This window comes from Acinetobacter sp. ABJ_C5_2, assembly GCF_044538485.1.
GTDB lineage: Bacteria > Pseudomonadota > Gammaproteobacteria > Pseudomonadales > Moraxellaceae > Acinetobacter > Acinetobacter nosocomialis_A.
On record NZ_JBIUCS010000004.1, the window covers coordinates 173,015 to 230,685 of the forward strand.

Below are 57,671 nucleotides of genomic sequence, written 5' to 3' on the forward strand. Positions count from 1 at the left end.
GTTTCAGGATGCAAGCGCCCAGTATCAAGGCTGAAAACACGGAAGGGTTTACCTAAACGTGAAGCCATATCAATTAAGACTACATCTTCTGCTCCAGAGAACGAAATTGCGATTTCACCTTGTTGGCTTAATGCAAGCTCTAAAATCTCACGTGGGCTTTTAGCTGAATATTCAGCCGCGAGAGCATCAACGATATCAATAGTCGGAATAACGGTCATGGGTGTTCCTGGCAAAAGGCTTGGGCGCATTGAGTTATGAAAAATATTCTAAAGGATAGTGAATAAATTACTTAGCACTTTAATTTCGATCCTTATGAATAAAATTGATTTGATCAATAACAGCGCAAATCTGAAAATCTTAATGGTATGATACAGCAATTTTTAACCAACGTTGGAAGCATTCATGGAAATCGTATGCCTAGATCTTGAAGGGGTTTTAGTTCCTGAAATCTGGATCAATTTCGCAAAAAAAACAGGGATTAAAGAACTAGAAGCAACAACTCGTGATATTCCAGATTATGATGTTTTAATGACTCAGCGTCTGAATATTTTAAAACAACATGGTTTAGGCCTAAACGACATTCAAGAAGTTATTGCCGAGATGGGACCGCTACCAGGCGCCAAAGAGTTTGTTGAATGGGTGAGCAATCATTTCCAACTGGTGATTTTGTCCGATACTTTCTATGAGTTTGCTCATCCTTTAATGAAGCAATTAGGTTGGCCAACAATTTTCTGTCACAAATTAGAGACTGACGAAAATGGCATGATTACGGCCTATAAACTACGCCAACCAGATCAAAAACGTGAATCGGTTAAAGCGCTTCATGGCTTAAATTTCCGTGTAATCGCTGCTGGTGACTCTTATAACGATACAACAATGCTTGGTGAAGCTGATCATGGCTTCTTGTTTGATGCACCTGCAAATGTCATTGCTGAGTTTCCACAGTTCCCAGCAATTAATGGCTATGATGCACTAAAAGACGCAATCCGTTCAGTTTCGCAGCGTAATATTCCCGCTTAAGAATGGGCAATAAAAAAGGCGCTTTAAGCGCCTTTTTTATATGAATGAGTTTGACACTTAGAATTTATAACCAAGTTTTAAACCATAAGCGATCGCGTTGTTGTCAGAGAACTCTGCAACATATTGATCGCTACCAGCTTGGGCACCAGTTTGTGCTTTAGCATCACCCAACCAGAAGTATTTCACACCACCAGCAATAAATGTTTGTGGAGTAGGACTATATTGAAGACCTACACCTACGTTCCAGTAACCTTCTGTTGGGCCTAATGTAGTTACAGGGTTACCTGCACCAGAGTCCCAACCTACAGAGACATTACCTGCCCATTTTTCATTGAGTTTACGACCTACACCAGCATTCACTGTCCATTGATCGTCTGAATATTCAACCAAGTTAAAGCCATTTGGACGACCAACAAGACCGCCTACAGCTTCTGAAACTTTACCGAACTTATATGGTTGAATTGAGAAATCTTTCCAGTTCACCCAACGTACGTTAGCAAATGCAACAGTATTCGCCATGATTCCTGTTTGTAAATCAAGGTTAACAGACTGTGGAGTAGTAATTGTAGTTTTACCAGAGGTGTTAATTGCTTGAAGTTTAGATGCTGGAACATCTAAACCACCAAGTACTGAAGTAAGACCAGGGAAGTTTAATATAGATAAGTTTTCATCAATATTCATTTTATGATCAATTTCAGAACGATAAGTAACAGATGCTTTAAGTGCAATTTCTGGAATCTGATAAGCAGCACCTGCTAACCAACCAGCACCTGTAGTTTCTTTGATATTTGCATCATAACCATTATAAAGGCTATAAGCTTGACCACGTAAACTTACATTACCTTTAACTGTTTGTAATACAGGACCTGCGTAGAAATTGAAGTTTTTAGTTGGTTGATAACCAAATACAAAAGATAAGTTCTGTGTATCAACTTTAACTTTAGTTCCACCGCGTCCTAAATAATTGTTTGCAGCATTAATAGCAGTTTGGGTGTTTTGTAGAGCTGTTAGTCCTGCACCTACAGTTGTATTTCCACCTTTAGCAACTTGTTGTAACGCGCCTAAGATCTCTGTTTGAGTCGGTTTTGTAGGATCACCGCCAGTAGTACTCGTCACAGCTATAAGAGCTGGTGTAAATGCTGATCCAGATGCTTGAACTAACTTCTGAATTGAGGTGGTTGCTAAGTCACCTAATGCCTTTTGACTTAAAATAGTATCAGTGCCTGGATTCGAAACGAATACATTGTTACCTGAATATTCTGCATCTGCTCCAAATGGTTGGTCATAGAGCAAACCGAAAGAGAATTTATCGTTAAGTTGTAATTTTAATGCTGCACTAGGAAAGTAGTAATCATTGCCCATATCGTCAATATTACGACGTGTTGTGCTTGATCCTGCTTCTTTACCTTCTACAGTTGGATCTAAAATAGAAATACCTGCTTCAAAATAGTTACCCGGTTGTAAGAATGCAGACATCGATTGTCCAGAGCGATCCAAAGCTGCTGCGAAAACCCCAGTTGCAGGCAGCGTTGCTAAAATCATTGCAGTGCTCAGATGTTTTAATTTCATTTTAATCTTTCCTTGAACTTCAAGACATTTTTTTAAAAGTAACAGAGTTAAACCGTTTAAACTGTGTTGCTTTCAAAGCTTTTAATTACAAGTTTCAAAGCTTTGATAACTCCATGTAACAAAAATAGCATAATTACACTAAGAGTAAATCTGTTATATGAACTGAAGAGTACTCACTTTTTATACAAAAAAAGTCAATAAAGGATGAAATATGAAGGAATATTTACATTAATAAACCAATTTAAATAACTGATATTTATATTTTTTATCTATTATTAGTAAGCTTTGTTTTTATGACATTTTTGTCATAAATTCAAAAAAAATGGTCAAAGATTTTTTTGTAAAAATATGAATTGATTGGTTATGAATTGAGTATTAGTTATCATTTTTACTGGATAAGTCTAGTTTCTTTACATGTGTATATTATTGATTAAGTTTTATATTCCTAAATACCCAGTGAAAATTGAGCAAATTTTTTGACCATTTGATCAATTTTTATAAGGGTTTAATTACTACTTCTAATTCTCTATAACTTAAAAGAATAACCAAAAATGAAAAATAGGTCTGGTTATTCTACTTTTAGAGCTAAAACATAGCATTAAAGGGGATATAACTTTTCATCAAATTCTTCAAGTTTGGGAAACTTTAAAGGTTCGAGCTGGTCGAGGTGAGTAAGGTACGTTATATAGTCCTCAAGAATGGTTTCTCGGGCTTCTTGGCTAATATAAGGTACATGATAGGCAATGAATGGTGGAAGAACTTCAAAGCCAGTATAAGCTAAGGTACCGCGTTGAATAGGTGATAGATAATGCTCTATTGGTCCGTGAATAGAGTTCTCGCCAAACATATGCATTCTACCGCCCAGTGTTAAAGAGAGCATCGCTTTTTTACCCGCCATACCGCCATGGTTATAAAAGCGCTTTCCGCCATAAAAAAGTCCTGAAACGAATACGCGATCAATCCATCCTTTTAAAATGGCTGGGACAGAGGTCCAGTAAAGAGGAAAGTTTAAAATGATCAAATCTGCTCGTTTTACCTTTTCAATTTCCGCTTGAATATCAGATGCTAAAAGGTTTTGCTTGATGGCATTACGTTGTTCTAATGCGTAGTTGAAATAGTCGGGCTGATTGAGTTCTAAAAAATCCTCTTTAGAAGCTACAGGGTTGAACTGCATTGCATACAAGTCAGAAACTTCTACATGATGACCCAACTTTTTAAAGGTTTGCTGAGCTGTTGTTTTTAATGAAGCTGTAAAAGACTGTGACTCTGGATGAGCATGAACAATCAGGATATTCATAAGGTGACCTGTATTCTTTTCAGAAATTGTGTTGTCTAGTGTGATTCACTGGATTCTATTTTGAACAACTATGCATCAATTTAAAAACGTGGCATAGTTCATGAACTGACAGTTTTTACCATTCGACGCCACAATTATGATTGCTAATGGACCACGCATGAATCCAGAATTACCTGGAACTTATATTAATTTATTAGTCGATATGGTTAAGCGCTGGAATATCTCTGGTGATCAGCTTCTAAATGGAAGTAGCATAACATTAGAACAATTAACCAAACCTTATTGGTATGTTGAATTTAATGCTTTAAACAAACTTCTTGAACGCGCTATTGAACTCACTCATGAGCCAGCATTAGCGGGTTATTTGGCTTTGGAAATGAAAGCATCTTGTTATGGTTCGGTGGGTATGGCGGCCATGGTCTGTGCCAATTTAGAAGAAGCCCTAAAAACACTTGAACAATTTATTGGATCACGTTGTGATGCATTTAAGCCAGAGTTAAAACAAGAACAAGATTATATTTACTGGACTATACGCCAGCCTTTGAAAGCTTTTCAGTTGAGTTCAGATGCTACTATTTTTTTGTTATTAGGTTTTGTTCAAATCGCGAAGCATCTAACAGGATTATCTTCTTTAGGTACCGTTAAGTTAAATATGTCTGAACCCGTCGGTTTTTCAAAACTAAAAGAAGAATTGGGTGTAGATTGTTTATTTAATGAAAAACATAATGCCTGGATTTTTCCAAAAAAATATTTATCGCAGCCTATCCTAACAGCCGACCCGATGCTTGCACCTTTACTAAAAGCACAGTGTAAAAAAGATATAGATAAACTGAAGTTACGCAGCGGATGGAAAGCAGAAATTAGTCACGTAATTAAAAAATTATTGATGAATAATCAGGGAGAAATGTTAAAAGTTAAGCAAGTCGCTCAAATAATGAATATGTCAGAGCGTAGCCTGCAACGATATTTGGCAACCGAGAATACAAGTTTTTCAGCATTAGTTGATTTAACTCGAAAAGAACATGCGCATAATCTTTTAGAAAATAGTGCAACATCAATTGAAACTGTGGCCTTAAGTTTAGGTTATGCAGATACATCCCATTTCACCCGCGCTTTTAAACGCTGGATGGGAGTGACACCGAAGTATTATCAAATTCAGTTAAAACTAAAAAATTTAGAGATACGTGAATAATCTAGAAGACTACAAATTTGAAAGTGGTCTTCTAAATATGCATTAAGTTGATGATTCTTGTTTTGATGAAAGTGAATGAATCACTTCAAAATAGCTAGGCGGAACTGGAACATGACCACGTTCTCTTAGTACTTTGTGCATACGCGGTAATTTAAAATATGGCACAGAAGCCATTAAATGATGTTCCATATGGTAGTTTACGCGGATTGGTGCAACAAAACTTCTCGCAATCCATCCAGCTTTGGTTGTTCGAGTATTGGTTAAAGCAGTATTGCTGGTTTGCATACCAGCATGTTCTGCCATAGAGCGAATACGTAAAAAAAGTGGGAATGGGGTTAAATAAGCCAGAGGCCATAACCAATAAAAACGTTGCTGACCAAATGCTTTTAGAACACCATAAAGTGCCAGATTGGTTGCAATAGCGCCTGTACTATTTTTTGCAATACTCTTTGCATAGTCCGTGAAATTTTTATGACTGCGGTCTAACCAGATTTGATCATTGGCAACAGTCCATTTCATGATATCTAGATCCATTAAAACTCGACCTAAGCTAAATTTTAATCCAGTCATACCTGTTAAGTCGCGTAAGAATTTACGAGTCAGAGACTTTTTACTGACAGGAAAACCAGCAACTAAAGAAAGATCTGGATCATCTGGAGTAGATGTTTTTGCATGGTGACGAACATGATGTACACGATATTTTTGAAGATCATTCCAGATGGGGCGGGCGCATAGCCATTCACCGACGAAATCATTTATTTTCTTATTTTTGAACAGACTTTTGTGAGACGCATCGTGCATTAAAATTGCGAGACATAACTGACGACCCGCCAAGATTGCTAAGGCAAGCATACATGCTAATAATTTACCCCAACTTGGTAAGTAATCCCACATCATGATTAAGCTGGCGAATGTTCCACCAATAACAGCCCATGTACTGGCAACAGCCCAAGCACCATAGACATCTGAAGGTTCTGTAAGCTCTTGTATTTCTTCTCTACTAAATAGGTCCGTAACACTTACCTGTGTATTCATTTTTATTCTCCCAAATTAGAGTTCGGTATCTATATTTTATATTACAACTATAGTCATAAAAATTTAAAAAGTGAAATATTTGTTTGTAAAAAAATAAATCAGATGACTATAGATTTAATTCTTGTTCATATATTTTTTTCCAAAGTTTTTGGCCGATTGCGTCTAGCTGTTGTACATCTTGAGCAAATTGATTACGCGCAGACTCATTTACAAATGGTGTTGGTAATAGGGGGTCATTCATGAGCAAAGCAATCGTTTCCCTACCTAAAAGAAGGGCTTTAACTGCTGCATCATTTAAGGAGAGGTGAGTATAGTTCTCAAGCCAGTGTGTGATATCTCGACTATACATTTCATAATTTTTTTCGAGTTGTTTGGTATCCCATAAAGAAAAAATTTGCTTAAGCGTTGATGGCTCGAAGTGCTGAATAATACAAATTTTTGCTTCTTTCTCTAGTCCCGCTAGAACAAGCTCCTCACAGGTTTTTTCAAAACTATAAGCTAAATTGTCTGGGCGGATGTAAATACCCGTTTCTAATTCTTTAAAACCAAATTGACGCAGCACACGTTCACGCTTTTTAAGAGCAGTTCGGTCTATACGACCTAATGTGCCTGTAAACACAGCAAGATAATGCTGCTGCCATTCTTTAGTTTGTTTAATACCATTTTTACGATTGAGAATTACTTTTGCCCAATCTTTCGTAGAAGGGGAAAGTTGATAGATTCCGCGTTCTACGCTTTCGATCATTCCTTCATTTAACAAACGAGTTGTCGCAACTCGAATACCATTTTCACTTAAGTTAAACAGTTTGGCTGCCACCAAAATTTGTTTAATACTCAGCTGAGGGTACGCAGAGGAAAGAAAGAGATCGATAATCAGATGACGTGCGTTGATTTTAGTATTTTTCATTCTGTTTAAATTTTAAATATAAATGACATATGCTTGAAATAATATCATGTTTATTTGATGTTTTTAGATGGTTTGTTGGATTGCTTGAGCGTGAGAGCTTTTATTTATAACTAGAAGACGATTTGTTATTGATTAGATTTTATCTTTTTACGATAGTTAACCTAAGTTTGTCATAATGATGTGATACATTATTGCACTTTAAATAATCGGCCTTTAATTAAAGGCAATAACCAAAATGCTAGAAATGATCTGATATTGAACATGAATTAGGCCAAAGTGTTGGTTTATCCATGATATAAAACAAATTTTTAGACCTTTCTAGTGATTAACTTTTTGAGCAAGTGATGGAAAATTTTGAAGTTATAAAAGCACTATTTCTAGGGTTTGTTGAAGGTTTAACTGAATTTTTACCAATTTCCAGTACTGGCCATTTGATTTTATTTGGTCATATTATCGATTTCCATTCAGATGGTGGTCGTGTATTCGAAGTAGTGATCCAGTTAGGTGCTATTTTGGCAGTGTGCTGGTTATATCGACAAAAAATTATTAACTTGATTAAAGGCTTCTTTAGTGGCGATGTAGAGTCGCGTCATTTCGCTTTTAGTGTATTAATTGCTTTTTTCCCAGCAGTGATTATTGGTGTTTTAGCCGTCGATTTTATTAAAAGCGTTTTGTTTAGCCCAATTGTGGTTGCGATTGCCCTCATTGTCGGTGCACTCATTATTTTCTGGGTTGAATCTAAACAGTTTGAGCATAAAACATTAGATGCGACAAAAATCACTTTTAAACAGGCACTTTTAGTCGGCCTTGCTCAATGTGTTGCGATGATTCCAGGAACTTCTCGTTCAGGTGCGACAATTGTAGGCGGGATGTTTGCAGGTTTATCACGTAAAGCTGCAACAGAGTTTTCGTTCTTCCTTGCAATGCCGACCATGTTAGGTGCTGCTACATTTGACTTAATTAAAAATGCTGATGTGTTGACCTCAGACAACATGATTAATATTGGTGTTGGTTTCGTTGCAGCATTTATTGCAGCTTTATTTGTAGTAAAGGCACTCGTACTTTTTGTTGAACGTCACACTCTACGTGTATTTGCTTGGTATCGTATTGTGCTCGGTGTCATTATTTTGATTGCAGCAATGTTCTTTAACTTATCTGCTTAATAGTCAGACTAAGTGAAAAAACCTAGATCTTCTAGGTTTTTTTATGCCTAAAAATAGCTTTAACTTGCTTGTTTATACAAAGTACTACCAAGAAACTCTTTTTCCTTTTAGTTTGATTGATATAGTAAATCTTAAATAGCCCGTAAAAATAAAACGATGCAACAGAATGATTTGATGAAAAGTTTGGTAGAGGCTTTTTTATATTTAGCTCCTCAAGAAGGGCTATACCCCACTTATATTTCAAATATCACCCTTATGAGGGTTGATCATTCCACACAGCCTGTCGCTGTATTACAAGAGCCTTCAATTGTTTTAGTCATACAGGGCGTAAAGCGTGGATATATCGGAAAAGAAACTTTTCAGTTTCAACAAGGCCAGTGTTTACTTATCTCGATTGCTATTCCTTTTGATTGCGATACGTTGGTTGAAAATGAACCGATGCTGGCAATTGCGATTAAGTTTGAAGCACAAATGATGGCTGATTTAGCCACTAAAATGGATAAAGAGCAGCAGTCATCCATAGATGAGCTTGAAAAAAGAGATATAAAGCTCAGTTGTGGTTTAAATATTATAGATATGAACGCGGCAATATCTGAGGTTGCTTTACGCTTATTGAATTTACTTCGTTCTAAACAAGATACCGCGATATTGGGAGAGCAGATAAAACGAGAGCTTATTTATAGGGTTTTACAGGCCGGTAGTCGTGATTTAATCGAAAATCTTTCGGCTATGATAAGTCGAAATAGTGTGATTTATACAATTTGTGAAATTATTCAAAGAGATTACTATCATAATTTAACGGTTCAGGAACTTGCTAAACAAGCAGGAATGAGTGTCTCTCTTTTTCATCAAGCGTTTAAGAAAGTCACCAACTATTCTCCATTACAGTACATCAAAATTACTCGATTACATAAGGCACGTGATTTAATCTTAAATAATCAAATGGGTGTTGCGGAAGCTGCCTATCAGGTAGGGTATGCAAGTGCCTCACAGTTTAGTCGAGAGTTCAAACGGCTGTTTGGAGTTCCACCTAAATCTTCAATGAATTAAAGTAAATCAATACATTTAAAATATAAACCAAACATGGAGCATATCAATGAGTCTTCCAACAACTATGAAAATTGTTGAAATTACGGTTCCCGGCGGACCTGAGGTCTTAAAACTTCAAGATTCAGATGTTCCAGTTCCTCAAGCAGATGAAGTGTTAATTGAGGTAAAAGCTGCTGGAATTAACCGCCCAGACGTATTGCAACGTATGGGCTTATACCCAATGCCAAAAGGTGTTACGCAAATTCCAGGACTGGAAGTCGCTGGGGTGGTAGTTGCTGTAGGTGAACAGGTGCAACAGTTCAAAGTTGGAGACAAGGTTTGCGCTTTAACCAATGGTGGCGGGTATGCAGAGTATTGTGCTGTCACTGCAACTCAAGTATTGCCAATACCTGAAAATCTAACATTTACTCAAGCTGCTGCGATTCCGGAAACATTCTTTACAGTTTGGGCAAACCTGTTTGATATCGGCTGTTTAAAAGAAAACGAAACAGCACTGATTCATGGTGGTGCAAGTGGTATTGGGACCACAGCTTTAGCGATTTGCCATGCTTTAGGGATTAAAACTTTTGCTACAGTTGGAAGTGAAGATAAAGTTGCAGCACTCTCTAACTTAACGACTACAATTAACTATAAAACCCAAGATTTTGAGCAAGAAATTTTAAAACACACCCAAGACCAAGGTGTTGATGTGATTTTGGATATTGTGGGTGGTTCGTATTTCTCGAAAAACTTAAATCTATTAAAACGCGATGGCCGACTTGTGATTATTGGTTTTATGGGCGGTCGAATTGCAAAAGAATTTGATTTACAAAAACTGATTTTAAAACGTGCAACCATTACTGGCTCAACTATGCGAGCACGTAATAGCCAAGAAAAAGCCCAGATTGCTCAGTCATTACATGAACATGTGTGGCCGTTATTAGCGCAAGGCAAGTGCTTACCGCAAATCTATAAAACCTATGATTTTTCAGATGTACAAAGTGCCCATGCATGTATGGAACAAGGTGACCATATTGGAAAGATCGTTTTAGAGATTAATACCTAATTTAATCTGTGACAGTTTAGGTGAACGTCATGTTTGCCTAAACTGAAATTTATAATTATTGATTGTGCCTATTTCTCTATAAAAATTGCCAAATTCTATTGGCGTGTTGCACCAGTTTCTTGTTCTGAATATACATTTACTAAGAAATAATAACTGGCTTAAAGCTGTTATTTCGTTCTTCAATTCTAAAGGATGGTAACAATGAATACCCCAGCATCAAATGATAAAAATCCGACTCCAGATTTGGCAGAAGATAATGCATTCTTCCCATCACCATACTCACTGAGCCAATATACTTCGCCTAAAACAGATTACGACGGTACGACCTACCCAACGCCGTATACGGGCAATAAAAAGGTCTTAATGATTGCAACTGATGAGCGTTATATCCAGATGCAAAACGGTAAGTTTTTTTCTACAGGAAACCATCCAGTAGAAATGCTTTTGCCGATGTTTCATTTAGATAATGCGGGTTTTGAAATTGATGTTGCGACACTTTCAGGTAATCCAGCCAAGCTTGAAATGTGGGCAATGCCAAAGCAAGAGCAGGTGGTATTAGATACTTTCCAGAAATATGCAGATAAACTAAAAAATCCGCTAAAACTTGCCGATATTTTAGAAAACGTAGTTAGCGAAAATTCTCCATACGCAGCTGTATTTATTCCGGGTGGGCATGGTGTTCTAGCTAAGATTCCACATAGCTTAGATGTCAAAAAAGTTCTGAAATGGGCAGTTGAACAAGACAAATTTATTATTACTTTATGTCATGGACCAGCTTCGTTACTTGCTGCGGCGGTAGATGAACAGCCTGAGAATTATATTTTTAAAGATTATCAAATTTGTGTATTCCCTGATTCATTAGATAAGGGGGCAAATATTGACATTGGTTATATGCCGGGGGCTTTACCGTGGTTAGTCGGTGAGAACCTTGAAAAACTTGGTGTGAAGATTTTGAACACTGGTATTACAGGTCAATGTCATAGAGACCGTAAATTGCTAACAGGCGATAGTCCGCTTGCTTCTAACAATTTGGGCAAGCTTGCAGCTGAAACGTTGCTGGCTGAAGTGAAGGATTAAGTTATTCAATATGTGCGCCCTGCGGGACTCGAACCCACGTCGGTCGCTTAGGAGGCAACTGCTCTATCCAGTTAAGCTAAGGGCGCATAATTTAATGATTATAAACGAAAAAGCTATTGCCAAGGCAATGGCTTTTTTCATGTTTTAGGTATTAAAAATTTTGCCATAGTGGTCAATAAAAAGTTAAACCACTCAAAGGTTTTAGAACTGTTTATGTCTTATATAAAAAATAGAGTTTATAAAGCAAAAAAATCACAAAAAATTCATGTTTGCCTTTCTATGATCTGAAGCAAAACACGAAAACATTCAAAGCAAGCAATCGGGTAAGTGAAGCTATTTCCGAAAGGTAGTTTGTTAAAGAATCAGATTTGGTTACAGCATAATTTAAAAGGGCATAACATGAAAAAAATTGATGAACAGGACTTATCTAGAATTATTGAAATGGCATGGGAAGATCGAACCCCATTTGAAGCAATTGAGCGAGAGTATGGCTTGCGTGAAAGTGAGGTTATTCGTTTAATGAGATACAATTTAAAATCGAGCAGTTTTAAACTCTGGCGCAAGCGTATGGCAGGGCGTAAAACTAAGCATCAGCAATTACGTTCACCAGAAGTTGAACGAGCTTACTGTTCTCGTCAGTATAAATATGCGTAAAACTATCAAATATAATCAATTGAAAGACAACTGATTCAACAATGAAGAGTAGTGTTGAATCAGTGAAAAAAAATCGCGTGAAATATTTACTTATTTGAGCGAGCCTGTCGTTTACATCTTTCAGAGCAATATTTTACTTCTTCCCAGCAACGCTCCCATTTCTTTCGCCAGTCAAAAGGGCGTTGACAATAGACACATATTTTCTGGGGTAGATGCTGTTTTTTCATGATCTTAAAGCTCATCAAGTTGATGAATAAGTAACTTTGCATGCTGCATGACAGAAGCTTTATCTTTCATACGATCAAGGTTTTTGTAGACCATAGCCATTCTGGGATTTTGACGAAATATGGCCTCATGCTGGCTCATAAAATACCAATACAAGCTGTTAAATGGACAACTGTCTGGTTCAGTTTTTGTTTTGATGTTATATGTACAGTGCTGACAATAATTTGACATTTTATGTATGTAATTACCTGATGCAGCATAGGGTTTACTTGCCATGATGCCGCCATCTGCATACATCGCCATGCCTAAAGTATTCGGTAATTCGACCCATTCATAAGCATCTACATAGACAGCTAAATACCATTCGCAAATTTCTGATGGATTTACACCTGCTAAAAGCGCAAAGTTACCTGTAATCATTAAACGCTGAATATGGTGAGCATAGCCATGTTCAAAGGTATTTCTGAAACACTCGGCCATACATGCCATTTTTGTATCACCCGTCCAGTAATATTGTGGCAGCGGCGTGCTGGCATGAAGGGTATTTTGATCGCTATAGTCAGGCATAGATAACCAATAGATTCCACGCACATATTCTCGCCATCCTAATATCTGACGAATAAATCCTTCTACTGCATTTAAGGGGGCCTGTCCGTTGTAATAGGCTGTTTGGGCAGCGTCACATATCTCTTTTGGTAATAACAATCCACAATTTAAATAAGGCGAGAGCAGACTATGAAACATAAAGTCTGAACCATAAACCATGGCATCTTGATAATCGCCAAAGTGGGGTAGGTTGTTAGAAATAAAATGGTCTAAAGCAAGCAAGGCATTTTGACGGGTTGTTGCCCATTGAAAGGAATTGAGATTGCCGATATGTTGAGAAAATTCTTTCTTGACCAGTTGAATAACATCTATATCAATTTGATCATGCTCAAAGGCTAATTTTTGTGGCAAAGGTGGATTGCCTGACCACGCTTTTCGATTGGCTTGATCAAAGTTCCATTGCCCACCTATGGGTTGTTGGTCATGCATTAAATAGTGAGTTTGCTTGCGCATTTCTCGGTAAAAGTATTCCATTCTTGGCGTTTTATATTTGTTCGCCCATTGCTTGAATTGTTCTACGGTACAAAAGAAGCGATCATCTTCTAAACAAATAACAGGTAGTTTTAGCGAGTTAGCCCATGAAGTATCGATTTCATGCTGTAAGCGATACTCACCACATTGGGTAATGACGAGAGTATTCGCCGAGAAGTGTTGCTGCTGCAAAGCAATAAAGTCGACTAACTTTTTTATATGACTTTCGCGCTTAAATGTGTGATAACGGATTTTCCAGCCCTGTGCTTTTAATTCTTTTGCAAAGTGCCGCATTGCACTAAAAATCAGCGCTATTTTTTGTTGATGATGAGCAACATAAGATGTTTCCTCAAGTACTTCAGCCATCAAAATAATGTCTTCATTCCGGTTTAAATACTTGAGCGTTGCGAGTTGGTGATTTAATTGATCACCCAGAATTAAACCAAATCGCATATTTTTGCTTCATGAAATGGGACTAAAACTAGTCTAAATTTTCAGAGATCAATTTTATGTGAAGCAGTGCTTCTAAGTTCATCACTGGTCAGTTAGCTATAAAGTCATAGATATAACTTAAAAGCATAGTATGCGTGAATAAAATGTGATTTTAATCAAAAAGATACAAATTAAATAAATTGAAGGTATTTGCCAATATGCGTAAGATTTTTGAAAAAATATGTTTTAAGTCTGATCTTTTTGAAGGAGCTGTAGAGGCCGTCGAAAGGTTCTTCACTCGAGTATATAAATGGATACCAACAACCTTCCTATTGCTTATATTTTTCAGCAGCAACAACTTTTGGTTGATGCGAATTTTAATTTGCCTTGCCTTCAACAGCAGGAACATGATTTACATATACAAGCAGACCCTCAAGTAATAGCAAGAGATTTCCAAGAAGGTGAACCTATACCAAATGGATATCAGTTCATATCGATTCGCCAACTCTTGCAGTATTGGACTAAACCGCAGTTTGAACAGGCGAGTCGTGCTTTTCAGTTACTAGAGTGGCGTCGTAATCATCAGTTTTGTAGTCGTTGCGGACATAAAACCCAGCAGCATAAGACTGAATATTCTATGACTTGTCCTGCATGTAATTTTAGTCAATATCCTAGAGTTAACCCTTGTGTGATTACTATTATTACACGTGGAGAGAACGAGATTTTGCTGGCAAAAAATGCCAGAAATACGAGCCAGATGTACAGTTTAATCGCTGGCTTTGTAGAGGTAGGGGAAACCTTAGAAGATGCTGTGCGACGTGAAACATTAGAAGAGGTTGGATTACACATTAAGAATATTCAGTATTTGGCGAGTCAACCATGGCCATTTCCGAGTAACTTAATGTTGGCCTTTAAAGCCGAATATGAAGCGGGCGAAATTGAAATTCAGGAGAAAGAGCTCAGTGATGCTCAGTTTTTCAAATTTGATCAGTTACCCGAAATACCATTTAAAGGTAGTATTGCGCATGCAATGATTATGCACGCTATTCATGGCACACCTGTGGCTGATGATACGAAACATTGGCTCTAAACAGATATCACTATAAAACTTTAATCTTATCGTCTTACACAAAAAAGCCATTGTCTAGACAATGGCTTTTTTATGTTTTAAGTACAAGCGTTCAGATTATTGTTCTTTAGCATTCAGTACTTTAAACAAAATAAACATAAGAACGATCCAGATTGGAATCATCATCACTGATTCTTTAAAGCCTTGGCTCCACATGATGTAGAGTACAACAGCAATGAAACCTAAAACCAAATAGTTACTAAATGGTGCCCAAAGTGCAGGGAAGTGAGTTTTTTGACCGAGTTTTTTCATTGCTGATTTAAACTTAAGGTGAGTCATACTGATCATCGCCCAGTTTAATACCAATGCTCCAACTACAATGTACATTAAGTGACTTAGTGCATTTTCAGGTACAAAGTAATTTAAAAGAACACAGCCAAAAATGAGTAATGCAGATAATAAAACTGCTGGTACAGGTACACCTTGTTTATTTACTTTCTTGAAAATTTTTGGCGCATTACCTTGTTGAGCTAAACCGTAAAGCATACGGCTATTGGCAAACATCCCACTGTTATAAACAGAAAGGGCAGCGGTTAAAATAATAAAGTTAAGTAAGTGTGCAGCCCAACCAATACCCATTTGACTAAAAATCATAACAAATGGACTTTTATCGAGACCGCCAAGGTCTAATTGGTTCCATGGCACTAATGAAAGTAAAATTGCCAATGAACCGATATAGAAAATCAAGATACGGAAAACAACTTGGTTAATTGCTTTTGGAATGGTTTTTTTCGGATCTTTTGCTTCTGCTGCAGCCATACCAATCAGTTCAATACCACCAAAGGCGAACATCAAGAAAGCCAACATGTAGAACAGGCCACTAAAGCCATTTGGAAAGAATCCGCCATGTGTCCAAAGGTTGCTAAATGAAATGCTTGAACCTACATCTGCTGTAAATAGCAAATATAGTCCAAAAACAATCATTGAGATAACCGCAACAACTTTAATAATAGCGAGCCAGAATTCGGACTCACCATAAAATTTGACGTTTGTTAGGTTAATTGCCGTAATCACGACAAAGAAAAATAAGACAGACGTCCACGCTGGAATATGAGGCCACCAATAATTAATATATTTGGCTACAGCAGTAAGTTCGCTCATTGCGACCAGAACGTAGAGTATCCAATAATTCCATCCAGCTAAAAATCCGGGAAATTTACCCCAATATTTATAAGCAAAATGGCTGAACGATCCTGCAACAGGTTCTTCAACAATCATTTCTCCTAGGTGGCGCATAATTAAAAAAGCAATTAAGCCACCAATGGCATATCCTAAAATAATGGATGGTCCCGCAGATTGAATCACTTGCGCCGAGCCTAAAAATAATCCGGTACCAATTGCTCCACCCATAGCAATTAATTGGATATGTCGATTTTTTAGTCCTCGTTGCAGTGTAGAAGATTCGTTGGTCAAAGGTCTTCACTCACTATGAATAAGTAAATTATTCTAATAGATGGATTTATTTTAGCCTAGACTACAAATTAACAAGCGGTGACTGAAAAGTAACACTAAAAAATATTTAAAATCATTAACTTGCTTTTAATAATTCAAAAATGATTGAAAAATATTCTAAAAATATATTTTTTGATAGACTCTTTTTTTCATGATTTTGCTTAATTCGGTCATTGTGAGCATGAATCTAAATTCTCAAAATAAGTTTGCGTCAATACGATTGATGTATAAAAGCATAACGCTATCTCTAGATCACAAAACGATTTAAGATGAAGCGGATGACTAAACAAGTCTGTTTGTTTCGAGATATAAAAACACAATAGTAAGGATAACAGTTGATATGAGCTCAGTACCGCAAATTAAAATTCCAGCAACCTATATGCGTGGTGGAACCAGTAAAGGTGTCTTTTTTAAACTTGATGATTTGCCGGAAAGAGCTCAGGTGGCAGGTCAAGCAAGAGATCACCTCTTACTACGTGTCATCGGTAGCCCAGATCCTTATGGAAAACAAATTGATGGAATGGGTGGAGCGACCTCGAGTACAAGCAAAACCGTTATTCTGGCTAAAAGCACACAGCCAGATCATGATGTCGACTATTTGTTTGGGCAGGTTTCAATTGATCAGCCTTTTGTGGACTGGAGCGGTAACTGCGGTAATTTAACTGCTGCGGTTGGCTCATTTGCGATTTCAAATGGTTTGGTTGATGCAGATCGTATTCCAGAAAATGGCCTATGCACGGTTCGAATCTGGCAAAAAAATATTCAGAAAACCATTATTGCACATGTGCCTATTACCAATGGTCAAGTTCAAGAAACTGGTGAGTTTGAACTGGATGGGGTGACTTTCCCTGCCGCTGAAGTTCAAATTGAGTTCTTAGATCCTGCCGATGATGGTGAAGAAGGCGGCGATATGTTCCCAACAGGGAATGTTGTTGACCAACTAGATGTTCCTGATATTGGTCGTTTCCAAGCGACATTTATTAATGCTGGTATTCCAACCATTTTCTTAAATGCAGAAGATTTAGGATACCAAGGTACAGAGTTGCAAGATCATATCAATAGTGATGCAACTGCGCTGGCACGTTTTGAAAAAATTCGTGCGTATGGTGCAGTTCAGATGGGTTTAATTAAAGATATTTCAGAAGCAGCTGCGCGTCAGCACACACCAAAAATTGCTTTTGTCTCTAAACCGAAAAACTATACGGCATCTAGTGGTAAGAATGTTTCAGAAAATGATGTCGACTTACTGGTTCGTGCTTTGTCGATGGGTAAATTACACCATGCCATGATGGGTACAGCAGCTGTAGCAATTGGTACGGCAGCTGCTATTCCGGGCACATTGGTAAATTTAGCAGCTGGTGGTGGAGAGCGTGAAGCAGTGCGTTTTGGACATCCTTCTGGAACATTACGTGTTGGTGCTCAAGCCGAACTTACGAATGGCCAATGGGTTGTGAAAAAAGCCATTATGAGCCGTAGTGCACGTGTCTTAATGGAAGGTTGGGTACGCGTTCCGGGCGACAGTTTCTAAAAGTTATTTAAATGAGAGAGCCTCTCTACTATAGAGAGGCTCTTTTGCATGTGACATCCATAACTCATCACGCACTTTTCACAACGAATCGTGTATGATGTAGTACATGAATGTTTCATAACATTTAATAAAATTTCTCTACTGATTTTACGAGGCGACTGTGTCATCACTCTCTCAAGTTAATGCGGATGTTTTAAAACAAGCTCAACAACGTATTCAACAAGATTTATTGACGACACTCGCTGCATTTTCAATTCCTGAACCTTTAAAAAGCGCAGTACACCATGCAGTTATGCTTGGTGGAAAACGTGTGCGCCCAGCTTTGTGTTACGCCACAGCTTCTTTACAAGACAATCCAAATTTTGCGGCTGCTCGCCGTGCGGCGGTTGCGGTTGAACTTATTCATTGTTATTCGCTAGCGCATGATGATTTGCCTTGTATGGACAATGATTTACTTCGTCGTGGTCAGCCAACTTGCCATGTAGCATTTGGTGAAGATACCGCTTTACTTGCAGGCGATATTTTACAGTCGATGGCTTTTGAGGTTTTAGGTAGCCGTTTGTTTGATGAACAAGGGCAGGGAACTGATGCTGCAATTGTATTAAAGCAAATTCAAATTTTAGCAACAGCCAGCTCTAAAATGGTTTGTGGGCAGGTTTTAGACCTACAAGCTGAAGCTAAACAAATTTCTCAAGATGAACTAGAAAATATCCACCGCAATAAAACGGGAGCGCTTATTCAGGCTGCCATTATGATGGGTGCAGTGACAATTTTCTCTGGAACAGATCAGGCAATTCCGAAATTACGCCAATATGGACAAGCAATTGGACTGGCTTTTCAGGTGCAAGATGATATTTTGGACATTACCTCAAGCACTGAAACTTTAGGTAAAACTGCGGGTAAGGATGAACAAGTACAAAAGTCGACTTATCCTGCTTTAATGGGACTTGAGCAAGCACAGGTTTATGCAAAAGAGTTGCATGACCAAGCTTTTGAAGCTTTAGCGTATTTTGGTGAAAATGCAAAAGAATTAGTTGAGATTTCACAATTCCTTTTAGCCCGGACTAACTAATAAAAAACTAAATTAATAATCCTGCTTATATTCATATTTAATGAATAAAGGAGATAAGAATGAATGGTGATCAGTTCCACCAAGTCGCGATAGAGATTGCGTGTAATCTTCCTTTTAGTGAGCAAACTCATCCATTTGGTCCAGAGTATGAAGTTTTTAAAATTTTAGAAAAAATGTTTATGCTGACAGTGGAAGTGTCTGGCGTAAAAATGATTAATGTCAAATGTGACCCTTATAAAAGTCAGGAATATCAGGAGCTTTATCCTTTTATTATTCCAGGGTATCACATGAATAAAAAACACTGGATCTCTATTACTCCGCATAAAAACTTAACTCGGGATTTACTTCAAGACTTGATTCGAGATTCTTATGACTTGGTTGTAAAAAAGCTCCCTTTGAAAGATCAGAAAAGATTAAACAACCAATAATACTCAATATAAAAACGGCGACATGATGGTCGCCGTTTTTATTTCAATGACTTATTTGAAGCAATTAAATTAATTATGCTTTCCCATAATGCCACGGATTGTATTTAAAACATCGGCAGGTAACACAACAGTTTTGGCATTGCTTGATTTCGCCATCTCTTGCATTGCTTTAACGTACTGTTCACCTAACAGGTAAGCAACAGGTGTTTCTTTATCGCCGACTGCGCTCGTTACCATCTCAATCGCTTTTTGAGATGCCTCTGCTAAAACAACTTGTGCTTCTGCATCACGGCGAGATGCTTCTAAACGACCATCAGCTTCTAAAATTGCAGCTTGTTTTTCACCATCAGCTCTGGTTACTGTGGCACGACGTTGACGTTCAGCAGCAGCTTGCGCTTCCATAGCAGCTTGCATGGTTGAAGATGGCTGAATATCTTGAATTTCTACGGTTTTTAAAGTGATACCCCAATCTGAAATATCATCAGAGATCGCAGCTTTGAGCTTTGCTTTAATGTGATCTCGAGATGATAAAGCATCATCTAGATCCATTTCACCGACAATTGAACGTAGTGAAGTTTGTACAAGGTTTTGAATTGCCCAAGTATAGTTTTCAATGCCGTACACTGCTTTTTCAGGGGTTGTTAAATTGATATAGGCTACTGCATTCATAAGCAATACAGCATTATCACGGGTAATCACTTCTTGAGATGGAATATCAAGCACAATATCTTTAGTGGTGACTTTATAAGCTACGTCATCAATATAAGGAATAACGAAGTTAAGCCCCGGATTAAGCGTAGAATGATATTTCCCTAAGCGCTGAACAATCCATTTATAACCTTGAGGAACAATACGCACCCCTTTAAAAATGGTAACTGCAACAAAAGCCAAAAAGGCTAAAACAATAATGGTACCAACTGGCATGAAAATAACCTCTCTTTATCTTTAATGTTTATGAAGTACTGTGGGGCTGAACGATTAAGTCATTACCCGAAATATCAATGACTCGAACCCGATCACCGACTTTCACAGGGGTGATGCTTCGACAGTTCCATTCATCGGCCCCTAAAATAGGCATAGGGAAACGAACAATAATTTGGTCATGAGCGAGTTCAGTTTGAATCACCATACCAATTTGCCCAATGGTGGCTTCACGAGGTAAACCCGCTTTAGTTTTATCAATCGACAATGGTTTAATAAATTTGAACCAAAGAATAGTGCATAGCACCGATAAAATAATCCACAATATAATTTGTGTTGTGAGGCTAATATCTGGAAATAGCCAATAGAGAAAGCAAACCATAATGGCTGCAATACCAAACCAGAGAGCGGCAAAAGCAGGGATAATCAGCTCAGAAAGAATAAGTAAGATACCCAATACAAACCAGTGCCAAGGTTCTACAACAAACTCCATAGATCTGCTCTTTTATATATCTTTATGATGGGTAAAAGTGATCTCATATCACTTTTACCACTGTAGCAGATGATGGTAGGTGTGGATAGAAAAAAACCTCCTCAATTAAAATTTAGGACGTGGTGCTGGCTTAAATGCGGCTGGAGATTTTTTGAAATTCGCAATTGCAGTTTCAACTTGACGTATTTGTGCTTGAGCAGCTTTTTCACCTTCTAAAATAGCTTCATTGCTTGATTTCAAATCGAGTGTACCTAAGTGCCCAACTTTAGGCTGGATCACTACATTGGCTTGCTTTAACTCTTCATTAATACTTTGTTGCCCCATAATATTAATGGTTTGATCAAGTAACCCCCACATATTCGCTGGGCGATTACCTGCTGGACGTGCTGAAATATCAACCGCAATCACAATATCTGCACCCATATCGCGTGCTGTTTTTACAGGAATTGGGCTAACTAAACCACCATCTACGTATTTTTGATTACCAATAGTGGCAGGTACAAATACGTTTGGAATACTACAAGACGCGCGTACAGCTTGACCTGCATTACCTTTAATAAAGTCAGCTTTTTGACCATTATCAAGACGGGTTGCTACTGCTGCAAAACGAATTGGGAATTTCTCAATAGGTTTGTTACCCACGTTACGATTCACGTAGTCCTGTAGCTTTTGCCCAAGAATAATACCTTGGCGATTAAGCGTTAAATCACGAATATCAGATTCTTGCAATTTAAGTGCAAGATTTTGGAGCTGATAAGGTGTTTGTCCGCTGGCGTAGATACTTCCTACAAAACTGCCGGCACTTGTACCTGTAACAATTTTAGGTTTAATACCATGTGATTCTAAAACCTTGATAACACCAATATGTGAAAATCCTTTTGCTCCACCGCCACCTAAGGCAAGTGCGATTACTGGTTCGCGTGCTTTAACTGAAGTGGTCGGTGTTGGTGTTTTGCTGAATTTATCACAGCCGAATAGGGCTAAAGAGATAAATCCGATACTGGCAAATTGAGCAATTTTCATCTTTAAAAAACAATCTATGGCAAGATAAATTAAGATGGCCCATCAGACCAGATTCGTTTAATTTTTGCTAGGTTTTTTTCACAAGATTTTGTAAAGGTTCCGCAAGCCAATTACGATTTTTAGGTGATATTTTTCCTTTATAGCGCTCAAAAATCTTGGCGAGATCTTCCTCATAGTTTCCACTAGGTATTAAATAGTCTAAGCAATGAATAGTCTTGCGATCATAATCAAAAGAAAACATTACAATCGGAATATTGGCTTTTGCAGCAATATGGTAAAAGCCACTCTTCATTTTTTTTGCTTTCTTACGTGTGCCTTCAGGCGCCATGCCAATCCAGATTTTGTCATAGTGCTGAATAGTGGCAACCACTTGTTCAGTCAGACCATTAGCAGAGTCACGTTTTACAGGAATAACACCTGCCCAATCTAGAGCGCGTTTAAACGGTGGCTTAAATAAACTATCTTTACCCAACACCGTAATTTGAATACCGAGTCCAAAAATAGCAAGAAAACCATACCAACCATCAATGTTAGATGTATGGGGAGAAATAATGGCTACTGCTTTAGGAAAGTTGGGAACTTCACCTTCTATGGTCCAGCCTTGAGCCAAAAAAAGTTTCTTAAATAATGCTCGGCTTAAAGCATTACCACGTTGAGGAACCTGAGACGGTAGATTGGGAAAATGTTGTTCCATATTTTTAAGTTTTAAATCATCCTTTGCTTTATCTTAATCTTTTGAAATCTATGCTTCATTGGCAAAATGTAAGGCCACGCATGGTATTTCATGTGATTACCGCATAAAGAAATAAAAGTAGGTATATATGTTCCGACAGCAAAATCTTTATCTTTTGCTATTTTCCTTATATTGGGCACAAGGCTTACCTGTGGGGTTTATGACCCATGCTTTGCCCGTAATATTAAGAGCTCAAGGTGTATCACTTGCCCATATTGGTGGTTTTGGGTTGCTCATGTTGCCTTGGTCAATCAAAATATTTTGGGCACCGTGGGTAGATCGACATGCGATTTCACGCTTAGGACACTATCGTAGCTGGATTTTACCTACTCAGCTTTTGACGGTGGCCGTACTTTGTGTTTTATCTTTCTTCCCCATTCAAGCCTTAGATCAGCCGCTGTACTTATTTATATTTTTTATTGCACTGTTATTTATGAACTTGACGGGCGCAACACAAGATATTGCAACCGATGCGTTAGCTGTTAATTTATTGCAACACGATCAGCAGCATTGGGGAAATACTTTTCAAGTCGTAGGTTCTCGGCTTGGTTTTATCGTGGGTGGGGGAGCTGTGCTGTGGTGTCTAGACTGGTTGTCATGGCAGCCGACATTTTTATTATTAGCTGCTTTAGTCTTTATCAATACTTTACCTATTTTACTATTTAAAGAGCCTCTTCATAATTCTCATTCTATTAATGAACCTAGCCAGCCAAATTTAGTCACAAAAATTAAGGCTTATTTGAGTTATTTTTCTCAAAATAAAGAACTTCGTTCTTGGTTAATGGTACTCATCACTTTTAAAGTGGCAGATGGCTTAGCTGGGCCGTTACTCAAACCCTTAATGGTAGATATGGGATTAAGTTTTACCCAAATTGGTGTTTACATCACTATGCTAGGCGCTGTAGCTGCTTTAGTGGGGGCATTTATTGCAGGATGGGTATTAAAGTATTTTTCTAGACCAAATACATTAATTAGTTTTTCAATATTAAAAATCATGAGTTTAGGTGCGTATGTTTACTTGGCCTATGCTTATGAGCAAAAGATAAAAATAAATGCATGGCTTATTTATACTATAAATGCTTTGGAAGATGCCTTTGCCGCCATGCTACTCGTTGTAATGTTAACCTTAGTCATGCATTACAGCCGAAAGAACTACGCAGGCACTGATTTTACTCTCCAAGTTTCGGTCATGGCGACAGTAAGTGGTGGTCTTTATACCTTGAGTGGTGTTATTGGAGATGCGCTTGGTTATTACCATTATTTGATATGTATTGTCAGTGTTGGAGTACTCTTTTTAATTCCTATGTACATATGGAAAGGTACAAAGACTGTATAAAAAATGGCATTAAGTTGATGAAATAAAGAGACTTAAATCAGGTTAAGTCATGCTGAAAAATTGTACTTGTACCTTTAGTCATTCTTTTGAAAATGTATATTTTTAGCTATTCAAATGGCTTATTAATTGTGCCATCTTGTTTGGGTAGCGAATGGAAGCTAGAAGGAGAAAAAGGGATGCGAATAACAAGAAAAATCATGTGAAACCATCAGGACAGCAAAAGAATCTTTAATTAGATTGTATATTAGCCTAAAGTCTAAAAAAGAATAATGAAATAATGATTTAATCATTCTATAAGATAAGAGAGTTGTGTAGGATTCGTTACAACATGAAGTCAAGGTAAAAGTTCTGTAAACAAAAGTCTGTTTTAATTCTTTTGATTTGGGAATTTTAATCTTACCCAGCGTTAAAATTGGTTTTGATTGCGGTAATAAAATTAATGCAATCAAATTTGGAGGATAGTTGGTTTTTTTGTGCTCAATGGTCACACGAATCAACTTGGCATGGACAAGCAACATAAAATATATTTTTAGGAGTTTTTGATGGATCTATTCCTTAATCGTAAATCGTTTGTTGTTAAAAGTTTAGCTATTACAGTAACAGCTTTAATGATGAGTGGGGCAAATGCGGCAACCTCTGAAAAAGAGGAAATTCAAAAACTTCGTCAAGAAGTTGAAGCTTTAAAAGCATTAGTTAAAGAACAGCGCCAAGTTCAACAGCAACAGCAACAAGTACAGCAACAACAGCAAGTACAGTTAGCTGAAGTTAAAGCACAGCCTCAGCCTGTTGCTGCGCCAGCTTCTCCATTAGCAGGTTTTAAATCTAAAGCTGGTGCTGATGTGAACCTTTATGGTTTTGTTCGTGGTGATGCTAACTACATTATCGAAGGTGCGGATGACGACTTTAATGCTGTAAATAAAGTAGGTGGTACAGGTGGTACAGCTAGCACACAGGATAAATTACGTGCGACAGCTAAAACTACACGTCTTGGTTTAGATTTTAATACACCTGTGGGCGATGCTAAAGTAGGCGGTAAAATCGAAGTTGACTTTGGTGGAACAAACGATGCATTCCGTATTCGTCATGCTTATGTAACATATAATGACTGGTTGTTTGGTCAAACGACATCTAACTTCTTATCAACTCATGCACCAGAAATGATCGATTTCTCGACAAACATTGGTGGCGGTACGAAACGTGTTCCTCAAGTACGTTATAGCTATAAATTAGCACCTGCAACTCAATTGTTTGTTTCTGCTGAAAAAGCTGATAGTTCATCATCTGCTACAGGTGATAGCCTTAAATATCGTCTACCTGCATTAACTGCTAAAATCACCCAAGGTTATGCAGAGGGTAAAGGTTCTGCATCAGCTCGTGTTTTAGTAGAAAACTACAAATCACAGCTTGCTGACGATAATAAAACTGGCTGGGGTATTGCTGCAGGTACAGACTTCAAAGTTTCTGATCCTTTAAAAGTATTTGCTGATGTTTCATATGTAGTAGGTGATAGTACTTATTTATATGGTAGTAATGCTGCGTATGCTGTAGCTGCTAATAAAGATATTGAGCAAAATAAATTTGTTGCTGTACAAGTAGGTGGTACTTATAAAATCTTGCCTAACTTGCGTTCAACTTTAGCGTACGGTGCACAGTTTGCAGATGATGGTACAGATTTTGCCCGCTTAAATGCATCTGCTAACGAAAAAGTTCAACAAGCATGGATTAACTTTATCTATTCGCCTGTTAAACCAATTGATTTAGGTCTTGAATATATCAATGGTAAGCGTGAAACGTTTGCTGGCCAGTCTTACAAAGATAACCGTATTGGTTTAATGGCTAAGTATAGCTTCTAATTTTTCAAAGATTTAAGTCTGAAAAAGTCGAGGTTCAAGTGAATCTCGACTTTTTATTTGTAGTTGAGTTAAATGACACTAAGCGCTTAAAAATGGTTTATACCGATCATTCTAGTATTTAAGTCATTTTTAAGTTTCAATTTTTACATTAGAAGATCATAAAAAAGGTCGTAGTAACCAGAGATGCTGAGTTTTTTTTCTAAATTAAGAAATAAGCAGATTTCCCTGTTTATGTTCAACGTCATTATAGCCATTTGGTTAGGTGCAATTCTAAATATTGGTTTTTATAAGAAAGTTCACCTGTTAACACCATATTTAGGTATAAAAGCAACCTTATTCTTAGCAGCTACTGTAGTGATTGTTGTTGCTACCTATTATGCAGCTTTACAAATTTTAAACTGGAAATGGACCGCCAAAATTTTTGCCATTCTGTTAGTATTCATTGGTGGGTTTAGCTCGTATTTTGTAAATACTTTAGGTGTCATTATTTCACCTGACCAGATTCAAAACATTGCTCAAACAGATGTCGCAGAAGCCACAGATTTACTCTCTTTGCGTTTTGTGCTCTGGACGATTTTCTTTGTTGTTTTACCTATATTTTTGATTACTCAGGTAAAACTCAAATCAGAAAAAATACTTCCGCTTTTGCTTAAAAAAGTCCTTTCCATCGCCCTTGCATTTGCCGTTGTGGGCGGATTGTTATTTGCTTACTATGTTGATTTTGCAGCAATATTTAGGGAGCATCGTGACTTGAAAGGGATGATTTCCCCTCAGAACACCATTTCTTCGGTTATGTCTTATTATCGTAAAAAAGCACCTAAGAAAAATCTTCCTCTTGTGAAGTATGGTGAAGATGCTCATCAAGTCCAGCAAACTCAAAAAGATTTACCTAAACTTATGGTACTTGTGGTGGGCGAAACTGCACGTGCAGAAAGTTTCTCACTGAATGGCTATGCAAAAAATACAAACCCAGAGCTTTCTAAACAAAATATTTTAAACTTCTCTCAAGTGAGTTCATGTGGTACTGCAACAGCGGTTTCTGTGCCATGTATGTTCTCTGGTATGCCACGTGCTGATTATGATGAGCAATTAGCGAGTCATCGTGAAGGATTGCTTGATATTGCAAAACGTGCAGGCTATCAAGTTACTTGGATTGATAATAACTCGGGTTGTAAAGGCGCATGTGATCGCGTTGAACAATATCAAATTCCAGAAGATTTAAAGCAAAAATGGTGTAAAGATGATGAATGTCTTGATGACATTCTGATTGATAGCTTAAAGCAATATTTGGCTTCTATTCCGAAAGATGATAAGCGTCCACGTTTAGTTGTATTACATCAGATGGGTAGTCATGGGCCAGCATATTACAAGCGTGCACCTGAGAAATATCAACCATTTAAACCAACTTGTGATACTAATGCGATACAGGGTTGTTCACCAGCCGAGCTGATAAATAGTTATGATAATACAATCGTCTATACTGACCATGTATTAAGCCAAATGATTAATATTTTAAAAGAAGTATCAAATTATCAAACTGGTTTCTGGTATTTATCTGACCATGGTGAGTCAACAGGCGAACATGGTATGTATTTGCATGGTTCACCTTACTCAATTGCACCAAGCCAACAAACACATATCCCAATGATTATGTGGTTCTCAGATGGCTGGAAACAACATAATCTTGCTCAAGTAAATTGTTTAAATCAACAAATTAAACAAAAGTTAAGTCAGGATAATTTATTCCCAAGCTTGTTAAGTATGTTGGATGTAAAAACCCAAGTCATCAACCCTCAACTGGACATGTTGCACTCTTGTGCCAATGTAAACTAAAGCGAGCCTAGAACATGACAAAAATCTTGATGATTGAAGATGATTTTATGATTGCAGAATCAACGACTACGTTGCTGCAATATCATCAATTTGAGGTGGAATGGGTCAATAATGGTTTAGATGGTTTGGCCCAACTGGCAAAGAATAAGTTTGATCTCATTCTTTTGGATTTGGGATTGCCCATGATGGATGGTATGCAGGTTTTAAAGCAAATCCGTCAAAGAGCAGCAACGCCTGTCTTAATTATCTCTGCGCGTGACCAGTTGCAAAACCGTGTTGACGGTTTGAATCTGGGTGCAGATGATTACTTAATTAAGCCATATGAGTTTGATGAGTTACTTGCTCGCATTCACGCATTATTGCGCCGTAGTGGAGTAGAGGCTCAACTTGCGAGCCAAGATCAACTATTACAAAGTGGTGATCTGGTTTTAAATGTTGAACAGCATATTGCAACCTTTAAAGGGCAGCGTATTGATTTATCGAATCGTGAGTGGGCAATTTTGATTCCGCTTATGAGTCATCCGAATAAAATTTTCTCGAAGGCTAACTTGGAAGATAAGTTATATGACTTTGATAGTGATGTGACTAGCAACACGATTGAAGTATATGTTCACCATTTGAGAGCCAAACTAGGTAAAGACTTTATTCGAACTATTCGAGGGTTAGGTTACCGTCTAGGGCAATCATAATTTAAGAATTCGGGGCTTTATGAACGTGCATTATTCATTAAAAAAGCGATTACTCTGGGGCACCTCAATTTTTAGTGTCGTCTTAGGTTGTATCTTAATTTTTAGTGCTTATAAAGTTGCACTTCAGGAAGTCGATGAAATTTTAGATACTCAAATGCAGTATTTAGCGGAAAGAACGGCTGAGTATCCCTTAAAAACAGTAAGTAGTAAGTTTGATTTACATCGAACTTACCACGAAGAAGATTTATTTTTAGATATTTGGGCTTATAAAGACCAAGCGAATTTATCTCATCATCTTCACTTTTTGGTTCCTCCTGTTCAACAAGCTGGTTTTTATTCACATAAAACCGCTGAAGGTGTAGTCCGAACATATGTTTTACCCTTAAAAGACTATCAAATTCAGGTCAGTCAACAAGAGCGGGTTCGTGAAGCTTTCGCGTGGGAGCTTGCGGGCAGTATGTTCATTCCTTATCTAATCATTTTACCTTTTGCGATATTTGCCTTGGCCGCTATTATTAGTCGTGGTTTAAAACCAATAGATGACTTTAAAAATGAGTTAATGGAACGAGATTCTGAAGAGTTAACACCGATTGAGGTGCATGATTATCCTCAGGAGCTTTTACCTACCATTGATGAAATGAACCGCCTATTTGAACGTATTTCTAAAGCACAAAATGAACAGAAGCAATTTATTGCAGATGCTGCTCATGAACTACGAACACCTGTTACTGCATTGAACTTACAAACCAAGATTTTGCTAAGTCAGTTCCCTGAACATGAGTCGTTGCACAACTTAAGCAAGGGATTGGCACGTATTCAGCATCTAGTTACACAGCTTTTGGCATTAGCAAAGCAAGACGTAACGCTAAGTATGGTTGAACCTACTGGCTATTTTCAGCTTAACGATGTGGCTTTAAATTGCGTTGAGCAGTTGGTTAATTTAGCCATGCAAAAAGAAATTGATTTAGGCTTTGTTAAAAACGACCCTGTCGAGATGCATAGTATTGAACCCACTGTACATTCGATCATTTTTAACTTAATTGATAATGCAATTAAATACACACCGCATCAGGGCGTTATTAATATTTCAGTTTATACCGACCCAGATAACTATGCGTGTATTCAAATCGAAGATAGTGGTGCAGGTATAGACCCTGAAAATTACGATAAAGTACTTAAACGTTTTTATCGAGTGCACCATCATTTAGAAGTAGGAAGTGGTTTAGGTTTATCAATTGTAGACCGTGCCACTCAAAGACTTGGTGGAACTTTAACTCTCGACAAGAGTTTAGAACTTGGTGGTCTTTCAGTCTTAGTGAAGTTACCTAAAGTTTTACATTTACATGAAACAAGAGCTTAAAGCTCTTGTTTTAATTCTTTCTCAAATTCAAAGCGATGAATACAAATCGCGTAAAATAAAATATTGACTGCCCAAACAACCCAACCTGTCCATAAATTATGACTTAGGAAATGTGCTCCTCGCATCATTTGTGCCCAACCCATCATAAATCCTAATAAAATGCCTGAGAATAAATAAAAGTAAGCACGTTTAGGTTGTTCAAGACGATAAACAAAATAACCGGTCATGATGATAAAACCAGCGCTAGCATGACCACCTGGAAAACAATGACCATGTTTCGCAGTAAAGTCCCAAATATAGCCACCTAAGCTGTTAGGATGAACCATATTCCAAGGGCAGGCATGAGCAGATTGTGATTTTAATAAACCCACAATACCGCTACCAATCATACTGACAAAAAACATATAGCCGTATTGCCAGCGATATATTTTTAGCTTTTCTACTTTAAATGAAGCAAGCCAGAGACCAAAAAACATAACATAAACCGCTGTAATAATATCTTTTACGATTTGATGATTAAGCTTTTCGAGATACCAATTTTCTCGATTAAAAAATTGACCTGTTGAATCAATCCAAGGTTGGATGAGGTACATATCAATTTTTCCACCCACTGGAAATACAAATAAAAGTATAAAAAAACTGACAGCAAGAAAAATGAGTTGAAGCTGAAAGAAATGTTTTTGTTGATTCATTGTGTTGTAACATCAATTTAAGCGTGAATTGAGGGCATTACATAAAATAAAACTTAAATTGTTCTTAAACTAAACAGGATTTCATTTATAAATCTTAAAATAATATTAAAATTAATATATTTTTCAATATTATAAGCTGGTTGTATAGAGACTTAAAAGCACACTTTTTAATCAATAGTAACTATTTTTATTTAAAAAGTTTTATTTATATTAGGCAATCAGAAGCAGGATATTTAAACCCTGCTTCATAATCGCTGAATTAAAACATACCTTCTTCAGAGTTGGCAGAGATTTTATGAATAGATAAATCTGCACCTCTAAACTCATCTTCTTGAGATAAACGAATACCAATAGTTGCTTTAAGTATGCCATAAACAATAAATCCACCAGCAAGTGCAATTGCAATCGCTAGAACTGTCCCGATGAGCTGAGAGGCAAAAGATACACCACCTAAACCACCCAGCCATTTTTGACCAAACAGACCTACTGCAATACCACCAAATGCACCGCATACACCATGTAAAGGCCAAACACCTAATACATCATCAACTTTGAGTTTATTTTGAGTGTAGGTAAATAGGTATACGAACATGGCACCAGCTGCACCACCAATCACAAGTGCACTAATAGGGTGAACAATGTCAGACCCTGCACAGATTGCAACTAAGCCAGCAAGAGGACCGTTATGTAAGAAACCGGGGTCATTTCTCCCAATTGCATTTGCTGTAATGGTTCCGCCAACCATTGCCATAAGTGAATTAATAGCAACTAGGCCAGAAATTGCATCAAGACGTTGAGCACTCATTACATTAAAGCCAAACCAACCTACAATCAAAATCCATGAGCCAAGTGCCAAAAATGGAATAGAAGATGGTGGGTGAGCACTTACGCGACCATCTTTCTTATAACGACCAGAGCGAGCACCTAATAAAATAACTGCAGCAAGTGCAATCCAACCACCCATGGCGTGTACCACAACTGAACCTGCAAAGTCGTGAAAAGCTGCGCCAAAAGTTGTTTCTAACCACTTTTGTAGACCGTAGTTACCATTCCAGACCATACCTTCAAAAAAGGGATAAACCAGACCAACTAAAGCGAGCGTTGCAATTGCTTGCGAACGCATTTTGGCGCGTTCAGCAATACCGCCGGAAATAATGGCAGGAATTGCCGCAGCAAACGTCAGTAAAAAGAAGCAACGCATTAAGTTGTAGCCATGATCATTTGCTAGAGCTGTACCATCATGGAAGAAATGCTGGCCATACGAAATGTAGTAGCCAACAAAGAAATAGGCGATTGCAGAAAGGGCAAAGTCAGTCAGAATTTTACTAAGTGCGTTCACCTGATTTTTATGGCGAACTGTACCAAGTTCCAAGAATGCAAAACCTGCGTGCATGGCAAGAACCAAAACAGCACCAAGTAATAAGAAAAATAGATCTACATTTTGCATAGCATGCTCGAAAAAAGTGCTAAATTCCATTTTGGAACAAATCTGGGTCTGTAAATTGCACCAAAATAGATTTAAGGAATCTAAAAACCTAAGTTTGTCGAAACAAACTCAATTGCATAAAAGTGAATATGCAATAAGCGCACCAATTTGGATTAAATAAGTAGTTTTTGGCGATAAATGGTGCGTTGATTTGGTTAAAGAGGGGCAATTGGGGCGCTTTTTACGTTACAAGTCATCTAATGTGTTTGTAAAATGACCTAAAAAAGTTCGTTATTAAAATATAAAACGAATTAAATTCTGACCAAATTATTTATTAGACCAAACCTCTTGAGCAACTTCTATAAATGCTTTTACGGCTGGACTGATGTGCTTCTTGTTTTTTACTGCAAGGCCAATAGAGCGTTTAAGGTTCGGTTTAAAAGGGCGTTTGACCACGTTTGGATAGAGTGAGAGTAACTCTTTGGTGATGACCATATCAGAGACAATCGAAACCCCTAACTGGTTGTGAACCATGCTGACGATACTTAGAATTTGTGAAACATAAAATTTGATATCTGGTTTCACATTAAAGTTTTTTAAAATTAATTCGACCTGATGTCTACTACCTGCCATTGTCATAATGAAAGGGCAGTTTTCTAACTGTGCTGGATCAATATAGAGCTGTTGCGCGAGCGGGTAGTGACTAGGAATTAATGCAACAAAACGATCTTCAATTAATGGGAATGTATCGAATCGCTCATCTGGCATAATCAAAAAACCAACCTCTATGCGCCGTTCTAGCAACCACTGAGCTACTTCTTTATCTTCGCCTTCATCGATATAAATTTCGATTTTAGGATAGCGCTGCCGAAAGCTTTCTAAAATTTCAGGTAATAGATAAATGGATGATGAAGCTCCAAAAGAACCAATACGTAATGTGCCTTCATTTAAACCGTGGATGGCAGCCACTTCTTTTTCTAAGGTATCGGAAATACTCAATAACTCTTTTACATGGGTCAATAACTGCTGACCTGTGGTGGTGAGCTCAATATCACTTTGTGTTCTTGAAATGAGGTTAATGCCCCATTGTTGTTCTAATGATTTAAGCGCATGGGAAACTGCCGACTGTGAAATTCCCAGCTTTTCAGCGGTCGCAGTGAAACTTTTTAGTTCAGCAATAAGTGCGAAAATTTCAAGTTGGGTAAAGGTCATGTTGTATTTGTTATGAGTAAAAACTCATTTTATCATGAGTTTTCATTATCTTTAATATATGAGTAAACCAAGCTAATTGCCAAAGCAGCAAGCCCTAACAAAACTCGAGTAAAGAAATGAATAGCATTGTTTTATCTCTTTTTCCTTTAGTTGCATTAATTGCATCGGGATACTTATTTAAAAAATATCATTTTTTCAGCGATGAGTTTTGGGTTGGGGCAGAGAAGCTTAATTACTATATTTTGTTTCCCGCTTTGCTTTTCAGTACGCTCTCGACTGCAAAAATTGACTTACAAAGCTTGAGTACAGCCATTATTGCGATGTTGATTGTGGTCTTAGCTGTAACCGCCTTTTTATACATACTCCGAATGTTTTGGCATATACCGCCTGCACGTTTTGGTGTGCATATACAAAGTATGGTTCGCTTTAATACTTATATTGGTTTGGCCTTAGTGACTTCACTTTTTAAAAGTGAAGGAATGGCAATACTGGCAATTTTATTGGCACTTTGCATTCCACTGGTAAATGTTATTTCGGTGCTTGCTTTAACTTCTAAAGAACATATGGCAATTAAACCTGTTTTGATTGCACTGCTTAAAAACCCTTTAATTGCATCATGTATAGTCGGTGCAGCAGTCAATACACTTCACATCCCAATTTGGGAAGGCTTTACTCAGTTTATTAAGCTTTTTTCAGTATCGAGTTTGCCACTAGGTTTGTTATGTGTTGGCGCAGCTTTGCAGTTTATGCAAATAAAAAAAGACATTGTGATATTGGCAGCAGACACTTTTGCTCGACTTTTAGTAGTACCTGCTTTGGCTTATATGGTCTGTACTTGGTTTGGTTTACCAAGCTTACAAACACAAATTTTAGTCATTTTCTTTGCGCTACCGACTGCTTCAGCTTCATACATTTTAACCAAAGTTTTGGGTGGCGATAGTCAGCTCATGGCAGCCGTGATTAGCTTTCAAACGTTATGCGCCGCCGTGACTTTGCCATTAGTGATTTGGTGGATTTCTTAAGATATAAATTTTAGACCTTTTAACACTTAAAGAATGCTGGCTACCTTCCTCATCTGATTATTGATACACTTTTTTCTTTTTCAGGTGGATGATTATGTCCTTTGATCTCAAAGTGAGCTTGCAGCAAAGGTCTGAACCGTCTGCACAGCAGAAAAAATTGAATCGCCTGATTGATAAAATAGAACAGCAAAAAGTTAGCCTGAGCACATGGCAAAATGCACAAGCTGAGATTCAACAGCACATGCGACAAAAACTAATGCCTGTATATAATGATTTACATACAGTGCTCTTTCAGCAGCTAGAGCAACTTTGGAATATGCTGCATAGCCATGAGTTTTCCAAAGCAGACATGCAACAACTAGACGAAAAAATTGCCCAGCTTGCACAAATGTTGAAGCGCTCCAAAATGCTGTCTGCTGAACAATTGGATTTAGTGAAACAGATCGATAACTTTTATCAGCAACATGCGAGAGAATCGGTAAAAAAGAATAAAAAAGTTCAGCCAATAAAATCAGAATACCAAGAAAGCGTTGATCAAAGTGCAGAACTTGAAGAAGAATTTGAAAAGTATGCAGCCGAGCAACAACAAGCGCGTGAACAAGCCAAACGGCAAAGACAGCAGCAGAAACGTGAACAAGCTGAGCAAATGGCAGCGCAGTCGTTAAAAACAGTTTATTTAAAAATTGCCGCGATGATTCACCCAGACCGTGAGCAAGATGAAACTAAAAAATTAGAAAAAACCGAGCTGTTTCAACAGGCAAGTCAGGCCTACGAAAAGCAGGATTTGTTTTATTTACTCAAACTCCAGTTACAGCTTGAACAGAATAAAGGGCTAGGTGCTAAAGACTTATCTGCCGAGCAATTGAGGTTTTATAAACTGGCTTTAGATGCACAAAGTCAGCAGCTTGAAAGTCAAATAGCTGAGATTTTAGATTCTTTTCAGTTAGTGAAGAACGTGAAAGCAGAGCATGTACACATTAGTGATGTTTATAAAGCTGTCGATGCCGACTGTGCTGAGCTAAAGCAGCAGTTGAAATGGGAGAAAGAACGTTTAAAGTATATGAAAAAGGTGAGTGGGGTAGAAATGTTGTTGGGGCATGGGGTGCTTTAATTTATTAAATAATACTCCAAATTAATTAACTTATAGCAGGAGTAATTAGCATTCAGAAGTTATATGATGTCGTGAGATTAGTAGTGATGACTTGGGCGAATTTTAAAAAATTGGGGGCTATTTTAATATAGCTATAAGAAATTAGGCCTAGATGAGCCTTTTTAAATTTTAAATTTTAAATTTGAGTTTTTATGTTAAGTACAATTTTAAAGTTTGTAATTTATATCTTTATTTCAATTGTAGGTTTTGTAATTTTAATAATTTCTTTAGTATTTCTGGCGGATAATTTTTTTGAAGAGAGTCTAAATAAGAAAAGATTGAAAAATAGTATTTTATATGATCATAAAATCTTTCCTAATCTGACAGAATCAATATTTTTTTATCAAAGATTAGATTCATATGACGATGGTTATTGGATTGTAGTCTATCCCTTAGATAATAAAACTAAAGTAAATTTTTTATCTAAAAAGCAGTTGCAAGTCCAGAAGAAAATTACCTATTCAACAGTTGAATGTATTAAGCCAACTATAAAAAAACGTTGGAAAACATTTAACTCCAACATTCATTATGTTCAACCCCCTGAAATGCTAAGGCATCATGATGATTTTGAAAGACATGATTCTTTTAATGTGTATGGTTCAGAAAAAAATATTGGTTTAGTTGAACAAGTTTGCCAGCAAAATAAATTCATTATTTTAGAAGAAGGTCAGAAAAATGATCACTTATATTGGGCAATCTCTGCAAATGGAAAACTATTATTTAGTGTTTATAAAATTGATTGATATTTTTAAGTCATTAAATTAATAGGTTAAGATTTTATTGAACTTATATTTTTGATCAATATTCGACTTGGTTATCTAATAGATTTATATCAAAGCTTGAAAATATATGTCTTTCTGAACTGAGTTGTAATTATTTCCAACAAAAATCCCCTCACTAAGAGGGGATTTTTTGAATCAAACTACTGTATTAAAGCGCAGCAATTTGCTCCATATTCGCTTTAACTTTTTCTAACTGAGCAGCAAATTCAGCAAGCTTCGCTTTTTCACCTTCAACAACTGCTGCCGGTGCTTTAGATACAAAGCCTTCGTTTGCGAGTTGGCCCGTGATATGGTCGGCAGCTTCTGAAATAAGAAATCGTTGAGATTGGATTTTTTATAAAATATAGTGTGAAAATTATAAAAATTAAAAGATCGGATTTATGAATGAAAAATTTATTCAATTATCAAGAGAACTTAAACATAGACCTATTTTAGAGAAGGCTTTAGGTCATTTTCCTAACTTACCTTTAATTGCTATAGATTGCGGCTGTGGTGCTGGCAATGAATCTGCTTATCTACTCTCAAAGGGATTTAATGTTCATGCTTTTGATATTTCAATTGATGCACAAAAAGTCTGTGCTGAGCGATTCAAGGATGACTCTAAATTTATTTTCTATCATGAATCTTTTGAAAACTTTAATTTCCCGTCTGCAAGCTTAATTATTGCCTCATCAAGTCTATTCTTTTGCGACCCAAGTTATTTTTATAGTGTAATTAAACGAATTATAAATGCACTTCCTGAAGGCGGAATTCTGGTAGTTGATTTATTGGGGACTCAAGATGAATGGGTTATTAGAGAACCTAAAAAATTTATAGGTTTTACTTATCAAGATATAGTTGATCTATTCTTATATGATTTTAATTTATTGTTTCATAAAGAAATGAATGAAAATCTACCTTTGTTGAATGGTTTTATAAAATCATGGCATCTTCATATGGTGATTCTACAGAAAAAGTAATTTCTAAATATAGAAAAACCCAGAACCTGCTTGCACAGATTCTGGGTTTATTCGACTAAAAAAGCTTAAAGCGCAGCAATTTGCTCCATATTCGCTTTAACTTTCTCTAACTGAGCAGCAAATTCAGCAAGCTTCGCTTTTTCACCTTCAACAACAGCCGCTGGTGCTTTAGAGACAAAGCCTTCGTTTGCAAGTTTGCCCGCGATTTGGTCGTGTTGCTTTTGGATTTTATCCAAGTCTTTTTGTAAACGAGCAAGCTCAGCTTTAGGGTCAATTAAGCCTTTCATTGGTACAAATACCGATGCATGGCTAACAACGCTAGAGCAAGACAAAGGTGGTTCTTGGTCTTTATTCAAGAACTCAATGCTTTCAACTTTAGCCAATGCTTTGAACAATGCTTCAATACGAATGATTTGTTCACGTTCAGCGTCAGATGTGTTTTGAAGTAATACTGGCAACAAGCGCGCATTACCTAAGCCCAACTCACCACGAATGTTACGTACTGCACCAATCAAACCTTGAAGCCATTGCATATCTGCTTCAGCTTGTTCGTTGATTTTTGCTTGCTCAGGAATAGGATATTGAGCAGTCATAATCGTTGGGCCGCCTTGACCAAGCATTGGTGCAAGAGTCTGCCAGATTTCTTCTGTCAAATACGGCATTAACGGATGAGCCAAACGTAAAGAAGCTTCCATTACTGCAAGCAATACACGGCGTACTTCAGCTTTACGCTCTTCTGAAACTTCTGCATCGTTAAGAACTGGTTTAGTTAACTCAACGTACCAGTCACAGTATTCATTCCAAATAAAGTCATAAATCGCTTGAGCAGCAAGGTCTAAACGATACGTTGCAAACGCTTGGTGTACAGCAGCTTCAGCTTTTTGCAGACGGCTCATAATCCATTGTTCTGGAAGTTCCCAAAGGTCAGGGCGAGCGTCGGTACCAACAGTTTGACCTTCAACATTCATCAGAACGAAACGAGTCGCGTTCCAGATTTTGTTACAGAAGTTACGGTAGCCTTCAACACGTTTTAAGTCGAACTTGATGTCACGACCAGTGTTTGCAAGCGCACAGAACGTGAAACGTACTGCATCAGTACCATAAGCATTGATACCTTCTGGGAACTCTTTGCGCGTTGATTTTTCAATCTTCGCTGCATCTTTCGGGTTCATGAGGCCAGTAGTACGTTTTGCAACTAAGCTTTCTAGATCAATACCGTCAATCAAGTCTAATGGGTCAAGTACGTTACCTTTAGACTTCGACATTTTTTGACCTTCACCATCACGTACCAAGCCGTGAACGTAAACAGTCTTAAATGGAACTTGAGATGAACCATCTTCATTTTTCATGAAGTGCAGGGTCATCATGATCATGCGGGCAACCCAGAAGAAAATGATGTCAAAACCAGTCACCAACACATCTGTTGGGTGGAAGGTTTTTAAGAAATCATTTGCTGCGTCTTTTTGTGCGTCGCCAGTCCAACCTAATGTTGAGAATGTCCAAAGTGCAGATGAGAACCATGTATCAAGTACGTCTTCGTCTTGTTTAAGTTCAACGTCAGCAGCGATGTTATTTTTCGCGCGTACTTCTTCTTCGTTACGGCCAACATAGATGTTGCCATTTGCATCGTACCAAGCTGGAATACGGTGACCCCACCAAAGTTGACGTGAAATACACCAGTCTTGAATGTCACGCATCCACGCCATGTACATGTTGCTGTACTGCTCTGGAACAAACTTAATACGGCCATCTTGAACTGCTTCAATTGCAGGCTCAGCAAGCGGCGCAATTTTCACGTACCATTGGTCAGTCAGTAACGGCTCAATGATTACGCCTGAACGGTCGCCACGTGGCGCTTTTAAGTCATACGGTTGGATTTGATCTAACCAGCCTTCAGCTTCAGCTTGAGCAACTAATTTTTTACGTGCTTCAAAACGTTCTAAACCAGCGTATTCCGCAGGTGCAATAATAGTTTTAGAAATCTGTTCGCCAGCTTTTGCAATATATTCAAACTCACCTAAAACTTCGGCATTTTTGTTGAAGATATTAATGATTGGCAAGCTATTGCGTTTACCTAGGTCATAGTCATTGAAGTCATGAGCAGGGGTAATTTTTACACAGCCAGTACCGAAGTCTTTTTCAACATAGTCGTCGGCAACGATTGGAATTAAACGACCTGTAATTGGTAATACAATGTTTTTACCAACAAGGTGTGCATAACGCTCATCTTCTGGGTGAACGGCAACAGCAGTATCACCAAGTAATGTTTCTGGACGAGTCGTTGCAACGACTAAATAGTCTTTGCCGTCTTGAGTTTTAACTGATTTGTCTTCAAAGAAATATTTAAAGTGCCAAAGTGAGCCTTTTTCTTCTTTGCTTTCTACTTCAAGGTCAGAAAGTGCTGTTTGAAGTTTAGGGTCCCAGTTTACAAGGCGCTTACCACGGTAAATTAAACCGTCTTCGTGCAAACGAACGAATACTTCTTTAACAGCGTTTGATAGACCTTCGTCCATCGTGAAGCGTTCACGTGACCAATCTACAGACGAACCTAAGCGACGAATTTGTTTCGTAATTGTGCCGCCAGATTGTTCTTTCCATTCCCAAACTTTTTCGATGAACTTTTCACGGCCTAAGTCGTGACGAGTTACACCTTGTAAGCCAAGTTGACGCTCAACAACCATTTGAGTTGCAATACCAGCATGGTCTGTACCTGGTTGCCACAAAGTGTTTTTACCCATCATGCGGTTATAACGGGTGAGGGCATCCATAATGGCATTGTTAAAGCCATGGCCCATGTGCAAACTACCAGTGACGTTTGGTGGTGGAATCATGATACAGAATGATTCACCGTGACCAGAAGGTTTGAAGTAACCTTGTTCTTCCCACGTTTTGTACCACTTCTTTTCGATCTCGGTTGGATCGTATGTGGTTGCAATATTTTGAGCGGTTTGAGCGTCAGTCATAGTAGCTTAGATCGAATATGCATAAAAAATTGCATCTATTGTAGCAAAAAAATGCCTCGAAATTAATGTGCTGAAAACAGATAAACGGTTTTGTATTTTTTTCAAAAAACGGTAGATTTATGAAGCATGGATCACAATTTAATCGTGTAGCGGCACGGCACAAAAATTACAAAAGAATTGATAAGGGATGCGACTCATGAGCTACAAAGTTTTTTTAAAAATTTCCGACTCGACCTATACGCAATTTGCTGCGATTCGAGAGAAATTGCAGGCAGGGGTAAAAGAAAGCCAATCTAAAGTATTGGGTAATGTTCTTTCTGATTTATCTTGTGAAATTATTGAGCAAGTGTTCTCCGTATTGTTACAAGGAGAGAAAGGCAACTCGACCATGACCGAAAAGCAGCGCCAAGAATCTGAGAAAGTTCTTCAACAAATTTTAGATACTTTCCGAAAGTATATGCCTTGGTCAGTTTCTTTTTTTGGTAATGAACGACTTTTACCTTTAGTTGATTATATGACGTCACTCATGAAAGAACGTGAGCAAGATGTTTATATTACGTACCCGATCACACCTCAACTTGTGCAACAAGCCCAAACACTGACTGAGCAAATACGCGCGGGCAATATGCAAAGCGTAGAAGAAGCTTTTCAAACCTTGATTCAAATAGTGGATTTAGGCGTAACAAGCCTAGTACGTGAACCTAAAAAACGTTTAAAATTTAATTTAGTTGTCGATAAAACTCTAAATGGGGTCATTAATATGACAACGCATTTGGGCTATAAACGTTTGGAAAAATTGGGGACGCAGGTTGATCAGACCACAGCAACTCACTATATCAACCACTTTTTGGCCTTCATGCATCAAGCAGCATAATTTAAAAAGATAATAGGAATTTAAAGCATGGCCAAACTTGATACTTTGCAAAATAAAGTGGTGTGGATTACTGGAGCATCTTCTGGTTTAGGGAAAGCTTTAGCTGGTGAGTTTGCTCTGCAAGGTGCTCAAGTGATTTTAACTTCACGCCGCTTTGAAGAATTAGAAGAAGTTCGCGTTGGTTTACTCCATCCAGACCAGCATTTGTCGGTAGTTGCAGACATTACCAACCAACAGCAAGTTCAAGAAGCGTATGAGCAGATTTTAAAAGCCAAAGGTCGAATCGACTGGCTTATTAATAATGCGGGTTTAAGTCAACGTGCTTTGATTCAGGACACCACAATGGAAACTGAAAGAGCCATTATGGAAGTCGATTATTTCTCGCAAGTGGCATTAACCAAAACTGTGCTGCCGACCATGCTCAAACAAAAGTCTGGCCGAGTTGTATTTGTCTCTAGTGTAGCAGGGTTATTAGGTACGCAGTATCGTGCAAGTTATTCGGCTGCTAAAGCTGCAATTCACATGTGGGCCAACAGTTTACGTGCTGAAGTTTCAGATCAAGGCGTTGAAGTTTCTGTGATTTTCCCAGGCTTTGTAAAAACCAATGTTTCATTTAATGCGTTAAATGGTGCAGGGCAGCCTCAAGGCCATCAAGACGAAGCAATTGAAAATGGATTAGAAGCAGATGTTTTTGCAGAACAGTCAGTTAAGGCATTAATGCAAGGGCAAGAGTATATAGTAGTGGGCGGAACGAAAGAAAAATTAGGTGTAATGGTTTCCCGTATGTCCCCGAAATTACTCTATAAAATGATACGAAAAACAAAAGTGAAATAAAAAAGAGATTTCGCCGTGCTAAATTGATGGAAAAACCCACATAGAAGGTTCACCATGGATCAAGAATACCATCGTATCTTAGACGTTGTAACGCGTTTTCAATTGGTCTTTGACCAGAAAAATTGGGATGCGTTTGATGAGTTATTGGCCGATCAACTTGAGGTGGACTATTTCCAGTTTAGAGGAGAACCTTTATGTGTGGTGTCTTGTCATGAATATAAAGGTTCGCGGCAACAAGCTTTGTCGCATTTGCGATTACAGCACAATTTGAGTAATCCTCTTATTCGGATTGAACAAGACCGTGCATGGCTAGAGTGTAATTATCAAATTTACCGTTTTTCGGAAAATGATTATTTTCATTCTTTTGGTCGCTATTATTTTACTTTGGCAAAACAACAGGACAAATGGAAAATTACCGGAATTTGCCAACACTTAACTAAAAATATTGGCAATCCGCGTATACATTTTTCTGCTATGGGGCAGTGCTAGTCTTTGACTGCTGTACCATAAGCAAAAACTTCAACCATTCCGCCTTGCATACCGAGTTCGGTTGTACTCAGCCGAACTCCCATAATATGGTTAGCACCCACACTATGTGCTTGTTGTTTTAAACGAATAATTGCTTCGCGGCGAGCACGTTCAACAATACTTTCATAACTGCTAAGACGACCACCTAAAACATTTTTGATAGAAGCCAGTACATATTTAAAATAGTCATGGGAAATGACCACATTACTGCTAATAAAGTGGCCTAACTGATCACTTGTTGTAAAACGATTGGTATCAATTCTGATATGGGCAAATTGTTGCTCTTTTTCTAGAAGTTCATTCAAATGTTTTTGTTCAATATGACGGCCAAAAGCCCAACCGATACTGAAAAGAATGAGAAAAACAACAAGCTGAAAAATAAGATTGTCCATTTTCTACCTATGCATTAAATGGGTCTGGTAGATGTGGAGCTTGCGGTTGCACCACGACTGCTGTGCCATATACAAATAGCTCGGAAGCGCCTTGGGCAATGTTTGAAGTTGAGAAACGAATACCAACAATTGCATTCGCACCAAGCTGCTGGGCTTTGGCAATCATACGATCCATGGCTTCTTGGCGGGATTCTTCTAAAAGTTCGGTGTAGCCCGTGAGTTCACCACCCACAATATTTTTTAAACTTGCCATGAGGTCACGGCCCACATGTTTGCTACGAACAGTGCTTCCATAAACAACATCGAGTTGCTTTAAAATTTGATGGCCTGGAACGCTTTCTAAATTACTTAATAACATTGTTTTTTATCAATCTAAATTTCTTAAGGTTTCAAGATAAAAAATATTCACATCAGTTGCAATAAAAAAGCCCACCGAAGTGAGCTTTTATAAGAACATGATTTAAAGCTTATTGCTTTTTAAGTTCAGCACTTGATGGTTGGTGTGCCACGGTATCTGAAGTATTTGCTTTTAAACCACCACCTAGAGTTTTATATAACTCGATTTGGTTGTTTAAGTTTGCTTGTTGAAGCAATAACAAACCTTGTTCTGCTGAATAAGATGAACGCTGTGCATCAAGAACCGTCAAATAACTATCAATACCAGCGCGGAAGCGAGCATTTGAAAGTGTGTAGTTGCGGTTAGTTGCTTCTACCAAACGTTGTTGCGCTGTTAAACGGTCACCAATGTTGGCACGCGTAGCAAGTGCATCATTCACTTCGCGGAATGCAGACTGAACTGATTTTTCATAGTCAGACAATGCAATTTTCTGATCAGTTTCAGAAATTTTCACATTGGCACGACGAGTACCCCAGTCAAAGATTGGTAAATCTAAGCTTGGACCAATTGACCATGCAAAACCACCCGACTTAAATAGATCGCTTAAGTCAGTTGATGCATAACCTGCTGAACCCGTTAAGCTAATGGTTGGGAATAAACGTGCTTTTGCAGCACCAATATTCGCACCCGCAGCGCTTAAGTTATATTCAGCCGCTTTTACATCCGGACGGTTGTTTAACAAGTCACTTGGTAAACCAGCAGTGAATACATTTTGCTGAGCAATACGTTTTACAGGTTGTGTTGGCAACAAGTTTTGTGCAACCGGTTGACCTACAAGTAAGTTCAACAAGTTTTGTGCTTGAGCAATTTGAGTCTTGTAGTTCGCTACATCATTACGCGCAGTTTCTACAGAAATCTGTGCCTGACGCAACGGAACTTCACTGTCGATACCTACATCAAAACGTTTTTTGTTGAGATTGTAAGAATCTTGCTGTGCTTTAAGCGTTTGCTCTGCAAGTCTTAAATTTGCTGTTGCAAACGAATAATTCAACCATGCTTGAGCAACTTGGCTGATCAAGCTGATCTGAGTCGAATCACGCGCACTTTGTGTTGAGAGGTAATTATCTAAAGCAGCGTCTTTTAGACTACGAACACGACCCCAGAAATCAAGCTCATAAGCAGTTACACCCAAACCTACTTGGTAAGTAGAGTAGGGGTTATTCGGGTCACGACTTGGCGTAACCTGACGAATTGCACTACCACTTGCTCCAATCGTTGGAAGCTGGTTGTTCTTCGTAATCTGATATTGCTCTTGAGCACGTTCAATATTTAGCGTTGCTTTACGTAAATCACGGTTATTCGCAAGAGCCAAGTCGATTACTTCCAGCAAACGCGGGTCAGCAAAGAACTGTTTGTAGCCCTGTTCAGCAATAGATGTACCAGAAGCGCTGTTATATGCATAGCTCTGTGGAATATCGGTTTTCACGACTGGTTCTGGGCCGCGCATGCTTTGACAAGCTGCCAAAGCAAGCGCAAGTGCAGATACCGCAATGCTACGACCTGAAATAGACCATACTTTTTGCATCACGATTTATGCTCCTGAGTGTTTATGGTTTTTGGTTTGTACTTAAAGATACTACGAATCCACACATAGAATACAGGGATAAAGAAGATACCTAAGAATGTCGCGCTGAGTACGCCACCAAGTACACCGAAGCCTACTGAGTGCTGACTTCCTGCACCAGCACCTGTTGAAAGAGCAAGTGGAAGTACACCAAAACCGAAGGCAAGGGTCGTCATGATAATTGGACGTAAACGCATTTTTGCAGCATGTAAGGTTGCATCAAGTAGATCTTCACCTTTTTCCTGCAATTCTTTTGCGAACTCAACAATCAAGATCGCATTTTTTGCAGAAAGACCGATTACCGCGATCATCGCTACCTGGAAGTAAATGTTATTTGAGAGATTTGGATCTCCTTTAATAATCATACCCAAGTAAGTTAATACGATTGCACCAATAATACCGAGTGGTACCACAAGTAAAACCGAGAACGGAATAGACCAGCTTTCATACAATGCAGCCAAGCAAAGGAAAACGATTAACAATGAAAGCGCATATAAGAATGGAGCTTGAGCACCAGACTCACGTTCTTCAAGTGATAAACCTGTCCATTCATAGTCGAAACCTTGTAAGCCCATAGATGGTAACTTAGCAATAATTTCTTCCATCGCTTTCATCGAGTCACCAGAGCTCACGCCAGGTGCAGGTGTACCTTGAATGTTAACCGATGATACGCCGTTATAACGTTCAAGACGTGGAGAACCATATGTCCATTCGCCAGTAGCAAATGCAGAGAACGGTACCATTTCGCCTTTGTTATTACGTACATACCACTTGTTTAAGTCTTCAGGCATCATACGGCTACCCGCATCACCTTGAACATAAACTTTTTTCACACGGCCACGGTCAACGAAGTCGTTAATGTATGAGCCACCCCATGCAATACGCATCGTATTGTTAATTTCGGCAATACTCACACCCATGGCACCAGCTTGAGCTTGGTCTACATTAATTTGATACTGAGGTGTATCTTCTTGACCATTAGGGCGAACACCCACAAGACGTTTATCTTGTGCAGCCAAACCTAAGATCGTATTACGTGCAGCAATAAGTTTCTCATGGCCTTGACCACTTGAATCTTTAAGTTGCAAGTTGAATCCGGCTGTTACACCTAATTCAGGCATTGCTGGAAGCTGTAAAGGCATGATGTAAGATGCGTCTTTAACGATCATATTCAATGCCATACCACGCTGAATCAATGCGCCAATTTGAGTTTCTGGTGAAGTACGTTCACTCCAGTCTTTCAATTTAACGAAGCCAATACCAGCATTTTGACCAACACCTGTGAATGAGAAGCCCGAAACGGTAAAAATAGATTCCACAGTATCTTTTTCATTCATGAAGAAGTTTGTCATGGTGTCAATCACTTTACCTGTACGGTCAAGCGTTGCATTTGGCGGTAATTGAACAAGCGTCATTACCACACCCTGATCTTCTTCTGGTAAGAATGAAGATGGGAGTTTTTGGAACAAGAACACTAATAAAGCAATAACTACAGCGTAAAGCACGCCAGAGAAGATTTTGCCTTTAAGCATGCGGCTAACACCATTTTGGTAGCTATGCGACATGCGGTCAAAACCGTTGTTAAAGCTTCTAAAGAAACGCGCAAAGATATTATTGCTTGGTTCTTTATTTGGATCATGCTGTTTTAAGATTGTTGCACAAAGAGCAGGGGTGAAGGTTAACGCTACAATTAACGATAAAACCATTGCTGTTACAAGGGTAATCGAGAACTGACGGTAAATTACACCTGTTGTACCACCAAAGAATGCCATCGGTACGAATACCGCAGTCAATACGCTGGTAATACCCACTAACGCACCAGAAATCTGCTGCATTGAACGAGAAGTTGCTGTAACCGGATCGGTATGGTCTTCACTCATTACACGTTCAACGTTTTCAACTACAACAATGGCGTCATCGACCAGAAGACCGATTGCCAATACCATAGCGAACATGGTTAAGGTGTTAATTGAGAAACCAAAGATATTAATAACTGCAAATGTACCTAATACAACTACTGGAACTGCAAGCGTTGGAATAATCGTTGCGCGCCAGTTTTGTAAAAATAGGAACATGACAATGAATACCAAAATCACGGCTTCAATTAGCGTGTGTACAACACTCTCAATTGAAAGACGGATAAATGGAGTCGTGTCATAAGCGAGTTTATCTTGTAAACCTGCTGGATAGTTCTTACGTAATTCAGACAAACGTTGTTCAACTGCTGCTGCTGTATCAAGTGCATTCGCACCAGTTGCAATTTTAATTGCAAGACCAGCCGCTGGTTTGCCGTTAAACTTCGAATCGAACTGATAGTTATCAGAACCTAACTCTACGCGAGCAACATCTTTTAAACGAACCTCAGCACCTGATGCTGTGTTCTTTAAGAAGATATTTTTAAACTGTTCAGGTGTCTGTAATAAGCTTTGCGCATTTACAGTTGCGTTAAGCACTTGACCTTGTACAGCAGGTGCACCACCTAACTGACCTACAGCAACTTGCGAGTTCTGCGCTTGTAAAGCAGTTGCAATATCGCTAGGTGTGAGTTGGTAACTTGTTAATTTAGCTGGATCGAGCCAAATACGCATCGCGTATGAACCACCAAAGACTGTTACTTCACCAACACCAGCAACACGGCTAAGCGGTTCTTTAATTGATGAGTTTACATAGTCTTTAATGTCTGAGTCTGAAAGGTTGTTATCTGGTGAATAGAATGCAATAACTTGCAAGAAGCTTGCACCAGATTTAGTTACTGTTACACCTTGACGTTGTACATCTTCAGGTAAAAGTGCAGTTGCAGATTGCAATTTGTTTTGAACTTGAACCTGTGCAATATCAGGGTCAACACCTTGTTCAAAGTTTAATTGAATAGATGCTTGACCATTACCTGCACTGTTAGAAGAAATATAACGTAAACCATCGAGACCATTCATTTGTTGTTCAATGATCTGGGTTACGGTGTTTTCAACTGTTTCAGCCGACGCACCAGGATAAGTCGCAGCAATTGTGACTGTCGGTGGTGCAATCGTTGGATACTGTGCAATAGGCATTTTTGTTAGCGTGAGAATACCCGCCAACATAATGACTAATGCAATCACCCACGCAAATATGGGGCGATGAATAAAAAATTGTGCCATTCAATCTACCCCTTATGCATTTGAAGCTGCTTTCTGTTCTGCTTGAGGTTTACCTGATTGAGCCGGTTTCGCAGCATTTGGTGCTGCACTTTGAGGACTTGCTGGTTGAGCTTGATAAGGTTTTGCTGTTACTTGTTGCCCTTCTTTAACTTTGGCAACGCCATCAACAATGACTTTATCGCCAGCTTTTAAGCCGTTAGTCACAATCCAGTTTTGTCCTTGAACCCCTGAGGTTTCAATTGGACGACTCTCAACAGCCCCTTTGGCATTAACAAGCATTGCTACAGCTTGACCTGTAGGTAAACGTGTAACGGCAGCTTGTGGAATCAGATAAGCATTTGGAACAACACCCTGAACAATTTGTGCAGTAGTATACATACCCGGAAGCAATAAATGATTCGGGTTAGAGAATACAGCACGTAACGTAATTGTTCCTGTATCTTGGTTTACAGAAGCGTCAGAGAAAGCAAGTTGCCCTTCGATTGGATAGGTAGAACCATCTTCAAGCTTTAATTTTACTTTCGTGTTGTTACTGTTGTTTAAACTGCCTTTACTTAATTGCTGACGTAAACGTAACAACTCGGCGCTAGACTGATTAATATCAACATAGATTGGATCTAACTGCTGAATCGTTACTAACGGGTCAGTCTGGTTTGCAGTAACTAAAGCACCAGCCGTTACTGAAGAACGCCCAGATTGTCCAGAAATAGGAGAGCGAATTGTAGAATAACCAAGATCTACATTCGCATTTGTTACTTGAGCCTTAGCTGCAGCAACTTGTGCTTCTGAGACATTGACTTGACCAAGTAAGTCATCATATTCCTGTTTAGACACAGCATTACTAGAAACAAGTTGTTTATAACGATTTAACTTGGTACGTAGTGAAGCTAGATTTGCCTGTTGTTGTAGGAGTGATGCTTTTGCATTTTCTAACGTTGCGCGGTTCGTTCTAGAGTCGAGCTCATAGAGCGCTTGACCTTCACGAACATAGCTTCCTTCAGCAAATAAACGTTTTAAAATCACGCCACTTGTTTGAGGACGAACTTCAGAAATTTGATATGCTGAAGTACGGCCTGAAAGCTCAACGCTTTGTTCAACACTTTGTGGTTGAGCAACAATAACACCTACTTCTGCAGGCGGCATTTTCTGAGCAGCAGCAGCTTGCTGTTTCTCATCGGAGCCTTTGCTACAACCAACAAGCGCGATACTTGTTGCTAATGCGCAAGCAGTAAGGGCTGGTGCCCAAAGCTTAGCCGACATCATTGTTCCACCTCGTTTAGATAAAATCTAAAAATATATTTGTTTTCTACTTAACCTACTTTGTGTTTGTAATAACCAGAGCCAAAGCAGTGCAATCCAAATAAAACCAATGCCCCAACCAGCGAGTACGTCTGTTGGGAAATGAACTCCTGCATATATTCTTGAAAGCCCCATACACACAAACCAAAGACAGGAGATCAAAACAATATAAGGAGAGTTAATGTTGTGCTTATGGCATAACATAATCATTGCCAGACAAGCCAGTGTTGATGCATAAACACTATGTGCACTTGGGAACGATGCACCGTAACTTTCAACAATATGATATGCCTCAGGAGGTCTAGGCCGGTTAACACACCACTTGAGCAGCCAACCCATGGTGATACTGCCAATAACTCCCAAGCTAATGAAAATAACAGTAATATATTTTTTATACCATGCTAAATATATACATACTAGAAAGGATAAAAAACATACAAAAGGCATGCCGCCTACGCGTGCAAGAAAGGTGGTTATACTATTAAGATAATCTAAACGATGGTGACTCAATGTTTGAACGGTGAGCAAGTCCAAAGATTGAAGACTTGGTACAACCAGACCAAGAACACCTAATCCTAAAAAAACGCAACCAATACAAAGCAATAGATAGGGCATATACACACCTTTGCTTATTCATGTAGTTTTTTACTACTGAATGCCGTTGAAAGTGTACTTGCCAGTACACTTTTTTTCAAGCCTGATAGATCATCGTAAATTCATTTTGAAATTTTTTTAACATTTGGAAAAACAATCACAACAAAATTGACGGAATTCACAATTTGTGTACAAAGCAAAACGCTAGTGTTCTGCTTTTTTCCCGCCACTTGCTTGGGTATTTTCTTCTAATTCTAAAGGCTGTTTTGGAGGCCAGAAGAAATCACTCGGGCGTGTAAGAAAATGGGTCATGACCAGTTTAGCTAATGGCTTCCATTGTTCAAAGCGAACTCGACGTGCACGTAATGCGACAATAATAGTGAGCGTGAAACTCACAAATAAGTTAGTGAGACCAATACAGAGCACACCTAAAAATGAAACAATAATCAAGCCAATATCTGGACTACCGTTAATGGTCATTAAACCTTGAATAAAGTTCGCTGATGCAAAGGCAATATGACGAATATCTAAAGGTAAACCTAGAATAAAGCCGATTGTTCCCATACTTCCTAGCATGACGCCGAACAGGAAGTTACCAGCAAGCGCACCTAAATTACGTTCAATATATTCAGCAAAACGGTTTAGGCGTTCTTGCCCAAATAGGTTCCTTAAACGTCGGTGTGCTTTTAAACGAGCTCCTACTTTTCTATAAACAGCCATATTGTCGAAGTAGCCTGCAATAAGACCCGACAAGAACAAACATACGCCTGCAATTGCTGCATGTGGAACGGCTAAAGATGTAAATGGATTTAAGCTGTGTAAAAGAGAAGTGGCTTTGGTATGGGTTAATAAAGGTTCATCAAGATAAAACTGCCAAGCAAAAGTAATGAGTGCAGCAGTAGGGATTGCAATCGAGATATTACCCAAAATAGCAATAAACTGAGTTCGAATAATATTGATAATAAGTGCGGCTAACTCTGCAATTTGTGCAGTTTTAGAGCCTTTACGCTGCTGAACAGTGGCAGCGAGGGCAGCCGCTGTCATTGCTGGCTGTTTTGTCGCAACAGTAAAGTGCAATACATGAATCAGAATAAAGCCGAGTGAATAGTTCATACTGAACGTAAAGGCTTGCATAAGCGGGGCCATCGTCATACGTGCAGCAAGAATTTTTAATGATGCCATACAGGCAATAATCACACCTGCACCAGCAGCGGCTTTATACATACCCCAAAAGCCTTTAGTGTCTGTACTCACATAGTGCTCACCAGTACGGCTTGCATTTTCTGTAACTTGAAAGGCAATCAGTTCACTAGTGGTACTTAGTAAAGAGCGAACACTTTTTTCGCTGTAATGTGCTTTAGTTAAGTCCGAAATTAAATTCCCTAAAGAAATATAGCGGCCTTCACTGTCGTCTACGACCAAGTAGAGTAATAATTCAATTCGATCTAAACATTGCTCAAGCAAAGACAGTAAATAAGTCAAACTTAAACTAACACCGATTCTTTTGGTGGCACGACGTATTTTTAAAACGACGTCACGGCATTGTTCCAACATTACAAATGCTTGAGATGCATCTGGCGGGGGAACAACTGCAATGTCATTGCTAGAAATATCTTGTTTTTTATACTTTTCAATAAACTCAATAATTTCACGGTTTTGTACTAAAAACGGTGATTCATATTCAGTTAACTCAGGCTGAGCATTAATAAATTCAGGATAAAGCCCAATACCACTAATACGATAAGATAAGACAGTAATCGCCTTAATCATTTCTCGTTGAATGGCATGTTTTTCATCGACATTACTGTTACTTTGCCCAATAAGCCCGAATAAGGTTGCCCAATCTTTGTCATCAACGTTGTTTAACCAGACTGAATCACTTTCTAAATAGAAAATTTTTCCAATCAAAATTTTGAGCTGGCTTGCATCTTCAATGAGTGGCAGAAAATGGCCGCCGAGTCTTTGTCCAAGTTGGTTCCAGAAACCATCTAAAGACAAAATGCCGCTATCGGCATATAAGCTCACTTGCTTATATTGATTAATTAAACGTAATAAAAAGGTTTGTAAAAGGGCTGGAGCGGTAGGAGTAAGTAATAAGCTATCAATAAATGCTTGTATTTTTTGCTCTATTTCATCCGTATCGTGAGGATCGGATGGCCGTAAAGCATTGACTAGGTCAATGAGAATATTTTCGTCGATAACAGCTTGAGGATTTTCAAGCTGTTTCTGGATTTCTAAAAAATGATCTGGAAAATTTATATGCATAGGCAAAATAATATCTACTGTATTCGATGTAATGCAAGCCGAGTAAGGTTAATCAACGCCTGACGATAAGGTGTATCAGGCAAGATTGTTAAGGCTTGCAGTGCTGCTTCTGTTTCTTCTTGGGCACGGCGCTGGCAATAATCTAAAGCACCAGACTTTTGTACAATTTCAATAACTTTGGATAATTGGTCAACCCCACCAGTCGCAATACTACGACGAATAATGGCGTGCTCTTCACCCGTTGAGTGTGCTAATGCTGAAATTAACGGTAAAGTCGGTTTACCTTCCATTAAATCATCACCAATATTTTTACCTAATGTTTCAGCATCTGAAGTGTAGTCTAAAATATCGTCAATAATTTGGAATGCATTTCCAAAATGACCTGCAAATAATCTTAAAGGTTCACGGTAGGCTTCTTGCCCAGCCAAAATGGCAGCACCTTCAGTTGCAAGTTCAAATAAACGAGAAGTTTTCCCGTGAATAATTTTTAAATATGTTTCTTCGGTTGTATCCGGTTGATGCTGAGATTGAAGTTGTAGTACTTCACCTTCAGCGATTTCACATGTACCTGTTGAGAAATCTTTTAATAAGGTCATGTTGTTTAAATCAACCAATAGGTCAAAAGCGCGAGCAATAAGGAAGTCACCCACTAACACGGCAGTTTGGTTGTTCCAAGTTGCGTTGGCAGTAGGACGGCCACGGCGAAGCCCCGATTCATCGACCACATCATCATGCACTAAAGTTGCGGTATGAAGCATTTCAATAATGGCAGCCAGACGCTGTGCATTTTGCATGTTGTCTAGGCCACAAGCTCGTGCTGCAAGTAAACACATGATCGGACGCATACGTTTGCCGCCAGCTTCAACAACATGTTTACTGACCGACATGACCAAGCCGACTTTTGAGCTAATTCCTTCATTAATCAAGTGATCCATCGCAGCAAAGTCTGTAGCAACAGGAGCGAGAATGTCTTGCTTAAAATCGATGACCATATGAAGAAAAACCCCGTATTGGTGATAAGTGGCGTTAGTGTATCAATTAAAAGTGCATTAAACAGGGAAACAAGCAATTGATATTAATCATTTGTAGGTTCATGAAGAGTTCTTTGTTCTTTATTTCGGCAAAACGATGTGTTTCCGACAAAACAATAAATTTTAATAACGTCAACATGAATACAGCTTGTTCTTGTTGCAAGTTGTGTTTGGAACTGTATTTTAAATTCCATTCAGAATCAATGAAAAGTACTAAATTCGAATTGAAGCTGTTTTTATTATGTAAGAATAACGGTTTCTATTGCTTAGATAAAGATAAAGCACTTGTCGTTTGATCAAATTTCACTTAAAATCTGTCGCCTTGTATAACCCCAGTGGCGTTCGTTTTAAGATCGATATATCCCTTTATCGACACGACGACACGGGCTGATTGGAGTACATTATGTACGCAGTAATCCAAAGCGGTGGTAAACAGCACCGTGTAGTTGAGGGTGAAACCCTTAAAGTTGAATTATTGAAGGCTGAATCTGGCGCAACTATTACATTTGATGATGTATTAATGGTTGTAAACGGTGACAACATTCAAATCGGTGCTCCAGTTGTAGCTGGCGCTAAAGTAACTGCAGAAGTGATTGGTCATGGTCGTCACGACAAAATTCGCATTATCAAAATGCGTCGTCGTAAACACTACCGTAAGCAACAAGGTCACCGTCAATGGTTCACTGAGTTGAAAATTACTGGTATTTCAGGCTAATCACGAGGAGTAAGAGACATGGCAACTAAAAAAGCCGGTGGATCGACGAAGAACGGTCGTGATTCAAACCCAAAAATGTTAGGTGTTAAAGTTTACGGTGGTCAAACTGTAACTGCTGGTAACATCATCGTTCGTCAACGTGGTACTGAATTCCACGCTGGTGCAAATGTTGGTATGGGCCGTGACCATACTTTATTTGCTACTGCTGACGGCGTAGTAAAATTCGAAGTGAAAGGTCAATTTGGCCGTCGCTACGTAAAAGTTGAAACTGTTTAAGTTTTAGCTTAAGAAAAAGCCCACATTTTGTGGGCTTTTTTTATGGAATTTCATTAATTTCATCTTCATCATGATGAATGAAATTCTACAAACAATATGAATAACATAACAAAATATCTTATTTTCTCAATGATTAGCACAGAGTTTGTCGGTTAATATGGGTCTTGAATGAAGAGCTTGTTCGGCTTGGTGAAATTAAAAGTGAACAAGTTATCTTACAGCAACTAAAAAGGTGATGACATGAATATGCTTCGTAAAACCATGTGTGCTATTACACTCAGCGCGTCAGTGCTTGCTCCTGTAATGAGTACTACAGCGTTTGCTGCACCAGTAGCAGCACCGGAGCAACAGGCGATTGGGAACCTGGTAAATCAGTTATCAGGACTACAGCGTTTAACTGCTGATTTTGAACAAACAACCAAAGCAAATACAAAAGCTGTAGCACAGAAAAAAGGCTTAGGTGCTCAGCATATGAACCAGACATTTAAAGGTTCAATGAAAGTTGAACGTCCGGGGAAATTTTATTGGGAAACTGTGAGTCCGTCTAAACAAACTATTGTGACGAGTGGTAAAACAGTCTGGATTTATGACCCTGATTTACAACAAGCTGTCCGTCAAAGCTTAGATTCGCAAGTAGCCGATACTCCTGCTTTATTGCTCTCTGGTAATACTAGTCAAATCATGAAGTCTTACCGAGTGACTCAGCCAGATAAATCTAAATTATATTTCACTTTATTCCCTAAAAAAGAAGATGGCGCTTTCCAAAGCTTAACGATTAGTTTTGGTGCTAACAAAGCACCGACATTAATGGTGTTACAAGATTCTTTAGGGCAAACCACTTACGTGAAATTTAATAATGTAAAAGTGAATGCTTCGATTCCAGCTTCAACTTTTAATTTTACGCCACCTAAAGGCACAGATATTATTGACCAATAATTATTGCGCCTCTTTAAGAAAGCCATCTGAAAGGGTGGCTTTCTTTTTATATATCAATTACAGATACATTTTTTAACCCCGTCTTATTCTTACGCTTTGTATAGTGATAAAAGTGAACAAACGGGGATTAACATGCGACTTTACGATAAGAAAATTATTTTCATTCTTCCTATGGTAGCTGCCATGGTGGCAGTAAGTGGTTGTCAGCCAAAATCTGCAGCTAAAGATGAGCAACCCACATCAAGTGCTTCAGTAAAAGAGCAAAAACAAGCAGAAGTTCCTGTTATTCAGGCAAAAGTAATTCCAGTAAAATTACCAAAGTCTAAAGTTTGTCTTGAAGATGGCTGTACTGAATATGACTTTCAGACAGTACAAACGAATCAAAAATGGATTAATGATTATTTTACGAACCGTATAAAAAAAGCAGACCCGAATGCTTTTGCAAACTTGGCTGATAAACCTGTTGAAGTACCAGAGGGGGAGCCTCGTTCAAGTCAAAGTGCAATTTATGTCCGTTATTTGGGACAAAATTATAATCTAGCAACCTTTGCCTTACAGACATACTCATACTCTGCAGGTGCAGCACATGGCATGTCACATCAAGAATTCGTAAATTTTGATTTATTAAATAAAAAGCACATTACTGTTGCTGAACTTATTAAGCCAGATGTAGAAAAACAACTCGTTGATGCACTTTTTGATGCGAATACCAACTGGCTTCAAGAGCATAATATCAGCCGTGAAAAACTGCAGTTAAGTGATAATTACTACTACGGCGCCAATGGGATTGTTTTTGTTTATCCCGTTTATGAGCTAGCTTCTTATGCAGAAGGGATGACTGAATTAACACTGCCGTATTTTGAGGCAGCTAAGTTCATTAAACCTGAGTACTTACCAAGTGTGCCGAGCTACAACATGTAAAATATCTGGTGTCTTCTTAGAATTGTGTGAAAGCTATTCGATATGAAGATGATCACTATATTTTTTAGTGCTAAGGGCTTACACTATAGCCAGTTTTTTACCCATATTATGATTAATTATGATCGACCCTAAGTTACTCAGAAATAATATTGAAGTCGTTAATGCAGCTTTGGCAAAACGTGGTGTTCAGCTAGATGTCCAAGAATGGGCATCTTTAGAAACTCGCCGTAAAGACTTGCAATCAAAAACTGAAAAGTTACAGGCAGAGCGAAATGCCGGTGCTAAACAAGTGGGTCAGATTAAAAAATCCGGTGGCGACGCTTCTGAAATCATGGCACGCATGCAGGCCATTGGTGATGAGATTAAAGCTGCCGAAGTTGCCTTATCAGAACTGCAAAATGAGATTGAGCAAAAAGCTCTAAGCATTCCAAACTTACCAGATGAGTCTGTTCCAGTTGGTAAAGATGAAAGTGATAACGTTGAAATCTCAAAATGGGGTACACCTCGTCAGTTCGATTTTGAGATCAAAGATCATACTGATTTAGGTGAGTGGATGGGTGGCTTAGAGTTTGAAACTGCGACCAAGCTCACTGGTTCACGTTTCAGCGTGTTGAAGGGGCCTTTAGCGCGTCTACAACGTGCTTTAACTCAGTTTATGCTTGATACTCATACTTTAAAGAATGGCTACACAGAAGCTTATGTGCCTTATTTGGTCAATGCTGACTCACTTCGTGGGACAGGACAATTACCAAAATTTGAAGAAGATTTATTTAAACTTCAAGGCGAAAAAGAATACTACCTTATTCCTACAGCTGAAGTTCCAGTCACTAACTTTGTTCGTGATGAAATCATTGATGCAGACCGTTTACCACTAAAATATGCGGCGCATACACCATGTTTCCGTAGTGAAGCTGGTTCTTATGGTCGTGATACGCGCGGTTTAATCCGTCAGCACCAGTTTGATAAAGTTGAAATGGTGCAAATCGTTAAACCTGAAACATCTATGCAGGCACTTGAAGAGCTTACTGCACATGCTGAGGGCATTTTGCAAGCACTTGGTTTGCCATACCGCAAAATTTTGCTCTGTGGTGGTGATATGGGCTTTGGTGCGATGAAAACTTACGATCTAGAAGTATGGGTTCCAAGCCAAAATACATATCGTGAGATTTCAAGCTGCTCTAATATGGGTGATTTCCAAGCGCGTCGTATGAAAGCACGCTTCCGTATGGATCAGAAGAAGACTGAATTAGTGCATACGCTAAATGGTTCAGGTCTTGCAGTAGGACGTACTTTGCTTGCAGTAATGGAAAATTACCAACGTGAAGACGGCTCAATCGAGATTCCAGAAGTATTACGCCCATATATGGGTGGTGCAACGTTTATTGACTAAACTTTGCATCTAAATTGTGCACGTTTTTTGCTTAAACATAGTCAGATGATTGATGTAGAGGTTTAAGGTGGATATTTTTCCAATCTCTTTGAAGTTGCAACAGCAACGTTGTCTGATTGTGGGCGGAGGGCATATTGCTTTACGCAAGGCAACCTTATTAGCTAAAGCGGGGGCAATAATTGATATTGTTGCTCCTGAAATTGAAGAACAGCTTCTGCAATTAGTGGCAACAACAAATGGTCAGCATTTCGTTGAAGTTTTCTCTGAGAAGTTTTTAAGTACACCATATCGACTCGTCATTGCCGCGACCAATGATCCGCAAGTCAATAAAACAGTCTTCGAGCAATGTGAAGTACGTCATTTACTTGTAAATAGTGTTGATGATATTCCACATTGCCGCTTTATGGTTCCTGCGATTATTGACCGTTCACCTTTAGTGATTTCGGTTGCTTCAAATGGGACATCTCCTGTTTTATCTCGTCAAATCCGTACACAGTTAGAGACATCCATTCCACATGGAATGGGGAAATTGGCTGAGTTTTCAGGAAAATGGCGAAATCAGGTTAAAGAAAAAATTTCTAATCCCGATGAACGCCGTATTTTTTGGGAAAACTTGTATGCAAGTCCCTTAAAAGAGCAGGTTTTTAACGATAATCTAGATGTTGCAGATAGCATGCTTGAACAAGCATTGCAGGAGTGGAAAGCACCTAAAGGTGAAG

53 protein-coding genes, 1 tRNA gene and 2 pseudogenes (2 of these 56 running past the window's edge) are annotated in these 57,671 nt (G+C 38.4%); 29 read left to right on the forward strand and 27 right to left on the reverse strand.

Translation table 11 applies throughout. The annotated features are described in order from the left end of the window. A protein-coding gene (locus tag ACH8JV_RS07725) for a phosphoadenylyl-sulfate reductase (RefSeq protein ID WP_396520533.1) crosses the window boundary here: on the reverse strand, positions 1-218 show its beginning. 517 nt of this gene lie to the left of the window's left edge; the window shows 218 of its 735 coding nt (coding positions 1-218); the start codon lies at positions 216-218; its stop codon lies beyond the left edge, outside the window. A gap of 184 nt (positions 219-402) precedes the next feature. On the opposite strand from ACH8JV_RS07725, the gene thrH reads away from it, so the two are divergent. Continuing rightward, a complete protein-coding gene (gene thrH, locus ACH8JV_RS07730) occupies positions 403-1,020 on the forward strand; it encodes a bifunctional phosphoserine phosphatase/homoserine phosphotransferase ThrH (protein WP_396520535.1) in 618 nt (205 codons plus the stop codon). 57 nt (positions 1,021-1,077) lie between these two features. On the opposite strand, the gene ACH8JV_RS07735 is transcribed toward thrH, so the two are convergent. Both ACH8JV_RS07735 and ACH8JV_RS07740 read right to left on the reverse strand, forming a co-directional pair. Beyond that, positions 1,078-2,589, reverse strand: a complete 1,512-nt coding sequence (locus tag ACH8JV_RS07735; protein ID WP_396520537.1) for an OmpP1/FadL family transporter — start codon at positions 2,587-2,589, stop codon at positions 1,078-1,080. A 598-nt stretch (positions 2,590-3,187) separates the two neighbouring features. Next, entirely contained in the window at positions 3,188-3,886 is a 699-nt protein-coding gene (locus ACH8JV_RS07740) for an NAD(P)H-dependent oxidoreductase (RefSeq protein ID WP_396520539.1), read from the reverse strand. 157 nt (positions 3,887-4,043) lie between these two features. On the opposite strand from ACH8JV_RS07740, the gene ACH8JV_RS07745 reads away from it, so the two are divergent. Continuing rightward, positions 4,044-5,078 (forward strand): AraC family transcriptional regulator ligand-binding domain-containing protein, encoded by a 1,035-nt coding sequence (locus tag ACH8JV_RS07745; RefSeq protein ID WP_396520541.1) that lies wholly within the window; start codon positions 4,044-4,046, stop codon positions 5,076-5,078. A gap of 42 nt (positions 5,079-5,120) precedes the next feature. On the opposite strand, the gene ACH8JV_RS07750 is transcribed toward ACH8JV_RS07745, so the two are convergent. Both ACH8JV_RS07750 and ACH8JV_RS07755 read right to left on the reverse strand, forming a co-directional pair. Beyond that, positions 5,121-6,113, reverse strand: coding sequence for a fatty acid desaturase family protein (locus ACH8JV_RS07750; RefSeq protein ID WP_396520543.1), 993 nt, complete (start codon positions 6,111-6,113; stop codon positions 5,121-5,123). A 106-nt stretch (positions 6,114-6,219) separates the two neighbouring features. Beyond that, complete coding sequence (locus tag ACH8JV_RS07755; RefSeq protein ID WP_199999255.1) at positions 6,220-7,020, reverse strand: PaaX family transcriptional regulator C-terminal domain-containing protein; 801 nt, start codon at positions 7,018-7,020, stop codon at positions 6,220-6,222. 344 nt (positions 7,021-7,364) lie between these two features. Between ACH8JV_RS07755 and ACH8JV_RS07760 the strand changes: the two genes are divergently transcribed. The 4 genes from ACH8JV_RS07760 (at position 7,365) to hchA (ending at position 11,355) form a co-directional block, all read left to right on the forward strand. After that, positions 7,365-8,183: an undecaprenyl-diphosphate phosphatase gene (locus tag ACH8JV_RS07760; protein ID WP_017393864.1), complete on the forward strand. Its 819-nt coding sequence runs from the start codon at positions 7,365-7,367 to the stop codon at positions 8,181-8,183. Positions 8,184-8,339: 156 nt separating this feature from the next. Beyond that, positions 8,340-9,233: an AraC family transcriptional regulator gene (locus tag ACH8JV_RS07765; protein WP_068936384.1), complete on the forward strand. Its 894-nt coding sequence runs from the start codon at positions 8,340-8,342 to the stop codon at positions 9,231-9,233. A 46-nt stretch (positions 9,234-9,279) separates the two neighbouring features. Then, positions 9,280-10,278 (forward strand): NAD(P)H-quinone oxidoreductase, encoded by a 999-nt coding sequence (locus tag ACH8JV_RS07770; protein ID WP_396520546.1) that lies wholly within the window; start codon positions 9,280-9,282, stop codon positions 10,276-10,278. A gap of 201 nt (positions 10,279-10,479) precedes the next feature. Next, the gene (gene hchA, locus ACH8JV_RS07775; RefSeq protein ID WP_396520548.1) at positions 10,480-11,355 is read left to right on the forward strand and encodes a glyoxalase III HchA; all 876 of its coding nucleotides are present in this window, start codon (positions 10,480-10,482) and stop codon (positions 11,353-11,355) included. A gap of 13 nt (positions 11,356-11,368) precedes the next feature. On the opposite strand, the gene ACH8JV_RS07780 is transcribed toward hchA, so the two are convergent. Further along, positions 11,369-11,441: transfer RNA gene (locus ACH8JV_RS07780), tRNA-Arg, on the reverse strand. Positions 11,442-11,754: 313 nt separating this feature from the next. Here ACH8JV_RS07780 and ACH8JV_RS07785 point away from each other — a divergent pair. Next, on the forward strand, positions 11,755-12,009 hold the full coding sequence (locus ACH8JV_RS07785; RefSeq protein ID WP_004705831.1) for a TIGR03643 family protein: 255 nt from the start codon (positions 11,755-11,757) through the stop codon (positions 12,007-12,009). 86 nt (positions 12,010-12,095) lie between these two features. On the opposite strand, the gene ACH8JV_RS07790 is transcribed toward ACH8JV_RS07785, so the two are convergent. Both ACH8JV_RS07790 and ACH8JV_RS07795 read right to left on the reverse strand, forming a co-directional pair. Continuing rightward, a complete protein-coding gene (locus tag ACH8JV_RS07790) occupies positions 12,096-12,236 on the reverse strand; it encodes a DUF2256 domain-containing protein (protein ID WP_077162469.1) in 141 nt (46 codons plus the stop codon). A 4-nt stretch (positions 12,237-12,240) separates the two neighbouring features. Beyond that, positions 12,241-13,764 (reverse strand): cryptochrome/photolyase family protein, encoded by a 1,524-nt coding sequence (locus ACH8JV_RS07795; RefSeq protein ID WP_396520550.1) that lies wholly within the window; start codon positions 13,762-13,764, stop codon positions 12,241-12,243. Positions 13,765-14,053: 289 nt separating this feature from the next. Between ACH8JV_RS07795 and nudC the strand changes: the two genes are divergently transcribed. Then, positions 14,054-14,833 carry an NAD(+) diphosphatase gene (nudC, locus tag ACH8JV_RS07800; RefSeq protein WP_396520552.1) on the forward strand — a complete coding sequence of 260 codons (780 nt, stop codon included), beginning with the start codon at positions 14,054-14,056 and terminating at the stop codon, positions 14,831-14,833. 96 nt (positions 14,834-14,929) lie between these two features. Here nudC and ACH8JV_RS07805 read toward each other — a convergent pair whose 3' ends face one another. Continuing rightward, positions 14,930-16,285, reverse strand: a complete 1,356-nt coding sequence (locus ACH8JV_RS07805) for an amino acid permease (protein WP_004885437.1) — start codon at positions 16,283-16,285, stop codon at positions 14,930-14,932. Between the two features lie 379 nt (positions 16,286-16,664). On the opposite strand from ACH8JV_RS07805, the gene prpF reads away from it, so the two are divergent. From prpF to ACH8JV_RS07820, 3 genes are all read left to right on the forward strand, one after another. Continuing rightward, positions 16,665-17,852 (forward strand): 2-methylaconitate cis-trans isomerase PrpF, encoded by a 1,188-nt coding sequence (gene prpF, locus ACH8JV_RS07810; protein ID WP_396481148.1) that lies wholly within the window; start codon positions 16,665-16,667, stop codon positions 17,850-17,852. 160 nt (positions 17,853-18,012) lie between these two features. Beyond that, entirely contained in the window at positions 18,013-18,924 is a 912-nt protein-coding gene (locus ACH8JV_RS07815; RefSeq protein ID WP_151761728.1) for a polyprenyl synthetase family protein, read from the forward strand. Positions 18,925-18,983: 59 nt separating this feature from the next. Continuing rightward, on the forward strand, positions 18,984-19,352 hold the full coding sequence (locus tag ACH8JV_RS07820) for an MmcQ/YjbR family DNA-binding protein (RefSeq protein WP_396520555.1): 369 nt from the start codon (positions 18,984-18,986) through the stop codon (positions 19,350-19,352). 69 nt (positions 19,353-19,421) lie between these two features. Here ACH8JV_RS07820 and ACH8JV_RS07825 read toward each other — a convergent pair whose 3' ends face one another. The 4 genes from ACH8JV_RS07825 to ACH8JV_RS07840 form a co-directional block, all read right to left on the reverse strand. Continuing rightward, positions 19,422-20,276 carry an SPFH domain-containing protein gene (locus tag ACH8JV_RS07825; protein ID WP_016805262.1) on the reverse strand — a complete coding sequence of 285 codons (855 nt, stop codon included), beginning with the start codon at positions 20,274-20,276 and terminating at the stop codon, positions 19,422-19,424. Positions 20,277-20,304: 28 nt separating this feature from the next. Further along, complete coding sequence (locus tag ACH8JV_RS07830; protein ID WP_151818259.1) at positions 20,305-20,766, reverse strand: NfeD family protein; 462 nt, start codon at positions 20,764-20,766, stop codon at positions 20,305-20,307. 105 nt (positions 20,767-20,871) lie between these two features. Next, positions 20,872-21,789 carry a patatin-like phospholipase family protein gene (locus ACH8JV_RS07835; RefSeq protein ID WP_016805260.1) on the reverse strand — a complete coding sequence of 306 codons (918 nt, stop codon included), beginning with the start codon at positions 21,787-21,789 and terminating at the stop codon, positions 20,872-20,874. A gap of 67 nt (positions 21,790-21,856) precedes the next feature. Further along, complete coding sequence (locus ACH8JV_RS07840) at positions 21,857-22,483, reverse strand: lysophospholipid acyltransferase family protein (protein ID WP_016805259.1); 627 nt, start codon at positions 22,481-22,483, stop codon at positions 21,857-21,859. A 127-nt stretch (positions 22,484-22,610) separates the two neighbouring features. On the opposite strand from ACH8JV_RS07840, the gene ACH8JV_RS07845 reads away from it, so the two are divergent. The 5 genes from ACH8JV_RS07845 to ACH8JV_RS07865 all read left to right on the forward strand — a co-directional run bounded on the left by ACH8JV_RS07845 (position 22,611) and on the right by ACH8JV_RS07865 (position 29,593). Beyond that, positions 22,611-23,858, forward strand: coding sequence for an MFS transporter (locus ACH8JV_RS07845; RefSeq protein WP_396520558.1), 1,248 nt, complete (start codon positions 22,611-22,613; stop codon positions 23,856-23,858). A 542-nt stretch (positions 23,859-24,400) separates the two neighbouring features. Then, positions 24,401-25,711, forward strand: coding sequence for a DcaP family trimeric outer membrane transporter (locus tag ACH8JV_RS07850; protein WP_002051240.1), 1,311 nt, complete (start codon positions 24,401-24,403; stop codon positions 25,709-25,711). A 183-nt stretch (positions 25,712-25,894) separates the two neighbouring features. Continuing rightward, complete coding sequence (locus ACH8JV_RS07855; RefSeq protein WP_396520560.1) at positions 25,895-27,544, forward strand: phosphoethanolamine transferase; 1,650 nt, start codon at positions 25,895-25,897, stop codon at positions 27,542-27,544. 14 nt (positions 27,545-27,558) lie between these two features. After that, positions 27,559-28,233 (forward strand): DNA-binding response regulator PmrA, encoded by a 675-nt coding sequence (locus ACH8JV_RS07860; protein WP_004746055.1) that lies wholly within the window; start codon positions 27,559-27,561, stop codon positions 28,231-28,233. Positions 28,234-28,258: 25 nt separating this feature from the next. Beyond that, on the forward strand, positions 28,259-29,593 hold the full coding sequence (locus ACH8JV_RS07865) for an ATP-binding protein (protein WP_396520607.1): 1,335 nt from the start codon (positions 28,259-28,261) through the stop codon (positions 29,591-29,593). Here the strand turns inward: ACH8JV_RS07865 and ACH8JV_RS07870 are convergent. From ACH8JV_RS07870 to ACH8JV_RS07880, 3 genes are all read right to left on the reverse strand, one after another. Continuing rightward, positions 29,590-30,285, reverse strand: a complete 696-nt coding sequence (locus tag ACH8JV_RS07870) for a phosphatase PAP2 family protein (protein ID WP_263614478.1) — start codon at positions 30,283-30,285, stop codon at positions 29,590-29,592. The two genes, ACH8JV_RS07865 and ACH8JV_RS07870, sit on opposite strands and share 4 nt — an antisense overlap. Positions 30,286-30,544: 259 nt before the next feature. Next, positions 30,545-31,732 (reverse strand): ammonium transporter, encoded by a 1,188-nt coding sequence (locus tag ACH8JV_RS07875; protein ID WP_396520562.1) that lies wholly within the window; start codon positions 31,730-31,732, stop codon positions 30,545-30,547. Between the two features lie 306 nt (positions 31,733-32,038). After that, complete coding sequence (locus ACH8JV_RS07880) at positions 32,039-32,923, reverse strand: LysR family transcriptional regulator (RefSeq protein WP_396520564.1); 885 nt, start codon at positions 32,921-32,923, stop codon at positions 32,039-32,041. Between the two features lie 116 nt (positions 32,924-33,039). Between ACH8JV_RS07880 and ACH8JV_RS07885 the strand changes: the two genes are divergently transcribed. The 3 genes from ACH8JV_RS07885 (at position 33,040) to ACH8JV_RS07895 (ending at position 35,838) form a co-directional block, all read left to right on the forward strand. Continuing rightward, complete coding sequence (locus ACH8JV_RS07885; RefSeq protein WP_396520566.1) at positions 33,040-33,945, forward strand: AEC family transporter; 906 nt, start codon at positions 33,040-33,042, stop codon at positions 33,943-33,945. Positions 33,946-34,039: 94 nt separating this feature from the next. Then, the gene (locus tag ACH8JV_RS07890) at positions 34,040-35,056 is read left to right on the forward strand and encodes a molecular chaperone DnaJ (protein WP_396520568.1); all 1,017 of its coding nucleotides are present in this window, start codon (positions 34,040-34,042) and stop codon (positions 35,054-35,056) included. 191 nt (positions 35,057-35,247) lie between these two features. Beyond that, a complete protein-coding gene (locus ACH8JV_RS07895; protein WP_396520570.1) occupies positions 35,248-35,838 on the forward strand; it encodes a hypothetical protein in 591 nt (196 codons plus the stop codon). A gap of 187 nt (positions 35,839-36,025) precedes the next feature. Here ACH8JV_RS07895 and ACH8JV_RS07900 read toward each other — a convergent pair. Then, positions 36,026-36,172 (reverse strand): annotated as a pseudogene (locus ACH8JV_RS07900) (hypothetical protein); the annotation flags it as partial. Between the two features lie 85 nt (positions 36,173-36,257). On the opposite strand from ACH8JV_RS07900, the gene ACH8JV_RS07905 reads away from it, so the two are divergent. Then, complete coding sequence (locus ACH8JV_RS07905) at positions 36,258-36,836, forward strand: methyltransferase domain-containing protein (RefSeq protein ID WP_396520572.1); 579 nt, start codon at positions 36,258-36,260, stop codon at positions 36,834-36,836. 65 nt (positions 36,837-36,901) lie between these two features. Here the strand turns inward: ACH8JV_RS07905 and ACH8JV_RS07910 are convergent, their stop codons facing one another. Further along, the gene (locus ACH8JV_RS07910; protein WP_396520574.1) at positions 36,902-39,799 is read right to left on the reverse strand and encodes a valine--tRNA ligase; all 2,898 of its coding nucleotides are present in this window, start codon (positions 39,797-39,799) and stop codon (positions 36,902-36,904) included. Positions 39,800-39,995: 196 nt separating this feature from the next. Between ACH8JV_RS07910 and ACH8JV_RS07915 the strand changes: the two genes are divergently transcribed. Genes ACH8JV_RS07915 through ACH8JV_RS07925 form a run of 3 tightly spaced genes read left to right on the forward strand, consistent with a single transcriptional unit; the run spans position 39,996 to position 41,996 of the window. After that, positions 39,996-40,673, forward strand: coding sequence for a hypothetical protein (locus tag ACH8JV_RS07915; protein WP_396520576.1), 678 nt, complete (start codon positions 39,996-39,998; stop codon positions 40,671-40,673). Positions 40,674-40,700: 27 nt separating this feature from the next. Further along, positions 40,701-41,507 (forward strand): SDR family NAD(P)-dependent oxidoreductase, encoded by an 807-nt coding sequence (locus ACH8JV_RS07920; protein WP_016803828.1) that lies wholly within the window; start codon positions 40,701-40,703, stop codon positions 41,505-41,507. 54 nt (positions 41,508-41,561) lie between these two features. After that, positions 41,562-41,996 (forward strand): nuclear transport factor 2 family protein, encoded by a 435-nt coding sequence (locus tag ACH8JV_RS07925; RefSeq protein WP_396520578.1) that lies wholly within the window; start codon positions 41,562-41,564, stop codon positions 41,994-41,996. On the opposite strand, the gene ACH8JV_RS07930 is transcribed toward ACH8JV_RS07925, so the two are convergent. The 9 genes and pseudogenes from ACH8JV_RS07930 to ACH8JV_RS07970 form a co-directional block, all read right to left on the reverse strand. Further along, positions 41,993-42,427 carry a YbjQ family protein gene (locus tag ACH8JV_RS07930; protein WP_263614468.1) on the reverse strand — a complete coding sequence of 145 codons (435 nt, stop codon included), beginning with the start codon at positions 42,425-42,427 and terminating at the stop codon, positions 41,993-41,995. The two genes, ACH8JV_RS07925 and ACH8JV_RS07930, sit on opposite strands and share 4 nt — an antisense overlap. A gap of 7 nt (positions 42,428-42,434) precedes the next feature. Further along, complete coding sequence (locus tag ACH8JV_RS07935) at positions 42,435-42,785, reverse strand: YbjQ family protein (RefSeq protein ID WP_002051367.1); 351 nt, start codon at positions 42,783-42,785, stop codon at positions 42,435-42,437. 109 nt (positions 42,786-42,894) lie between these two features. Further along, on the reverse strand, positions 42,895-44,349 hold the full coding sequence (gene adeK, locus ACH8JV_RS07940) for a multidrug efflux RND transporter outer membrane channel subunit AdeK (RefSeq protein ID WP_263614919.1): 1,455 nt from the start codon (positions 44,347-44,349) through the stop codon (positions 42,895-42,897). Continuing rightward, positions 44,349-47,525 carry a multidrug efflux RND transporter permease subunit AdeJ gene (gene adeJ / locus ACH8JV_RS07945; protein ID WP_396520580.1) on the reverse strand — a complete coding sequence of 1,059 codons (3,177 nt, stop codon included), beginning with the start codon at positions 47,523-47,525 and terminating at the stop codon, positions 44,349-44,351. Before adeJ ends, adeK begins: the two co-directional genes overlap by 1 nt. Before the next feature lie 12 nt (positions 47,526-47,537). Next, a complete protein-coding gene (gene adeI, locus ACH8JV_RS07950) occupies positions 47,538-48,788 on the reverse strand; it encodes a multidrug efflux RND transporter periplasmic adaptor subunit AdeI (RefSeq protein WP_396520582.1) in 1,251 nt (416 codons plus the stop codon). A gap of 24 nt (positions 48,789-48,812) precedes the next feature. Continuing rightward, complete coding sequence (locus ACH8JV_RS07955) at positions 48,813-49,439, reverse strand: phosphatase PAP2 family protein (protein ID WP_396520584.1); 627 nt, start codon at positions 49,437-49,439, stop codon at positions 48,813-48,815. A gap of 183 nt (positions 49,440-49,622) precedes the next feature. Then, complete coding sequence (locus tag ACH8JV_RS07960; protein WP_396520609.1) at positions 49,623-51,683, reverse strand: site-specific recombinase; 2,061 nt, start codon at positions 51,681-51,683, stop codon at positions 49,623-49,625. Positions 51,684-51,697: 14 nt separating this feature from the next. After that, positions 51,698-52,675, reverse strand: a complete 978-nt coding sequence (sdsA, locus tag ACH8JV_RS07965) for an All-trans-nonaprenyl-diphosphate synthase (RefSeq protein ID WP_240287935.1) — start codon at positions 52,673-52,675, stop codon at positions 51,698-51,700. Between the two features lie 46 nt (positions 52,676-52,721). Continuing rightward, a pseudogene (locus ACH8JV_RS07970) lies at positions 52,722-53,021 on the reverse strand (hypothetical protein). A 96-nt stretch (positions 53,022-53,117) separates the two neighbouring features. On the opposite strand from ACH8JV_RS07970, the gene rplU reads away from it, so the two are divergent. The 6 genes from rplU to cysG all read left to right on the forward strand — a co-directional run. Continuing rightward, a complete protein-coding gene (gene rplU / locus ACH8JV_RS07975; RefSeq protein ID WP_000271409.1) occupies positions 53,118-53,429 on the forward strand; it encodes a 50S ribosomal protein L21 in 312 nt (103 codons plus the stop codon). A gap of 18 nt (positions 53,430-53,447) precedes the next feature. Then, entirely contained in the window at positions 53,448-53,705 is a 258-nt protein-coding gene (gene rpmA / locus ACH8JV_RS07980) for a 50S ribosomal protein L27 (RefSeq protein WP_000201632.1), read from the forward strand. A 240-nt stretch (positions 53,706-53,945) separates the two neighbouring features. After that, positions 53,946-54,641, forward strand: a complete 696-nt coding sequence (gene lolA, locus ACH8JV_RS07985) for an outer membrane lipoprotein chaperone LolA (RefSeq protein ID WP_002051355.1) — start codon at positions 53,946-53,948, stop codon at positions 54,639-54,641. 132 nt (positions 54,642-54,773) lie between these two features. Further along, on the forward strand, positions 54,774-55,562 hold the full coding sequence (locus tag ACH8JV_RS07990) for an RsiV family protein (RefSeq protein ID WP_396520586.1): 789 nt from the start codon (positions 54,774-54,776) through the stop codon (positions 55,560-55,562). 118 nt (positions 55,563-55,680) lie between these two features. Next, positions 55,681-56,952, forward strand: coding sequence for a serine--tRNA ligase (gene serS, locus ACH8JV_RS07995; RefSeq protein ID WP_017393835.1), 1,272 nt, complete (start codon positions 55,681-55,683; stop codon positions 56,950-56,952). 67 nt (positions 56,953-57,019) lie between these two features. Next, positions 57,020-57,671: the 5' portion of a siroheme synthase CysG gene (gene cysG, locus ACH8JV_RS08000; protein WP_396520588.1), read on the forward strand. The gene runs 722 nt beyond the window's last position; the window shows 652 of its 1,374 coding nt (coding positions 1-652); it begins with the start codon at positions 57,020-57,022; its stop codon lies beyond the right edge, outside the window.

Coding starts and splice junctions, on each gene's coding strand:
- thrH (WP_396520535.1), top strand. CDS start 403: ATGGAAATCGTATGCCTAGATCTTGAAGGGGTTTTAGTTCCTGAAATC.
- ACH8JV_RS07735 (WP_396520537.1), bottom strand. CDS start 2,589: ATGAAATTAAAACATCTGAGCACTGCAATGATTTTAGCAACGCTGCCT.
- ACH8JV_RS07740 (WP_396520539.1), bottom strand. CDS start 3,886: ATGAATATCCTGATTGTTCATGCTCATCCAGAGTCACAGTCTTTTACA.
- ACH8JV_RS07745 (WP_396520541.1), top strand. CDS start 4,044: ATGAATCCAGAATTACCTGGAACTTATATTAATTTATTAGTCGATATG.
- ACH8JV_RS07750 (WP_396520543.1), bottom strand. CDS start 6,113: ATGAATACACAGGTAAGTGTTACGGACCTATTTAGTAGAGAAGAAATA.
- ACH8JV_RS07755 (WP_199999255.1), bottom strand. CDS start 7,020: ATGAAAAATACTAAAATCAACGCACGTCATCTGATTATCGATCTCTTT.
- ACH8JV_RS07760 (WP_017393864.1), top strand. CDS start 7,365: ATGGAAAATTTTGAAGTTATAAAAGCACTATTTCTAGGGTTTGTTGAA.
- ACH8JV_RS07765 (WP_068936384.1), top strand. CDS start 8,340: ATGCAACAGAATGATTTGATGAAAAGTTTGGTAGAGGCTTTTTTATAT.
- ACH8JV_RS07770 (WP_396520546.1), top strand. CDS start 9,280: ATGAGTCTTCCAACAACTATGAAAATTGTTGAAATTACGGTTCCCGGC.
- hchA (WP_396520548.1), top strand. CDS start 10,480: ATGAATACCCCAGCATCAAATGATAAAAATCCGACTCCAGATTTGGCA.
- ACH8JV_RS07785 (WP_004705831.1), top strand. CDS start 11,755: ATGAAAAAAATTGATGAACAGGACTTATCTAGAATTATTGAAATGGCA.
- ACH8JV_RS07790 (WP_077162469.1), bottom strand. CDS start 12,236: ATGAAAAAACAGCATCTACCCCAGAAAATATGTGTCTATTGTCAACGC.
- ACH8JV_RS07795 (WP_396520550.1), bottom strand. CDS start 13,764: ATGCGATTTGGTTTAATTCTGGGTGATCAATTAAATCACCAACTCGCA.
- nudC (WP_396520552.1), top strand. CDS start 14,054: ATGGATACCAACAACCTTCCTATTGCTTATATTTTTCAGCAGCAACAA.
- prpF (WP_396481148.1), top strand. CDS start 16,665: ATGAGCTCAGTACCGCAAATTAAAATTCCAGCAACCTATATGCGTGGT.
- ACH8JV_RS07820 (WP_396520555.1), top strand. CDS start 18,984: ATGAATGGTGATCAGTTCCACCAAGTCGCGATAGAGATTGCGTGTAAT.
- ACH8JV_RS07825 (WP_016805262.1), bottom strand. CDS start 20,276: ATGCCAGTTGGTACCATTATTGTTTTAGCCTTTTTGGCTTTTGTTGCA.
- ACH8JV_RS07830 (WP_151818259.1), bottom strand. CDS start 20,766: ATGGAGTTTGTTGTAGAACCTTGGCACTGGTTTGTATTGGGTATCTTA.
- ACH8JV_RS07835 (WP_016805260.1), bottom strand. CDS start 21,789: ATGAAAATTGCTCAATTTGCCAGTATCGGATTTATCTCTTTAGCCCTA.
- ACH8JV_RS07840 (WP_016805259.1), bottom strand. CDS start 22,483: ATGGAACAACATTTTCCCAATCTACCGTCTCAGGTTCCTCAACGTGGT.
- ACH8JV_RS07845 (WP_396520558.1), top strand. CDS start 22,611: ATGTTCCGACAGCAAAATCTTTATCTTTTGCTATTTTCCTTATATTGG.
- ACH8JV_RS07850 (WP_002051240.1), top strand. CDS start 24,401: ATGGATCTATTCCTTAATCGTAAATCGTTTGTTGTTAAAAGTTTAGCT.
- ACH8JV_RS07855 (WP_396520560.1), top strand. CDS start 25,895: ATGCTGAGTTTTTTTTCTAAATTAAGAAATAAGCAGATTTCCCTGTTT.
- ACH8JV_RS07860 (WP_004746055.1), top strand. CDS start 27,559: ATGACAAAAATCTTGATGATTGAAGATGATTTTATGATTGCAGAATCA.
- ACH8JV_RS07870 (WP_263614478.1), bottom strand. CDS start 30,285: ATGAATCAACAAAAACATTTCTTTCAGCTTCAACTCATTTTTCTTGCT.
- ACH8JV_RS07875 (WP_396520562.1), bottom strand. CDS start 31,732: ATGCAAAATGTAGATCTATTTTTCTTATTACTTGGTGCTGTTTTGGTT.
- ACH8JV_RS07880 (WP_396520564.1), bottom strand. CDS start 32,923: ATGACCTTTACCCAACTTGAAATTTTCGCACTTATTGCTGAACTAAAA.
- ACH8JV_RS07885 (WP_396520566.1), top strand. CDS start 33,040: ATGAATAGCATTGTTTTATCTCTTTTTCCTTTAGTTGCATTAATTGCA.
- ACH8JV_RS07890 (WP_396520568.1), top strand. CDS start 34,040: ATGTCCTTTGATCTCAAAGTGAGCTTGCAGCAAAGGTCTGAACCGTCT.
- ACH8JV_RS07895 (WP_396520570.1), top strand. CDS start 35,248: ATGTTAAGTACAATTTTAAAGTTTGTAATTTATATCTTTATTTCAATT.
- ACH8JV_RS07905 (WP_396520572.1), top strand. CDS start 36,258: ATGAATGAAAAATTTATTCAATTATCAAGAGAACTTAAACATAGACCT.
- ACH8JV_RS07910 (WP_396520574.1), bottom strand. CDS start 39,799: ATGACTGACGCTCAAACCGCTCAAAATATTGCAACCACATACGATCCA.
- ACH8JV_RS07915 (WP_396520576.1), top strand. CDS start 39,996: ATGAGCTACAAAGTTTTTTTAAAAATTTCCGACTCGACCTATACGCAA.
- ACH8JV_RS07920 (WP_016803828.1), top strand. CDS start 40,701: ATGGCCAAACTTGATACTTTGCAAAATAAAGTGGTGTGGATTACTGGA.
- ACH8JV_RS07925 (WP_396520578.1), top strand. CDS start 41,562: ATGGATCAAGAATACCATCGTATCTTAGACGTTGTAACGCGTTTTCAA.
- ACH8JV_RS07930 (WP_263614468.1), bottom strand. CDS start 42,427: ATGGACAATCTTATTTTTCAGCTTGTTGTTTTTCTCATTCTTTTCAGT.
- ACH8JV_RS07935 (WP_002051367.1), bottom strand. CDS start 42,785: ATGTTATTAAGTAATTTAGAAAGCGTTCCAGGCCATCAAATTTTAAAG.
- adeK (WP_263614919.1), bottom strand. CDS start 44,349: ATGCAAAAAGTATGGTCTATTTCAGGTCGTAGCATTGCGGTATCTGCA.
- adeJ (WP_396520580.1), bottom strand. CDS start 47,525: ATGGCACAATTTTTTATTCATCGCCCCATATTTGCGTGGGTGATTGCA.
- adeI (WP_396520582.1), bottom strand. CDS start 48,788: ATGATGTCGGCTAAGCTTTGGGCACCAGCCCTTACTGCTTGCGCATTA.
- ACH8JV_RS07955 (WP_396520584.1), bottom strand. CDS start 49,439: ATGCCCTATCTATTGCTTTGTATTGGTTGCGTTTTTTTAGGATTAGGT.
- ACH8JV_RS07960 (WP_396520609.1), bottom strand. CDS start 51,683: ATGCATATAAATTTTCCAGATCATTTTTTAGAAATCCAGAAACAGCTT.
- sdsA (WP_240287935.1), bottom strand. CDS start 52,675: ATGGTCATCGATTTTAAGCAAGACATTCTCGCTCCTGTTGCTACAGAC.
- rplU (WP_000271409.1), top strand. CDS start 53,118: ATGTACGCAGTAATCCAAAGCGGTGGTAAACAGCACCGTGTAGTTGAG.
- rpmA (WP_000201632.1), top strand. CDS start 53,448: ATGGCAACTAAAAAAGCCGGTGGATCGACGAAGAACGGTCGTGATTCA.
- lolA (WP_002051355.1), top strand. CDS start 53,946: ATGAATATGCTTCGTAAAACCATGTGTGCTATTACACTCAGCGCGTCA.
- ACH8JV_RS07990 (WP_396520586.1), top strand. CDS start 54,774: ATGCGACTTTACGATAAGAAAATTATTTTCATTCTTCCTATGGTAGCT.
- serS (WP_017393835.1), top strand. CDS start 55,681: ATGATCGACCCTAAGTTACTCAGAAATAATATTGAAGTCGTTAATGCA.